The following is a 56587-nucleotide window of genomic DNA, read 5'->3' as shown; positions in this document are numbered from 1 at the left end:
CTTGTCTGCATGACCTCCGCCAGGGCATCGCGGGCAGCATCCGCCGGCAGCAGCGGCAGGAGGGCGGCGGCGCGCGGGTCACCCTCCGGATAGAGCGGGTGGACGAAGCCCGGCACGCCTTCGCCCCGCCTGAGCCGCGCCTCCACGACCGCGGCCGCGTCGCCGGCCCGCTCCACCTCATCGAACAGGATCTCGACCAGGCTCGTCGTGCCGCCGTGCAGGGGACCGCTCAGGGCTGCGAGGCCGGCGTTCAGGCAGGCGCCGAGCGAGGCGCCCGTCGATGCGACGACGCGCACGGCGAAGGCCGAGGCATTGAGCTCGTGATCGGCGGCGAGCACCAGCGCCCGCCGCAGGATGTCGGCGCCCGTCTCGTCAAGGTGCCAGGCCCGGGTGAGATGCCGGTGGACGTCGTCACCGTCCGGCTCCGTCCCGCTGGCCGCGGCGGCGGTCGCACGCAGCAAGGCCGCGGCGCCGGGCCATAGGCTGCGCACGTCCCGCTGCCAGGCAATGGCGCGGCCGGCGGGAACGAGCGGCAGCAGCGCCTGGCACCGTTCCGTCAGCGGCAGGTGGGCGAGGCGGGCGAGAAGCGCGGCATCCCAGGGGGCGCCTGTGGGCGCCCCGGCAAAGGGATCCCGCCCCTCGCAGTTCCAGAGGAGCCGCGCCGTGTCCTCCAGCGTCGCCGTCTCGGCCCAGCGGGTCGCCTCGTGGCCGCGATAGTAGAGGCGGCCGTCCTCGATGAGCGTGATGGCGGATGCGAGGACCGGCAGGCCCCAGTCGAGCGTCGTCTCCGCGACCCGGGCGGGTCGGCGGCCGGTTTCCTTGCGCCGCTTGAGCGCCTCGATGTCGTGCGCGCTGTAGAGGCGCCGGCGCGGATCGCCCGCGGCCTCGCCCGTGCGGATGAGGCCGCGGCTCACATAGGCATAGAGCGTCGCCCGGCTGACGCCGAGGCTCTGCGCAGCCGCCCCCGCGTCCATGAACCGGTCGTGGTCCGCCATCGTCGCTCCTAGATTGATTACATGAATCAATATTGACTATATGTATTCCAGCGCCATCCTCGCGGCAAGCTTTTCGCGAGGATGACCATGACGAGCCGTTCAAACCCATCACCGCCCGCCCTTGCCCCGCTTGCCGCTCACGCCGCGCCGGGGCTCGACGATGTCATCGCCGCCGAAACCGTGCTGAGCCATGTCGATGGCGCGGCCGGGCGCCTGATCGTGCGCGGGCACGATCTGGAGGCCCTTGCGAGCAGAAGCTTCGAGAGCGTGCTCGCCCTGCTGTGGCGGGACCTTGCGCCCGAGCCGATGGAGGAGGCCGAGATCCGCAGTGCGCTCGGCCGTGCGCGCACCCACACCTTCGCGCTCCTGCCGCCGCTGCTGCCGGCAACGGACGGCCTCGCGCCGGTCGAGGCGCTGCGCCTGCTGCTGTCGGCGCTGGCGGACGCGGAGGGTGGGCCGCATCACGTGCTGGCCGTTGCGGCGGTGCCGGTCTTCGCCGCGGCGATCCACCGCCGCCGCGCCGGGAAGGATCCAGTCGCGCCGGATATGGATCTGGGGCAAGCGGCGGATTTCCTCAGAATGCTGCACGGCAGCCCGGCTGCAGAGAGCCACGTGCGGGCGCTCGACACCTATCTCGTCACCGTGGCCGACCACGGCCTCAACGCATCGACCTTCACGGCGCGCGTTATCGCCTCGACCAAGGCGGGGCTGTTCTCATCGGTCATCGGCGCGCTCTGCGCGCTCAAGGGGCCGCTCCACGGCGGGGCGCCGGGGCCGGTGCTCGACATGCTCGACGCCATCGGCGAGGAAAGCCGCATCCGCCCGTGGCTGGCGGAGGCATTGGCGCGCGGCGAACGGCTGATGGGCTTCGGCCACCGCATCTATCGCGTGCGCGACCCGCGGGCCGACGTGCTGAAGGGCGCCGTGGCCGGCCTGCGCGATGCCGGCGGCCGCATCCGCTTTGCCGAGGCGGTGGAGGCGGAGGCCCTTGCCCTGCTCGCCGAGCGCAAGCCGCTGCGGCCGCTCGAGACCAATGTGGAGTTCTATACGGCGCTCGTCCTCGAGGCCGTGGGCTTCGCACGCGACGGCTTCACCAATGTCTTCGCGGCGGGCCGCATGGCGGGCTGGACCGCCCATGTGCTGGAGCAGGAGAAGGCCGGCCGGCTGATCCGGCCGCAGTCGCGCTATGTCGGGCCGATGCCGGCCCCGCGGACGGGCGCCTAGAGCCGGATCCGATCAGGTTGGAACCTGATCGGATCGGACCCGGGGAGCGCGTCCGGCGCTTGAAGGGCAACGTCAGCCGAGCAGGGGCGCGACGCGCTTCACCGCGTCCGCCATGGCGTCCTGCGGCGTCTTCATGCCGAAGACGGCGGCCTGCGTCTCCTCGATGAAGATGTCGTGGGCGCGGGCCTGCTCGTCGAAGGCGGGCAGGTGGATGCGCGAGGCGGCGACGGCCTCGGCCTCCACGGCGGCGTAGGGATAGCTCTTGCCGAAGGCCGGGTCGGCATAGGTCTTGATGCGCACCGGCCCGTTGCCGTTGAGCGCCATCTGCATCGTCGCGGCGGGCGAGGACAGGTGCCGGATGAAATCCCAGGCGGCGCGCTGGTTCTTCGAATTGGCGGGGATGACGAGCGACCAGAACTCCACCGTCGGGGCATAGCTCGCCTTGCCGGCGAGCGCCTCCGCCATCGGCGGCACCAGCGGCTTGAGCTTGCCCGGATAGCGCGACTTCTGCGGGTCGTTGTAGGAGGCGAGGCGGGCGAAGGGTTGGATACTCATGGCGGCGCGGCCCTGCTGCATCCAGGTCGTCAGCTCCTCGTTGTTGAGCGTCGCCGTGTTGCGCGGCAGGACGCCGTCCTTGTAGAGCGAGGCGAGCACCGTCAGGGCCTCGACCATCGGCGCCTCGGCCGCCACGATCTTCCGGTCCTCGGTCATGTAGTCGCCATCGAGGCAGCGGGCGATCGTCAGGAAGTTCGAGGCGAAGACCGGCGTGAAGGCGAGGCCGTAGACCTGGGTGCCGTCGTCGCGCTTGAAGGTGAGCTTGCGCGCCGCCTCGACGAGTTCCTCGAAGGTCTTCGGCAGGGCGACGCCGCGCTCCTCGAACAGGGCCTCATTGTAGATGATGACGTTGGTGGCATGGCGCACGGGCACGCCGTAGAGCGCGCCGTCGAGCTGCAGGGGCTTCACGAGCCCCGGCGCGATGTCGTCGAACTCGGCGATCGGCGCCTCCTTCAGGAAGCTGTCGAGCGGCGTGAAGAGCTTGAGGTTGCGCGGCACGGCCCGGCCGTTGAGCAGATAGGCAACGTCGATCGTCGTCGTGCCGAGCGTCGCCTCGCGCAGGAGGCGCTCGTGGATGGCGTTGACGTCGCCGAGCGTCACCCACGAGGCGGTGTTGCCGCTCTCCTGGCGCCATGCTTCCGTCGCGTCGCCGCCCGGCCCGGTCGTCGCGGCAGCCTGGTGGACGCGATGGCCGAAGACGTTGAGTTCGAGCCCCGCGGCCATGGCCGTGCGCGGCAGGAGGCCGGCGAGCGCGGCCCCGGCCGAGAGCTGCAGCATTTGGCGGCGTGACAGACGCCAGCCGTCATTCCTTGCCCAAGCGATATCCTCCGCCATCGCGGATCTCCTCCGGTTTCGTTGTTTTAATCGCCCGCCGCGCTGCGTCGTCAGGACGGCAGCAGCGGCCTGACCCGTTCGACGACCGATGTCATGGCCGCCTCGGGGCTCTTCATGCCGAGGACCGCCGCCTCGGCCTCTTCCTTGAAGATGTCGCCGGCACGCGCCGCCTCGTCGAAGGCGGGCACCGGCACGCGCGCCACCTTGAGGACGTCGCGCTCGGCATCCGCATAGGGTACCGACGCCCGGAAGCCGGCATCGTCATAGGTCGAGGCGCGGACGGGACCGTTGCCGCTCAGCGCCATCTTGAGCGTCGCGTCCTTCGTCAGCATCGCCTTGATGAAGCTCCAGGCGAGGTCCTTGCGCGTGCTGTTCTTGGGGATGGCGAGGCCCCAGAACTCGACCTTCGCCGGCGCGACCGCATAGCGGTCCTTCAGCGTTTCCGAGATCGGCACGGCCCCCGTCATGATCTTGCCGGCGAACTTGCTCTTCTGCGGGTCGTTGAAGATGCGATTGCGGCCCATGCTCTGCAGGGCCATCGCGGCGCGGCCCTGCTGCATCCAGGTCGCCACCTCCTCCGTCGTCAGGGCGGCGAAGTTGCGCGGGAAGGCGCCGGCCTCGAACAGGCCGCGCAGCAGGCGGATGGCATTGAGCATGCCCTCCTGATCCGCCACCACCTTGAAATCCTTCGTGATGAAATCGCCGTCCCAGGCGCGGGCGATGTCGATGACATTGGGATAGGTGACGCCCGGCATGCACAGGCCGACGCAGTTGGTGCCGTCGGCGCGCTTGTAGGTCGAGGCCTTCGCCACCTCGACGAGCTCTTCCATCGTCGCCGGCGGTTTCTCGAAGCCGCGCTCGGCGAGGATGTCGGCATTCCAGTGCAGGCCGGACGAGGCGTGCCGCACGGGCATGGCGACGAGCCGGCCGCCGACGGTCATGCCCTCGATGAGGCCGGGGAAGATGTCGGCGACATCCTCCGGCGGGTCGCTGCGCATGTAGTCGTCGAGCAGCTCGAAGAGCTCGGCCGTGCGCGGCACCGCCTGGGTGTTGAGGATGAAGCCGACGTCGACGCTCGTCTGCGACAGGGAGGCCTCGCGGAACAGGCGTTCCTGCAACGGTCCCGTGTCGAACGTCGTCCATTCGACGGTGATGCCCGTATCGGCCGTCCAGGGGGCGGTGACGTCGCCGCTCTGGCCGGTTGCCACGGTCTTGTGGACGCGGTGGGAAAAGACCTGCAGCGGCGGGCCCTTGGCCGCCTGGCCGAAGGCGATGTTCGGGGCTGCCAGCGCCGCGCCTGCCGTTGCCAGCAGCGTCCTTCTGTCGATCGGTGCCATTCTCGTTCCCTCCCTTCGGGCCCGTTCTGCTGCGGGCCTCGCTGGTGATATGGGCCTAGCCCGGCCGGCCCGGCGTCGGGTCCGGCCCGAAGATCTCGCGGATGGCGGCATCGGCGGCGGCGAAGTGGCTGCGCATGGCCGCCTCCGCCGCTGCGGGATTGCCCTCCTCGATCGCCTCGGCGATGAGGGCGTGGCGCGCCAGCGTCACGCGCCAGTCGTCCATGGTGCGCGCCTCGCGCGCGTTGAAGCGCACCATCATGATGCGCACGACCGGCTCGAGCCCCTTGAGCTGCAGCATGACGAGCCGGTTGTGCGCCATCGCCGCCACCTGGTTGTGGAAGGCGAGGTCCGCCTCGATCCACGCCGGCACGTCGCCGAGCGTCGCCTCCATCCGCTTCAGGATGTCGTGCATCACGGCGACGTCGGCCTCGGTGCGCCGCTCGGCGGCGAGGGCGGCGATATGCGGCTCCAGCATGCGGCGCAGCTCCACCGCCTCGCGCAGGCCGTGCTTCGTGCTGCCTATGGCGAAGCGGTAGAAGCGCGCCAGCGGCCCGCTGTCGATGGCGCGCACGCGGCTGACCTTGCCCTGCTGCACCTGGATGACGCCCATCGCCGCAAGCTCGCGCAGCGCCTCGCGCGCGATCGGCTTGGAGATGCCGAAGGTGGCGGCGATTTGCCCCTCGGAGGGCAGGGGATCGCCGGGCTTGAGGCGGCCGTCGATGATCGCTTCCGTCAAGCGCTCGATGACCGCGTCGCCGAGACGGCTCGGCGCGATGTCGGCTGCGCCGAGGAGCGTCGCCCAGTCATCGGCGCGGGCATCGGTCGCGATGTCGAGTTGATCCTGCATGGCGCCTTCATCGCATAAACCCAGCAGGGTTGCAACCTAGAAACTTATCAGATAGGTGAGATGCAGAGAGGAAACCAGAGGCGGGATCATGCCCGACACCAAACGGCCGGCAGCCGGCCGCATCGCACGGGTTGAGGCGCATCCACTGCGCGCCACGCTGCCGACAGCGCAGCGGACATCGCAGGGCGACTGGGCGACGATCGAGATCGTCGTCGTCGAGGTGGAGACGGACGAGGGCCTCGTCGGCTTCGGCGAGTGCCTCGGCCGGCGCGGCGCGGCCGCCTACGCGCGCTTCATCGAAGGCGTGCTCGCGCCGAGGATCCTCGGCGAGGATGCGCTCGACCGGCGCCGGTTGTGGAACGCCATGCGCGGCGCGCTCACCGGCCGCGTCGGCGGCATGCTGGTCGAGGCTGTCGCCGGTGTCGACATCGCCCTGTGGGATATTGCCGGCAAGGCCGCCGGCATGCCGGTGGCGAAGCTCCTCGGCGGCGTCGGGCGCGGCACGGTCCCGGCCTATGCCTCCTCGATCAACTGGTTCGACGACGCGTCCGTCGAGGCGGAGGTCGCGGCGGCGCTCGATGCCGGCTTCCATCAGATCAAGGTGAAGACCGGCCGCTCCGTGCCCGCCTCGATCGACCGCATCCGCCTCGTGCGCCGCCTCGCCGGCGATGCCATCGGCCTCAGCGTCGATGCCAACTGGGCCTATGACCTCGACGATGCGGTACGCGTCGGCCGCGCGCTCGAGGAGTGCGGCTACGACTGGTTCGAGGAGCCGCTGCGGCCAGAGGACCGCGCGGGCTATCGTCTGCTGCGCGACAAGCTCGACGTGCGGCTCGCCGCGGGCGAAAGCGACTTCACGGCGCTCGACGCCCTGCCCATGCTGCAGGACCGGTCCATCGGCCTCATCCAGCCGGACGTGGCGCGGGCCGGCGGCATCACCGAGACCTGGCGCATCGCCGAGCTCGCGCAGAGCTTCAACGTCGCCTATGCCCCGCACGTCGGCTGGTCGGGCGCCATCTGCGTCGCCGCCAGCCTGCAGCTCGCCGCCGCTGCGGAAAACTGCCTTGCCTTCGAATGCATGGTCTATCGCAACCCTTTGCGCGAGGCGCTGCTCATGGAGCAGGTCGGCGATCCGGCGACGATGGTCGACGGCGCGCTGCCGGTGCCGGCCGGCCCGGGCCTCGGCATTACCGTCGACCGGGCGGCGCTCGCCGCCCACCGCATCACGGAGTGACCGCATGGCGGCCTTCTCGATCTCCGCCATGCAGGAGCCGCGCCGGGCGCTGCCCTATGTCGCCCCCGCGCTCGCGCTGCTCGCCTTCGTCATCCTCATTCCCGCCGCCTATGTGCTGTGGCTTTCCTTCCAGCAATCGACCTTCGGCCGGGCGGCGACCTTCGTCGGCTTCGCCAACTACGCCAAGATTCTCGCCGATCCCTATTTCTGGCGGGCCCTGGGCAACACCGTCGTCGTCGTGCTCATCGTCGTGCATGTCGAGGTCGTGCTCGGCCTCGCCATGGCGGTGCTCTTCGCCGGCGGCCTACCCTTTCGGAAGCTGCTCATCGCCGCCGTCCTCGCGCCTTATGCGGTGAGCGAGGTCGGCGCCGTCGTCATGTGGCGCACCTTGTTCGATCCCGACACCGGTTTCATGACGCGGGTGCTCACCGGCCTCGGCCTGCCGCCGCTCGAATGGTCGGTGGTGCCGAGCCACGGGCTCGCGCTCGTCGCACTGCTCAGCATCTGGCTGCACCTGCCCTTCACCTTCATCATCCTCTATGCGGCGCGGCTCGCCATCCCGAAGGACCTCTACGAGGCGGCGGAGATCGACGGGGCGAGCGCCTGGCAGAGCTTCCGGCGCGTCACGCTGCCGCTGCTCATGCCGGCCATCCTCGTCGCCATGCTGTTCCGCTACATCTTCGCCTACCGCCTGTTCTCGGAGGTGTGGCTGCTGACGCAGGGCGGGCCGGCGCGCTCGACAGAGGTCGTCGCCGTCTACCTCTATCTCGAGGCCTTCCGCTACAACGACTTCGGCGCGGCGAGCGCGACCGGATGGCTGATGGTGGTGACCTCGCTCCTGCTCGCCGCCTTCTACCTGCGCCGGCTCTACCGGGAGATGTTCGCCCGTGCCGACTGATCCTGCCTTCACGCCCTCCGGGCTCATGCGCCTCCTCGGCAAGGCCGTTGCCGTCGCCCTGGTGCTCGCCTGGTCGCTCGGGCCGATCGCGCTCATCGTGAGCGCCGCCTTCACGCCCGAGCGCGACATCTTCGCCACCGGCGTCGCCTGGCGGCCGACCTTCGAGAACTTCGTCGCCCTGTGGCAGCGCTGGGGCGACTTCTTCACCGGGCTCGCCAACAGCTTCATCGTCACCGTGGGCGCGACGCTGCTCGCGGTGCTCACCTCGACGCTCGCGGGCTTCGGCTATTCGCGCTGGCGCAGCCGTTTCCTCTCCGGCTCCGTCTTCGCCATGATCGCGCTGCGTCTCCTGCCGCCCATCGTGACGACGCTGCCGCTGTTCCCGATCGTCAACGCGCTCGGGCTCAACGACACCCATGCGGTGCTCATCATCCTCTATGCGGCCTTCTTCGTGTCGCTCGGCACCATGGTGATGCGCACCTTCATCGACCAGATCCCGCGCGAGCTCGACGAGGCGGCGATGATGGACGGGGCGAGCCAGGCGCAGATCTTCCGCCGCGTCATCCTGCCCCTGTCGGCGCAGGGCATGGTGGCGGTCGCCATCTTCGTCATCGTCTATGCGTGGAACGAGTTCCTCTTCGCCTTCATCTTCACGACGAAGAACGCCAAGACCGCGCCCCTCGTGCTGTCCGAGATGATCGGCTCGCTCGAGGGCGTCGAATGGGGCGTCCTCTTCGCCGCCACCACTGTGCAGCTCCTGCCCATCCTCGCCTTTGTCGTCCTGTGCCAGCGCCATCTCATCGAAGGCCTGACGGCGGGCGCCACCAAGGGCTGAGAAGGACCATCCCGATGACACTCGACCGCCATGAGATCGCTTCGGCCCTGCGTCTCGCCGATCCCGCCCTGTCGCGCTTCGACCCGCTGCGGCGCATCATCGCCTTCGACGATTTCGACCGCGGCTTCTGCGGCTGGACGCAGCTCGTCGGCAATTACGAGGACACGCTCGATGCCATGCATCCGGGCTATGCCCAGCATTCACAGGCCATGCTGTCGACCTTGCCGACATGGGACTTCGGCAGCCATGGCGGCTTCGACGGCAGCTATGCGCTGAAGATCGCAACCCGGCCGCGGGCGGGCGCGCGCAACGTCTCGATCAAGCGGCTCACCTTCCGCCGGCGCGGCCCCATCCGGCTCGAGTTCTACTTCACCTTCAAGCCCGAGGCGAACGAGCTGCGCCTGTCGGAAACCGACGTGCGCTCCATCGGCTTCCTCTACGACCTGCAGACGGGGGACCAGGACGGCGACGCCTGGCGCATCATGCCGCATCTGCGCTTCCTCAACGCGCTCGACGGCGCGCATGTGCAGAAGTGGCAGTTCAAGCGCCGCAACGAGCCCTTCGCCGCGGTCGGCGCCGGGAACAAGACGGTGACGCACTATCACCTGGCGCCGGAAGGGTGGGAGGACATCGCCGGCGGCGGGCAGAGGCTCTGCTACAACGAGATTCCGACCAAGGTGAACTGGCACTACTGCCGCTTCGACTTCGACCTTGCGACCATGCAGGCGACCGGCCTTGCCTGCAACGACCGGGAATTCGACCTGTCGGGCTTCGACAGCATGCGCATCCCGGCCATGCGCAACCTCTGGTGCATGCTGAACCTCGCCTTCTTCGTCGAGACGGACACGGACAAGCGCGCCAGCCTCTTCATCGATTCCGTCTGCCTGTCGGGAGATTTCTGATGCTGCGCGAAAGCCAGGCCGCCGTCGTCGCCCGCAACGAGGAGTGGCGGGGCGCATCCGCCACCGAACCCTACGAGGCCGGCTGGGCGAGCGAGGCCGTCGTCTTCGTGCGCGCCCTGAAGGACGCGGTCGGCGCGCCGGGCCGTGCCCGCGTCGAGCTGTCGCCCGACGGCATGCACTGGGTGGCGGAGGGCAGCGCGTTCGACCTGCCGGTGCGGGCCGGCGAAGTCACCTTCGCGCGCGTCGCGCATTTCGGGACGTGGCTCAGGATCGCCGCGGACCTGCCCGAGGGGGCCGCGCTCACCGTCCTCGTCACCTGGCATCTGAAGGCCTGAGCCATGGGGAGCCCATTCCGCAACGACGGGCGCGTCGCCCTCGTCACCGGGTCGAGCCGCGGCATCGGGCGGGCGGTCGCGCTCGGCCTCGCGCAGAGCGGCGGCGCCGTCGCGGTGCACGGCGCGGAGAGAAGCGCGGCGCTGGACGATGCGGTGGAGGAGATGCGCACCGCCGGTGTCCGCGCCGAGGCGTTCGCCGCCGATCTCGCCGAGGCGGACGCCTGCCGGCGCCTGCCGGAGGCCGTGGCCGAGGCGCTGGGGCCGATCGACATCCTCGTGCTCAATGCGTCCCTCGAGCTGCGCCGCGACTGGCGCGACGTGACGGAGGAGGAGATTGCGCAACAGGTCGCGGTCAATCTCACCGCGAGCCTCCTCCTCCTGCAGGCCGTGGTGCCGGGCATGGCGGCGCGCGGCTTCGGCCGCGTCATCGCCATGGGCAGCATCCAGGAGGTGCGGCCCAATCCGCGCCTGATGGTCTATGCGGCGCTGAAGAGCGCCCAGATCAATGTGATGGTCAACCTGGCGCGCCAATATGCGGCGCAGAACGTCACCTTCAATACGGTCTCGCCCGGCGCCATCGCGACCGAGCGCAACGCCGCCGTCCTCGCCGATCCCATCTATCGGGCGCGCGTGGAGGGCGAGATCCCGGCAAGGCGCATCGGCATGCCGCAGGACTGCGTCGGCGCCTGCCTGCTGCTCGCCTCCGATGCCGGGGCGTACATCAACGGCGCCCGGCTCTTCGTCGACGGCGGCTGGCATGTCGGTTGAGCGGGGCGAGCGCGACCGCCCGCAGGTTCACTGATTCATGCCCGCAGGCGCCGCTGCGGCGCGGGCGATGGCGTCGGCGACGGCATCGTAGCGGTCGCTCAGGATGCCCGTCGCCACGCGGATATGGCTCGTCGCGCGCACGGAGCATTTGCCGCCCGGCAGGACGGCGATGCCATGGGCGGCCAGGGTCACGAGTGCATATTGCTCCGAGATGACGGGAACCCAGACGCACAGGCCGTCGCCCGCGGGCAGGGCGATGCCGCGCGCGGCGAGCGCCGCGGCGAGGGCCGCGCGGCGGGTGGCGTAGACCTCGCGTGCCGCGGCCACCAGGCCCATGCTCGCTTCATCGTTCAGCAACCAGGCGGTGGCCGCCTGCAGGAGGCGGCTCGTCCAGCCGGAGCTGAAGCTGCGGTAGGACTGGATCTGCCGGACGATGCCGGCCGAGCTCGACAGCACCGCAAGGCGCAGGTCCGGGCCGAGGGCCTTCGAGAACGAGAGGATGTGCACCACCCGGTCGGGGAAGCGGGCTCCTAGGCTGACGGGCGGCAGCGGCGAGACATCGCCGACGCCGTCGTCCTCGATGATGAGCGTGTCGCTGCCGTCGAGCACGCGGCCCAGCTCGCTGAGGCGCCCGGGCGTGATGGCCCGGCCCGTCACCGAATGGGTGCGCGGCTGGTAGATGAAGGCCGTCGGCTTGCGGGCGAGCGCCCCGGCGAGCGAGGCGGGCAGGGGGCCGTCGTCGTCGCAGGCGACCGGGATGATCTCGGCCCCGAGATCCTCGATGATGTCGAGGAGCCGCATGGCGGTCGGATCCTCGATGGCGACCGAGGCACCGGGCATGACGAGCGCGTGCAGCGCGGCATAGACCGCGTTGTAGCCGCCGTTGGTGGCGAGAAAGGTCTCGGGCCGGTAGGGCCAGCGCCGCTCCGCCGCGGCCTTCAGCTCGGCGAGGATGGGCGTGCGCTCGTAACTGTTGACGTTCTCGGCCGTGGCGCCGTGGGCGAGGGCCTCGGCCAGCGGCGGCAGCAAGGCGCGGTCCGGCACGGCGAGCGACAGGTCGAGCACGCCCTCGCCGAAATAGCCGACGCTGCCCATGCGCGCCGGGCGTGGGGCCACCGTGTCGCCGAAGACCCATGTGCCCTTGCGGCCGCGGCCGCTGATCATCTTCTGCCGCCTGAGCTCGCTCCAGGCCTCGGACACGGTCGCGGGGCTGACGCCCAGCCGGAAGGCGAGGTCGCGCACGGTCGGCAGCTGCGAGCCGATGGGCAGGACGCCGGAGCGGATGAGGGCGCTCGTCTCGACCGCGATGCCGCGGGCGGTGCGCTCGCTGAGCCGTTCGGCGAGCCATTCGGCGTCATGGGTGCTCATGATTCTCGCTTATAATGTTCAGTAACATAATAGCTATTGATCGGAGATAGTGAACATTCAATTCTCGCCATGGCGACCCGGGGCCACTAGCCGGCCACGGGAGTGGAGCCATGGGAGAGGATGTGTGAAGGTCAGTATTCGTCTCGCGGTGCGTGATTGGGACTATGTGACGCCGCTGCTCCTTGGCGACGTCGCCTCCGAGCGGATCGACCTGAAGATCGAGCGCCTCGCGACCCTGCCGGAGGATTTCGCCAGCGATCCGCGCTTCGACGCGAGCGAGATCTCCTTCAGCCGCTACACGACGGCCCGCAGCCGGGGCGAGACGGCGGTTCTCGGCGTGCCGAACTTCCTCATGCGCGGCTTCCGCCACCGCTGCATCATCACGGCGCGCGACAGCGGCCTCGTGCGGCTCGAGGACCTCAGGGGCAAGCGCATCGGCGTCACGGGCTGGCAGGATTCCGGCAACACCTGGACGCGGGCGGCGCTGGCGCGCGCCGGGGTGGGCATCGACGATGCCCGCTGGTACGCGGGACGCCTCACCGAGGCCCATCCGGTCACCGACCGGCTCGGCCGCTATGCCCGCCCCGGCCGCATCGAGCCGGTGCCCGGCGAGCGGCCGATGCTGGAGCTCCTCGACGAGGGCTGGCTCGATGCCGTCTTCACACCCTTCATGCCGCCCGGCTTCTTCGAGCGGCAGACGCGCTATCGCCTGCTCCTGCCGGACGTGCGCGCCGCCGAGCGCGCCTATTTCGAGGCCGTCGGCTATGTGCCCGGCATCCATGTCCTCGGCATCAAGGCCGCCTTTGCCGCCCAGCATCCGTGGGCTGTCCAGGAGCTCAGCGATCTGATCGACGCGGCGCGGCGCCTGTGGCTGGAGAAGCGGCGCAAGTACATCGACACGACGCCCTGGCTGATCGAGGATCTCGTGTCGACCGGCCGGGACCTGCCGCCCGACTGGGACGCGAGCGGGCTCGGCGCCAACCGCCACATGATCGCGGACTTTCTCGACGAGGTGCGGCGCCAGGGCCTCGCCGACACCGGTCTGACGCCCGAGAGCCTCTTTCCATCGATCGCCGAACTTGCGGGAGAACCGGCATGACCACCTCTTCGAGCACCCGTTCCGTCGCCCGCGTCGCGCTCGGCCAGTTCGCGGTGAGCCGCGACTGGCAGGAGAACGCGGACACAGTGGTGCGGCTGATGCGGGATGCGGCGGCTGGCGGGGCCGCGCTCCTCGTGCTGCCCGAGGGCATCCTCGCCCGCGACATCGCCGATCCGGACATCGTGCTGACGTCGGCCCAGCCCCTCGACGGCCGCTTCATGCAGCAGGTGCTGGCGGCGAGCCACGGCAGCGACCTCACGGTGATGACCTGCATCCACGTCCCCAACGGCCGCGGGCGCGTGTTCAACGTGCTCGTCACCGTGCGCGACGGCGCCATCATCGGGAGCTACCGCAAGCTGCATCTCTACGACGCCTTCGCGGCGCAGGAATCGGTCAACGTCGAGCCCGGCGACGAGATCCCGCCGCTCGTCGAGGTGGCGGGGCTGAAGGTCGGCACCATGACCTGCTACGACCTGCGCTTTCCCGAGCTCGCCCGGCGGCTCGCCGTCGACGGGGCCGAGGTCATCGTCGTCCCGGCGGCCTGGGTGAGGGGCCTCGGCAAGGAAGCCCACTGGGAGGTGCTGGCGACGGCCCGTGCCCTGGAAAATACCTGCTACCTCGTCGCCGTGGGCGAGTGCGGCGAGCGCAATATCGGCGCGAGCATGGTCATCGATCCGCTCGGCGTCGCCATTGCCCGCGCCGGAGAGGCGCCTGCGCTCGTCTTCGCCGATATCGATCCGGCCCGCATCGCCCATGCGCGCGCCGTCCTGCCGGTGCTCGCCAACCGCCGCTTCGCCCGGCCGGAACTGGCGGCACCTGCCGCCGCAACGACGGCGGCAGCCTGACCAGAACCACAAGCAGAGCCAGAATCGGAAGGGGAACGACAACATGAACATCCGCAAGCTCGCCTGCGCCTCGGCGCTCGCTTTCGCCGTCATCCAGGCGCCCGCGCTCGCCGCGTCCGGCGATGTGCCGGCGCAGCAGGTCAACGAGGCGCTGCGCGCCAAACTGCCCGAGAACATCCGTGCCGCCGGCAAGATGGTGTCGGTCAACAACGGCTCCTTCCCGCCCTACGAGATCGTCACCGACACCAATGCGATGACCGGCGCCAGCGCCGATCTGTCCGAGGCCATCGGCCAGATCCTCGGCATCAAGATCGAGCATGCGTCCGTGAGCGGCCTGTCGGCCCTCCTGTCCGGCATCAAGTCCGGCCGCTACCAGTTCGCCATGGGGCCGGTCGGCGACTTCAAGTCGCGCCAGGAAGCCAATGATTTCGTCGATTATGTGCGCGAATACGTCGTTTTCGCCGTGCAGAAGGGCAATCCGAAGGGCATCAACAGCCTCGACGAGGCCTGCGGCAACCGCATCGCCGTGATGTCCGGCGGCTCGGCCGAGCGCGTCATCAAGGCCCAGGCCGAGAAATGCGCTGCCGAAGGCAAGCCGGCGCTCGAGGTGCAGTCCTTCACCGACCAGCCGACCTCGATCCTCGCCGTGCGGTCCAAGCGCTCCGACGCCTTCTTCTCCTCGCAGGCGCCGCTGACCTATTTCGTGCAGCAGGCGGGCGGCGAACTCGAGCTCGCGGCCGTCGGCAAGGCCAATGGCTTCCAGGACCTCTATCAGGGCGCCGTGGTGTCCAAGGGCTCGCCGCTCGGCGAGGTGCTGCTCGGCGCCATCAAGGAACTGGTGGCGAACGGCACCTATGACGTGATCATGAAGAAGTGGGGACTTCAGAACAACATGATCTCCGACCCCGGCATCAACCTCGCTTCCCAGTGACGGTCATGAGCGCCCCGAGCGTGGATGAGAGCAGGGCCGCGGATGCGGCCCTGCGCGATGTCGCCAACGCCCACCGGCCGATCGCCTGGGGACGCTGGCTCCTGTGGGCCCTCGTCCTCATCATCGCGACGGATTTCGGCTGGATCGTCGCCAACAACGAGAATTTCGGCTGGCCCGTGGTCGCCGAGTGGTTCACGGCGCCCTCCATCCTGCGCGGCCTGTCGGTCACGCTCGGGCTCACCGTCGTCGCCATGGTGATCGGCGTCATCATCGGGCTTCTGCTCGCCATCGCCCGCATGTCGGACGACCGGCTGCTCAGCTCGCTCGCGGGCCTCTACATCTGGTTCTTCCGCGGCACGCCGCTGCTGGTGCAGCTCATCTTCTGGTACAACCTGTCGACCCTGTTCCCGCAGATCTCCATCGCCATCCCCTTCGGCCCAACGCTGGCGAGCTGGGACACCAACGACCTCATCACGCCGATGACGGCGGCCATCGCGGGGCTGTCGCTCAACGAGGCGGCCTACATGGCGGAGATCATCCGCGGCGGCCTCCTGTCCGTGGACAAGGGCCAGGTCGAGGCGACGGACGCCTTCGGCATGACGCGGGCGCGGGCGCTGCGGCGCATCATCATTCCCCAGGCCATGCGCTCCATCATCCCGCCGACGGGCAACCAGCTCATCAGCATGATCAAAGCGACCTCGCTCGTCAGCGTCATCGCCATGGCCGACCTGCTCTATTCCGTACAGGCCGTCTACAACCGCACCTTCGAGGTCATCCCGATGCTGATGGTGGCGGTGATCTGGTATCTCCTCGTCACATCCATCCTCAACGTCGGCCAGGGCTTCATCGAGCGCTACTATGCCCGCGGCGAGCGTGGCGCCGGCGGCGACAAGGCTCCCGCGCGGGCGATGGAGGAGGCGATATGAACGTCGCTGCGAGAGACAGCGCGGCCGCGGCCTCCGCCGCCGTGGCGCCGCTGGTGCGTGCGCGCAACGTGCACAAGTCCTTCGGCGCCAACGAGGTGCTGAAGGGGATCGACCTCGACGTGGCGCCGGGCGAGGTGGTCGTCATCCTCGGGCCGTCGGGCTCGGGGAAATCCACCTTCCTGCGCTGCATCAACCACCTGGAGGCGATCGACCGCGGCTCGATCGAGGTCGACGGGGAGCAGATCGGCTACCAGCTGCGGCACGGGCGCCTCAACAAGCTCTCGAGCCGGGCGATCGCCGTGCAGCGCCGCAAGATCGGCATGGTGTTCCAGCAGTTCAACCTCTATCCGCACATGACGGCGCTGGAGAACATCATCGAGGCGCCCGTCGGCGTGCACGGGCAGGACCGGCGCGAGGCGGTGGCCTATGCCATGGACCTGCTCGCCCGCGTCGGCCTGTCCGAGAAGGCGCCCGCCTATCCGCGCCAGCTCTCGGGCGGCCAGCAGCAGCGCGTCGCCATCGCCCGCGCGCTCGCCATCCGGCCGAAGCTGATGCTCTTCGACGAGCCGACCTCGGCTCTCGACCCCGAGCTCGTCGGCGAGGTGCTGAATGTCATGCGCGACCTCGCCGGACAGGGCCTGACGATGATCGTCGTCACGCACGAGATCGGCTTCGCGCGCGAGGCGGCCGACCGGGTCGTCTTCATGGACGGGGGCATCGTCGTCGAAGAGGGCCGGCCCGAGGACATCCTCGCCAACCCGCAGCACCCGCGCACGCGCCTCTTCCTCAGCCGCTTCATCGACACGGCCTGAGGCGCGGGCCGCGGCTCAGACAGCGACGAGATGGCCGGGGCCGGCCTCGGCGAAGTGCTGCGCTGGCGGCGTGAAGCCGACGGGATTGATGGGGCTCCTGCGCTCGCGCAGGGCGAGCCTGCGCGGGCCGTGCCTGAGCGCCGGATCGGCCACCGGCACTGCGGCGAGGAGGTCACGCGTATAGGGGTGGCGCGGATCCGAGAGGACGGCGTCGGTCGGGCCCGTCTCGACGATACGGCCGCGGTCGAGCACGGCGACGCGGTGGCTCATGCGCTCGACCACGGCGAGATCGTGCGAGATGAAGAGATAGGCGATGCCGAACTCGTCCTGCAGCTCGCGCATCAGGGCGATGACCTGGTCCTGCACCGAGACGTCGAGGGCCGATACCGGCTCGTCTGCGACGATGACGCGCGGTCTGGACGACAGCGCCCGGGCGATGGCGAGGCGCTGGCGCTGGCCACCCGAGAACTGGTGCGGATAGCGGTCGAGGCTGTCCGCCGGCAGGCCGACCCGGCGCATCAGCTCGGCCGCGATCTCGCGCCGCGCGGGCGCCGGCAGCCGGTCGTGAATGGCGAGCGGCTCCGTGACGAGCTCGTGCACCGGCAGGCGCGGGTTGAGGCTGGCGTAGGGGTCCTGGAAGACCATCTGCGCATGGCGGCGCAGGGGGCGGACGGCCTGCTGCGACAGGCCGGTGACGTCGCGGCCGCAGATGAGGATGCGCCCGGTCGTCGGCTCGACGAGCCTGAGGATGGAGCGGCCGATGGTCGACTTGCCCGAGCCGGATTCGCCGACGAGGCCGAGCGTCTCGCCGCGCCGCAGCGTCAGGCTGACATCCTCCACCGCATGCACATTGGCGACATGGCGGCGGAACGGTCCCTTGCGGATCGGAAAGCGGGTGACGAGGCCCTCGACGCGCAGCACCTCGCCGGTATCGCCGGCGTCTTCCGCCCTGCCGGCGCGCGGGACGGCATAGATCGGCGCGCCGGCGCCGAGGCGCGGCACGGCCGCCAGGAGGGCGCGGGTATAGGTAGCCTGCGGTGCCGCGAAGAGATCGGCCGTACGTGCCGTCTCCACATGTTCGCCCTGGCGCATGACGACGACGCGGTCGGCCATCTCGGCGACGACGCCCATGTCGTGGGTGATGAAGATGACGGACGTGCCCGTCTGCTGCTGCAGGGCACGGATGAGATCGAGGATGCCCGCCTGGATGGTGACGTCGAGCGCTGTCGTCGGCTCGTCGGCGATGAGCAGCCGTGGCCGGCAGGCGAGCGCGATGGCGATCATGACGCGCTGGCGCATGCCGCCCGAGAGCTCGTGCGGATACTGGCGCATGCGCCGTTCCGGATCGGTCAGCTGCACTTCGTCGAGCACGGCGAGCGCCGCCCGCTCCGCCTCGCGTGCGCCGATGCCGCGATGCGCCAGCAGCACTTCCGCCACCTGCTCGCCGATGGTCAGCACCGGGTTGAGCGAGGTCATCGGCTCCTGGAAGATCATCGACATGGCGTTGCCGCGGATGGCGCGCATCGCCGGCTCGTCGAGCCGCGCGAGGTCGACCGCGGGCCCGTCATGCGGGCGGAAGAGCATCTCGCCGCCGGTGACGGCGCCGCCCTCGCGCTCGATAAGGCGCATCAGCGACAGCGCCGTGACCGACTTGCCCGAGCCCGATTCCCCGACGATCGCCACCGTCTCGCCGGCCCCGACCGAGAAGGAGAGGTTGCGCACCACGGGCGTTGCGCCGCGGCGCGACCGGAAGGCGACGCAGAGGTCGCGCACGTCGAGAAGGGGTGCAGTCATGGCGCCGGTCCCAAGCGTCTATTCCGCCGCCTGCGCGACTTGGCTGGCAACTTGCCGAGCGGCCTGGGCTGCGTGGCGCAGGCGGATCTCGGGATGCTCGTTGAAGGGCGGCAGCGGCGTCACCCAGCGCCGTGCGGTCTCGGCGGCGTCGAGCGAGACGGCAAAACTGTCCTTGCCGAAGACACGCCAGTCGATGCGGTCCGACAGTTCGACGAGGGCGAAGCTGCCGGCGGGCTCGGGATGGGTGGTGAAGCTCTCGGTCAGCGACTGCAGGGTGAAATGCGGCTGGCCGTTCACCATGGTCAGCGTGTTCCAGTGCACGTGGCCGGCGAAGCAGGCGACCGGCACGCGCGCCGCCGCCAGAACGGCCCGCGCCCGCTCGGCCCCGCCGGGATAGGTCGAGGCGTCGGGGTTGCGCTCGAAGTAATAGTTGCCGTCCTGCGCATGGCCGGACACCGGCACGTGGCTGAAGAGGGCGATCGGCTTCGTCGCCGTGCGCACCACGCCGGCGAGCCACAAGAGGTCCGCTTCGGGCAGCACGAAGCCGCCCGGGCGATGGATCTTCGTGTCCGCCCGCCAGATGACGAGCTGCCAGGCGCCGAGATCGACGACCTGATTGCCGAGCGCCTGGCCGAGGATCTCGGCATTGTCGGCGACGGTGAGATGGTCGCGGTCGTGGTTGCCGCAGATGTGGAAGACCGGTGCGGCTACGGCGCGAAAGCCGTCGGCGACCTCGCGTTCCAGGCGCCTGTCGGTTTCCGTGTCGACGTCGGAGATGCGGTCGCCGAGGTCGATCACGGCGTCCGGCCGCGTCTTGTTGGCGAAGCGGGCGAATTCGGCGAGCAGCGGCAGCGCGGCCGTGCCCTTCTTGGTGAAGCTGTCGGCACCGTGGTGGATGTCGGCGACGAGGCAGAGGCGGAGCGCGGTCATGAAAGTCTCGCGGCGGGCGGATGGAGGATCGGGATGAGGGGAGCAGGGCGTGTCCGGCTCCCGCAGGAGGTCAGCCGTCGACCCGGATGGAGCCGGCGCGGAAGTCGAGCACGTAGGGGATGTGGCCCGGCGCCGGCGCCCAGTCGACGGTCTTGCGCATGCCCCAGCTCTCGTAGGGCTGGTAGAGCACGAGGAAGGGCGGGTCGTTCTTGATGCGCTCCATCAATTCGCCATAGGCCTGCCGGCGCGCCGCGACGTCGGTGGAAAAGCGGAAGCGGTCCCACTTCTCGGCATAGTCGGCGTCCGTCTTGAAGCGGCCCTCGCCTTCGGAGGGGCCGCCCGGCGCCCACATCACGCCGAAGGAGCCGAAGGGGTCGGGGAAGTACATCGGGTTCGACCAGTTGCGGGCGTTCATCGTCGGGTCGTTGCCCGTCCACTTGTCGTCGACATTGATGCGCGTCTTGACGCCGATGGCGCCCCACATCTCGGCGACGGCCTGCATGGCGAGGAGGCCGTTGGTGTAATAGGTGGCCGAGGTGTCGATGCGGATCTCCTCGCCCTTGTAGCCGCTCTCGGCGAGCAGCTCCTTGGCCTTCTCGATGTCGTATTCGAAGGTCTTGAGCTCCGGCATGTAGAGGGCGCCGAAGGGCTCCATGGTATGGCTCGCCGGCACGACGGCCTTGCCCTGCCACAGGGCCTCGCTCAGGGTCTGCCGGTCGATGGCGTGGTTGAGCGCCTGGCGCAGCTTCGGGCTCGCCATCTTCTCGTTGAGCGTGTTGTAGATGAGCACGTGGAAGAGCGGCGTCACCATGCCGGCCGTCTTGAGGTTCGGGTCGGCCTCGACGGTGGCGAGCTGGTCCGGCGGCAGGTTGGTGATGATGTCGACCTCGCCGTTCTTCAGCGCCGTGATGCGGGTCGCCATCTCGGGGATGGAGCGCACGGTGACGCGCTCGAACGGGGCCTTGTCGCCCCAGAACGCGTCATGGCGCTGCCAGACGATGCGCTCGCCGGGAATGAACTCGGCGATGCGGTAGGGGCCGGAGCCGACCGGGGCGAGCGCGAAGGCCTCGAAGTCGGAATTCTCGGCGACCTTGGGGTCGCCGGTCAGCCCCTTCACATAGTCCTCGGGCACGATCATCAGCTGCTGCATGTTGATGAGCGTTTCCCAGAGCGGCTCCGGCTTCTTCGTGCGCACCCGCACCGTGAGGTCGTCGACCTTCTCGGCCACGTCGAAGTTGTTCAGCCGGTCCTTCGAGCGCACCGCATAGGGCGGGAAGCTCGCCTGGAACATGCGGTTGAAGGAGAAGACGACATCGTCGGCGGTGAGCGGCTCGCCGTTGTGGAAGACGACGCCCGGCCGCAGCTTGAACTCCATCGTCAGGTCGTCGATGCGGTTCCATTGCGTGGCGAGGCCGGGCAGGAACTTCGCCTCGGCGGTCGAGTGGTCCTTCTCGATCAGGGTGTCGAAGCTGTTGTAGTAGAACTGCGAGCCGACGTTGGAATGGTCGCGGCCCGGATCGAGATAGGGCGGCATGTTGGAGGCGCCGACCTTCAGTTCGGCCGCCAGCGCGGGGGTGAGCGGGGCGAGGCTTGCGAGCGACGTCGCCGCGAGGGCGAGGACGAGCGAGCGGGTCATCATGGCGTGAAGGCCTCCGTTGTGGCGGTCGCGCCGTGCGGCCCGCCGTTGCTTGCTGGGAGGCGGCGGCTGTCCGCCTCCGGTCTCTCGATTGGCGCTCAGCGCTCGCGCAGGCGCACGTCGGTGCGGTCGCGCAGGAAGTCGCCGAGCATCTGGATGACGAAGGTCACGAGGAGGATGAGGAGCGCCGGCGCGGCGACGATCCAGGGCGCCGAGGGCAGGTAGTCGCGCCCCATCCCCACCATGGCGCCGAGCGTCGCCGTCGGCGGGCGCAGGCCGAGCCCGAGGAAGGACAGCGTCGATTCCAGCAGCACGATGTTGGAGATGTTGACCGTGAAGACGACGACCAGCGGCGAGACGAGATTGGGCAGGATGTGCTTGACCGCGATGCGCCAGCCCGAGGCCCCGGCGGCGCGTGCCGCCTCGATGAAGGGCATCTCGCGCAGGCGCAGCACCTCGCCGCGGGTGATGCGGGCGTATTGCTCCCAATAGGCGATGCCGAGCACGGCGATGAGCACGGTGAGGTCGCCGCCGAGGAGCGCCACCGTCAGCAGCGCGACGAGGGTGAAGGGCACGGCGATCTGGATGTCGACGAGGCTCATGATGAGGTCGTCCACCCGGCCGCCGGCGATGCCGGCGAAAAGCCCGAGGCTGCCGCCGAGGAGAAGCCCGATGACCGCGCCGAGAAGCGCGACCCCGAGCGTCAGGCGCAGGCCGTGGAGGCAGCGCGAGAGGATGTCGCGGCCGAGCTCGTCCGTGCCCAGGAGATAACCGTCCTTTGCCCCGGCAAGGCCCATCGGCGGCTTCAGCCGCGACAGCAGGCTCTGGGCATTGGGATCGAAGGGCGCGATGAGCGGGGCGGCGAGCGCCAGCACGACGAGGACGAGGCCGAGCACCGCTGTGAACCGCACGATCCAGTTCATGTCCGCCCAGACGTCGGCGAGCCCGGCGCCGAGGCGCGTGGCGCGGTGGAGGAGCGACGGCGCGGCGGGCGGCGCGGAAAGCGTGGTGTGGACCATCGGCCTTGCCTCCCTCACGACCTTGCCAGGCGCACGCGCGGATCGGCGGCGCCGTAGGCGAGATCGACGAGCGTGTTGATGAGGATGACGGCGAGCGCCACGGCGATGACGCCGAACTGCAGCACCGGGTAGTCGCGCCGGAGCGCGGCGGAGACCAGCATCTCGCCGATGCCGCGCCAGGCGAAGATCGTCTCGATGACGACGTTGCCGGCCGCGGCGAGGCCGGCGATCTGCAGGCCGAGCACGGACAGAATGGTGATGAGCGCATTGCGCAGCGCGTGCTTGAAGATGACCCGCGGTTCGGCGAGACCCTTGGCGCGGGCGGTGCGCAGGTAGTCCTGGCTCAGGACGTCGAGCATGGCGTTGCGGGTGAAGCGCGTCAGGCTCGCGATGTAGAAGGCCGACAGCGCGACGACCGGCATCACGAAATGGGCGAGCGAGCCGTTGCCGGAGCTCGGCAGCCAGCCGAGCCAGAAGGAGAGGGTGAGGATGAGCAGGACGGCGAGGACGAAATTGGGGATGGCGTAGCCGAGGAAGGCCGCGCCCATGATCATGCTGCCCGCCCAGGACTTGCGGTAGACCGCGGCGAGCGTGCCCGCCGGCACGGCAACCGCGAGCGTCAGCAGCACGGCACCGACGAGGAGCTGCAGGGAGGGGCCGACCCGCTCCAGGGCGATGGTCGAGACCGGCCGGCGCTCGACGAGCGAAATGCCGAAATTGCCCTCCGCGAGGGCACGCAGGTAGCGCCAGTACTGCTCGAGCCAGGAGGCGTCGAGGCCGTAATAGGCGACGAGGGTCGCCCGGTCCGCCGCGCTGAGGCCTTCGCCGCCGATGAAGTCGACCGCATTGCCCGAGAGCCGGGTGGCGAAGAACACGCCGGTGACGATGACGAGCATCGTCACGACCATGCGCAGCAATCTCGCCAGGGCATATTCGAGCACGGGCCGGTCTCCGCCGTTCGGGTTCGGCAGCACACCTAGCGCCGTCGTGTGACAGTCGAATGAATGTTGCTCAATCAAAAATCATATTGACATTGAGAATATATCAATGAAGCCTCCGCAAGGAATTCGACGACGGCAAATCAGGTGTCCATGTCCCGCCCCCGCGGCTATCTCCTCGACCTCGACGGCACCCTCATCAGCGGCCGCAGGCTCCTGCCGGGCGTGGCCGCGCTCGTCGCCGAAACCGGCGGGCGCTTCGCCATCGTCTCCAACGACGCCGAGCACACGCCGCACGAGCTGGCGCGCCTGCTCGGGCGGCTCGGCCTTGTCGTCGCCGCCGAACGCATCGTCCTCGCCGGCACGACGGCAATCGACCTTGTGGCGCAGCGCCATCCGGGCGCCCGGGTGATGCTGCTCGCGGGGCCGGCGCTGGAGCGCTATGCGCGCCGGCGCGGGCTGCGGCTGTCGACCGGCGCCTGCGACATCATCATCGTCGGACGCGACCGGCGCTTCAGCTACCGGCGCCTCGCGGCGGCGGCGCATGCCGTCTCTCTCGGGGCGAAGCTCGTTCTCGCCTGTCCGGACACGCACCACCGCGGGCCGCTCGGCGAGCCCGTTCCGGAAGTCGGCGCGCTGGCGGCTTCCATCCTCTCCTGCGCCGGGGCGGGCGAGTGCGAGGTGGTGGGCAAGCCCGAGCCGCTGCTCTTCCGCCTCGGCTGCGAGCGGCTCGGCCTTCCGCCGCAGGAGGTGGTCATGATCGGCGACAATCCGGCCACCGACGGCAAGGGTGCCATGCGGGCGGGCATGCGCTTCCTGCACGTCCGGCCCGGCGATTTCGTGGAAGGCCTCGGCGCGATGGAAAGGAAGGTGGCCTGATGGCGGGTCCGGCAAACGGTCAGCAGAAGGATCGGCAGGCGGCGCTGCGCGCGGGCGAGTTCAACGGCGTGCTCGACCGCGTCGCGGTGCTGCGCCCGGACCTGCCGCCGACGGCGGCGCGCATCGCCGACTTCATCAGGGACAACGCCGGCGACGTCATCCACATGTCGGTGACGGAGGTGGCCGAGCGCGCCGGCGCCAGCGAGGGCAGCGTCATCGGCTTCTGCCAGATGCTCGGTGCACGCGGCTTCCAGCAGGTCAAGATCGCGCTCGCCCGCGAATTCGTGCAGCCGGTGCAGTTCATCCACGAGGATCTCGCCGAGACCGATACGGTCGAGGCCGTCATCGACAAGGTCTTCAAGTCGGACCTTCAGGCTTTGCGGGACACGCAGAAGGCGCTCGACGTCGCCGCCATGCGCGCCGCGATCGGCGCGATCCGCAAGGCAAGCCGCGTCGAGGTGTTCGGCATCGGCAGCGCCGCGCCCATCGCCGAGGACGCGCATTACCGGCTGATGCGCATCGGCATCCCGTCGCGCGTCAGCGTCGACAGCCATGTGCAGGCCATCACGGCCTCGCTCGCGGGGCCGGACGTGGCGACGCTCACCATCTCCCATTCGGGCAGCACGGTGGAGACCCTGACGGCGACGCGCCTCGCCAAGGAAGCGGGGGCGACGACAATCTGCGTCACCAATTTCGGCAAGTCGCCTCTCCACGCCCATGCCGACATCGTCCTGCACACGCTGGCGCGCGAGACCCAGTTCCGTACCGAGGCGATGACGAGCCGCATCGCCCAGCTCGCCGTCATCGACGCGCTCATCGCCGGCCTTGCGCTCGCCGACCACGACCGGTCCGTGGCGACCATCGCGAAGACCTTCGAGGTGCTGACCGACAAGCGGGTCTAGCGACGCGATCCGTCCGCGGAGCCCGTGTTGTGGCGGGCGGCCCCATGACGCGCCCGGGTTCCGGCGGTAGGATGGCCGTCGCGCCGCTCTGCGCAACAGCGCCACGGGCGGACAGGAGTGGGCCATGCCTTTTCTCAACCGCGTCGAGGCGGGACGGCGGCTCGCCAGGGCCCTGACGGAATGGAGGGGCGAAGATCCCGTCATCCTCGCCTTGCCGCGCGGCGGCGTGCCGGTCGCCGCCGAGATCGCCGCCGCCTTCGCCGCGCCGCTCGATCTCGTGCTCGTGCGCAAGCTCGGCGTGCCGCGACAGCCGGAGCTCGCGATGGGTGCCGTCGTCGACGGGGCCGAGCCCATCACCGTGCGCAACGAGGATGTCATCGCGGGCGCGCAGATTGCGCCTGCGGACTTCGAGGCGGTGCGGGCGCGCGAACTCGTCGAGATCGAGCGCCGGCGGCGCTTCTACCTCGGATCGCGCCCGCCGGTGCGGGTGGAAGGCCGCTGCGCCATCGTGGTCGACGACGGCATCGCGACGGGCGCGACCGTCAGGGCGGCCCTGCGGGCCATCCGCCGCCGCGCGCCGGCGCGGCTCGTGCTGGCGACGCCGGTCGCGCCGCGCGACGTCGTCGCCGATCTCAGCGACGAGGCCGATGCCGTCGTCTGCCTCGAGACGCCGGAGCCGTTCTGGGCCGTCGGCGCCGCCTATCTCGATTTCGACCAGGTGGAGGACGAGGCGGTGATCGCGACGCTGGCGCGCTTCCCGCCGGACGAGGGCAGCGCCCGGTCGTCCGCGCCGCAGCCGTGAGGCCCGTCAGTTCTGTGCCAGGACAAGGCGGGCCCGCGCGAGAACCTCGTCCGGCGTGCCGTCCGTGTCGACGGTCCTCCAGTCCGGCTCGGCGGCGACGTCGCCCGTTTCACGCGTGGCCTGGATCGCGACGACTGCGGCATCCGCATCCGATGCATCGCCGTGGCGGGCCTCGACCCGCGCGAGAAGCCTGTCGAGCGGCGCCGAGAGCCACAGCCCGGTGAAGGGGATGCCGAGGTCGGCGGCGAGCGCTGCGACGGCGGCGCGCTCGCCCGGGCGCTGGTGCACGGCATCGACGATGACCGGCCGGCCGGCTTCGAGCGCCGCCCGGGCATCGCGGCACAGCCTGTCGTAGACCACGGCGGCCGCCGCTGCATCATAGGCGCTGTCCGGCAGGCGCTCCGTTTCCGCCACGCCGCTGAGCTCTTTGCGGATGACGTCGCTGCGCAGGTGAACGGCGCCGGGCGCGCGGCCGACCAGCGGGGCGAGGGCGGCGGCAAGGGTGCTCTTGCCGGTGCCCGAGAGGCCGCCGATGGCGACGAGCCGCGGCGGTCCGGGGTCGAGGACAGCTTCGGCGAGGCTAAAATAGCGCCGGCACTCGGCGCTCGCCCGCTCGCGCGCCTCCTCGTCGAGATGGGCAAGCCCGGCCGCTGTGACCTTGGCCCGGATCGCGGCGCGGACGCTGATGAAGAGCGGCAGCGCGGCGAGCCCGGCAAGGTGCGCCGGCTCTCGGCTCTCGACGAGGTAGCGGTTGAGGAGGAGGTTGGCCTCGCCCTGCAGGTCCCGCTCGATCAGGTCCATCAGCAGGAAGGCAAGGTCGTAGAGCACGTCCGTCGTCGCCAGCGCCTCGTCGAATTCGAGGGCGTCGAACAGGCGCGGCGCCCCGTCGATGAGCACGAGGTTGCACAGGTGAAGATCGCCGTGGCAGCGGCGGACGTGGCCGTCCCGGGCGCGCTGTGCCAGGCGCGCGGCCACGCGCTCGCGTGCGGCGAGCGACTGGCGCGTCAACCGCTCCCTCCGCTGCGGGGGAAAGAGGGCGGGCTGCTCGGCGAGGCTCGTGCCGTTCTCGACGATGATGGCTGCGAGCGCGCCGGCGAAATCCACGTCGTGGCGGACGGGCGCACGCGCGTGAGCCTCGGCGACGGCCCGCGCCATGGCGGCGACGATGGCGGGCGTCAGCGCCCCCTCGGCCGCGAGGCGGTCGAGCGTGCAGGTCTCGTCGAAGCGGCGCATGTGCACCGCCCATTCCACGATCGTGCCCGGGCCGCCGAGATTGAGCGTACCGTCCCGGCGCACGATCGGGACGAGGCCGAGATAGATATCCGGCGCGCCGGGTCGGTTGATCGCAATCTCGCGCTCGCAGGCGGCGCGCCGCTTCTCCAGGCTGGAGAAATCCATGTAGGGGAAGCGCACGGCGCGCTTCACCTTGTAGGCGTCCGCGCCGGTGAGGAAGACGATCGCCCCGTGCGTGTCGATGCGCTTGACGGGGCCGTCCGCGCCACGGCTGTCCGACGAGGCGAGGAAGCGCAGGATCTCGTCCTGGTCTTCGGTGACGTGGGAGATCGGCGTCATCCTGCCTCGAAGGACCGGCGTGGAGCCGCGCGCTCAGTGCTCCGTATGGATGACCTTGTCCTCGGCCTTGCGCACGAGCGTCGCGAATTCCTGCGTATAGTCCGTGACCGCCTGTTGCGCAAAGGCCGTCTGCCGCTCCACCGCCTCCGGAACGTCCCGGCAGCGGCCGAGATCCTGCCAGAAGGAGGCCTGGGCCTCGAGGCGGCGGGCCATGAAGTGCAGCATCTCCGTGCCGAGGGCGACCGGCAGGTCGAATGTCGAGGCCTTGAACCAGAGCGGAAATGCCTCGAGCGGCAATTGCATGTCGCCGGCGTTCGGACGGCGCGGATGCGTGGCTTGCTTGTCCGGGGTCATCGTCTCTCCCTCCCTGTCGGAGAATCCATGCTTGCGCGCGCGGTGGACCGCGTCCTTGATGAAGCGCAATCGTGCCCGGAAAAGACGGCCACTTTCCGGCCGGGGGCTGCGGCGGAGCCTCTTTTGTCAGGTGGCAGGCACGTGGCCTCGCGCGGTGAGGAGATCGACGATGCGCCCGGCTTCCTGCTGCGGCGTCTCGGCCGTGCCGTCGAGGCGAAGGTCGGGCGCCTGCGGCCGCTCGTAGGGGGCGCCGACGCCGGTGAAGTCGCTGACGAGGCCCTGTCGGGCCCGCCTGTAGAGCCCCTTGGGGTCGCGCGAGGCGCAGACATCGAGCGGCGTGTCGACGAAGATCTCGTAGAACGGCACGTCCTTCGCGATGGCGCGGGCGTTCGCCCGGTCCTGGGCATAGGGGGCGATGGCCGCCACGATGGCGATGAGGCCGGCATCGGCGAGGATATGCGCCACCTCGGCGAGGCGCCGCACGTTCTCGGCGCGCTCGGGCGGCGAGAAGCCGAGATCGCGGTTGAGGCCGTGGCGCACGTTGTCGCCATCGAGCACATAGGCGTGGCATCCGGCCGCGGTGAGCTGGCGCTCCAGCGCGTTCGCCACGGTCGACTTGCCGGCGCCGGAGGGGCCGGTGAGCCAGAGGATGGCGGGGGTCTGCCGCCCCGCCGTCGGCCGGTCCGCCGTGTCTGTGTCGAAGCGCTGCCAGTAGAGGTTGGCGGCGGCGTTCACGGCCTCGACCACCATGCCCGCGGCGAGCGTCTGGTTGGTCAGCCGGTCGATGAGCAGGAAGGAGCCGAGCGCGCGGTTGTCGCCATAGCGCTCCACGACCACGGGACGGGCCGTCTCGATGGTGACGGTGCCGATGTCGTTCGCGCCGAGCGTGGTTGCCGGGTCCTCCGCCATGCGCACGATGTCCAGCCGGTTGCGCAGGGCGGTGATGCGGCACGGCACGAGGTCCGTGCCGTGCCGCATGAGCAGCTCCCGGCCCGTGGCGAGTGGCGTCTCGGACAGCCAGACGAGGCGCGCGACCACGTGGTCGACGCAGGCCGGCGCGTTGTCCGGAGAGGCGAAGACGGTGCCGCGGCCGGCCTCGATCTCGCGGTCGAGCACCAGCGTCACGGCTTCGCCTGGCCCCGCTTCCTCCACCTCGCCGTCGAAGGTGACGATCTGCGTGACGCGGCTCGGCTGCCCGCCGGGCAGAGCGACCACGGGATCGTCGCGCCGAACGCGGCCGCCGGCGACCGTGCCCTGGTAGCCGCGAAAGTCCGCATCCGGCCGGCTGACGCGCTGGACGGGGAAGCGCAGGCTGCCGATGCGCGGCGGCGCGAGCGTGAGCGTTTCGAGGAGGCCGAGGAGGGGCGGGCCCGCGTGCCAGGGCATCGCAGCGGCGGGATGGACGATGTTCTCGCCGAGGGCCGCCGAGACCGGCACGGGACGGACATCGAGGCCGAGGCTGTCGGCATGGGTGCGGAATGCCGCCACGATGGCCCCGAACACGCTCTCCTCATGGCTGACGAGGTCCATCTTGTTGACGGCGAGTATGACGTCGCGGATGCCCATGAGGCTGGCGATGGCCGCATGCCGCCGCGTCTGCGGCAGCAGCCCCTTGCGCGCATCGACCAAGAGCACCGCGACGTCGCAGACCGAGGCGCCGGTCGCCATGTTGCGGGTGAACTGCTCGTGTCCGGGGGCGTCGACGACGATGAAGCTGCGCCGCGCGGTCGCGAAATAGCGGTAGGCGACGTCGATGGTGATGCCCTGCTCGCGCTCGGCGGCGAGGCCGTCGAGCAGCAGGGCGTAGTCGAAGCCATCCTCGCCGCTGGCGCAGGCGACGGCCGCCATCTGGTCCTCCGGCACGAGGCCGGCATCGGCCATCAGCCGCCCGAGCAGGGTCGACTTGCCGTCATCGACCGCGCCGCAGGCGAGGACCCTCAGCAGGCCGGGTTCCTCAATCGGTGCGGCGCTCGTCGCGGAGGGATCGATGATGCGCACTCAGAAATATCCTTCCGCCTTCTTGGCCTCGATGGAATCCGCCCGCTCGCCGTCGATGAGGCGGCCGGCGCGCTCCGACCGGCGCGAGCCGCGCAATTCGTCGATGACGGCATCGAGGGTCGCAGCTTCGGATACGACCGCCGCCGTCAGCGGGTAGCAGCCGAGCGTGCGAAAGCGCACCCGCATCGGCTGCGGCGTCTCGCCCGGTGCGAGCGGCAGGCGGGCGTCGTCCACCATGATCAGGCTGTCGCCGCGGCGCACGACGGGCCGTTCGCGCGCGAAATAGAGCGGCACGACCGGGATCGCCTCGGCGCGGACATAGGCCCACACATCGTGCTCGGTCCAGTTCGAGAGGGGGAAGACGCGCATGGTCTCGCCCTCGAGGAGCCGGGTGTTGGCGATCCCCCACGGCTCGGGGCGCTGCATCTTCGGATCCCAGCGGTGGCCGGGTGCTCGCACCGAGAAGATGCGCTCCTTGGCGCGGCTCTTCTCCTCGTCGCGCCGCGCCCCGCCGATGGCAGCATCGGCGCCGAGGCGGTCGAGGATCTGCCGCAGCGCCACCGTCTTCATCGCATGGGTGTAGGGGCCGGCGCCGTGGCTGACGGGCGATATGCCGGCCGCGAGCCCCTCATGGTTGGTGTGGACGACGAGGTCAAGGCCGAGCGCCCGCGCCTGCGCGTCCCGGAAGGCGATCATCTCCCGGAATTTCCAGGTGGTGTCGACATGCACGACCTTGAAGGGAATGGGGCCCGGGTGAAAGGCCTTGCGCGCCAGGTGCAGCAGGATGGAGGAATCTTTTCCGATCGAATAGAGCAGAACCGGCCGGCGGAACACGGCCTCGGTCTCGCGCAGGATGTGGATGGCCTCCGCCTCCAGCATGCGCTGATGGGCGCTCAGCATGGGGCGGGCGGTCGAACGGCTTGAAGACGGGGCGGCGCTGGTCGCGTCCTGCATGGCTCGGCAATCGGATCAAAAAAGAAGGAATTGCAAATAACGCAAACAAACAAGCGGAACATGTAGCCGTCGGCGTGGCGGCTGGCAAGCCCGCGACACGCGCGCCAAGGCGATGGCGGTTGACATAATGTCCCATGATAGGTTTAATATCCTATATCGGATCATTCATGGGGACTGCCGTGGCCATCGCTCCCGAAACCACCGCCAATCTGAAACTGCCCTATATCGCCGCCGGACAGGCGCAGAAGCACGTGACCCACAACGAGGCGCTGCGCATGCTCGATGCGCTGGTGCAGCTCGCCGTCGCGGACAGGGACCGGTCCGTGCCGCCGGCCGACCCCGCCGAGGGCGCGCGCCACATCGTCGCCGCAGGCGCGACGGGTGCCTGGGCGGGCAGGGACCACCATGTCGCCGCCTTCATGGACGGAGGCTGGTTCACCTTCCCGCCGGCGCCGGGCTGGACGGCCTATGTGGCGGGCGAAGGGCGCCTCTGCGTCTGGACCGGAACGCAATGGGAGGGCGTCGAGGGCGGAGCGGCGACCGAGCTGCACGATCTCGTCGGGCTCGGCATCGGTACCCAGGCGGACGAGGTCAATGCCTTCGCCGCCAGGCTCGAGAATGCCGTGTGGTCGGCGAAATACGCGGGCGAAGGCGGCAGCGGCGCCCTGCGCATGGCGCTCAACAAGGAAGGCCCCGCCGACACCGTCTCGCTCATCTTCAAGACCGACTGGTCGAGCCGTGCCGAGGTCGGCCTCGCCGGCAGCGACAATTTCGAGATCAAGGTCTCGGCCGACGGTTCGCTCTGGATGCAGGCCCTGCGGATCGATCCCGCGAGCGGCGCGGTCACGCTTCCGCAGACGCGGCAGGAATGCGGCCTGCGCAATCTCCTCATCAACGCCCGCGGCCTCGTGAACCAGCGCGGCTATGTCTCGGGCACGGCGACGGCGGCTGCCGGTCGATACACGCTCGACCGCTGGCGGGTGGTGGCCGCGGGGCAGGCGCTGTCCTGGACCGAGGCCAACGGCTATCGCACCTTCACCGCGCCGGCCGGCGGCGTCGAGCAGGTGATCGAGGGCCTCGACGTCGTGGCCGGCACCTACGTGCTGTCGTGGACCGGCACGGCGAGCGCCAGCATCAACGGCGTGGCCGTGGCGAAGGGCGGTACCATGTCGCTTGCCGGCGGCGCGAATGTCACCGTGCGCTTTTCGGGCGGCACCTTCGCCTTGCCGCAGCTGGAGCGCGGCGCGGTGCCGTCGGCCTTCGAGGTGCGGCCGTTCAGCCAGGAGCTGATCATGTGCCAGCGCTACTACGAGAAATCCTACAACCTCGAGGTGGCGCCGGGCACGGCGAGCCAGATGGGCCGGCGCAACCAGAACACCTTCCAGATCGCCGCCAACCACCGGGCCGACATTCCCTTCCGCGTCATCAAGCGCGCGGCGCCCACGGTGACCATCTACAACCCGAGCACCGGCGCCGCGGGGCAGGTCCGCGCCCAGCCGGATGCCGACATCACCATCGGCGGCATCTACGTGCCCGGCGGGGCCGGCTGCATGATCGACTTCGTCACGACCGCCACGACCCAGGCCGTCTACTGGCACTGGGCGGCCGAGGCCGAGCTCTGATGCGGCGGACGGTCCGCCCGGCCGGGTCGCTCTCGGCTGCGACATGCGCCTGCTTCAGAGTTCCGTCTCGAAGCGTGAGCCTTCGATGACATGCCCGCCGATCGTGGCCGCCGTGCCGCTCCGCTCCGCCCAGGCGGCGAATTCGCGCTCGAAAGCGGCATGGCGGCCTTCGGACACGGCGAGCACGTTGCGCTCACCCGCGATCGGGATCACCGCATAGCCGACGGAGGTGAAGAAGGCGGTGAGCCTCTCCTGCGCCGCAGCGTCGAGCGTCTCGCAGATGAAGGCGGGCCGGTAGGCGGCAATGAGGTGCCTCGCGCCTTCCAGCACCTCGGGTTCCACGCCCTCCACGTCGATCTTGACGGCGGCGACGGGGCGCTCGGCGATCGCCGCGAGCTGCGGCGCATTGAGATAGTCGGGCCGTGCCGGCTGCAGGATGCTGTCCAGCGGCACGGCCTTGACCGTCTCCGTGTGGTCAACCGCCTGGGTCTGCGTGATCTTCTCGCCCGAGCAGAGGCTGAAGAAGCCGTATCTGTGCGGCAGGGTCAGGATTTCCTCCTGCTTCCAGGCTGCGAGATGGCAGGGCACGATGCGCGGATTGAAGCCGTTGAGCTGGATGTTGTAGACGAGCCGCCCGAAGGTCACCGACGACGGCTCGAAGGCGATGGACAGGACGTCCCGCCGGGCCCGCGCCGTCAGCAGCGAGAACAGGCCCGTATAGGCTCCGACGTCGAGGACCATCGCGTTCTGCGGTGCGCTCTCCACCAGGAAGAGCCAGTAGGCGAGGGACCTCGGCTCGTCGAAGGAGCCCTGCCGCATGGCGCCGAGCAGGTTGTCGTCCTCTCCCCACGGTGCGGTGATGCTGTGCATCGTCACGCCGTGCCCGTTGATGGTGAGGGCGGAGTTCTGGAAGACGAATTTCTTCACGGGAGATCCCTTGATGGCGGCAGGGGCGGGCGGGGCCGGCGGGGCGCCGTCTTCGGTGAGCATCCAGGCATGGGGCGTGCCGGCGAGCGCCCTTTCCACCTCATCGTAGTTCCGGATGGATTCAGCGAGGCTGCGCGGCGCCTGCTTGACGAAGGAGGGCTTGCGCTGCGTGATCGGATCCGCCGCGAAGGCGCGCGCGATCTCGTCAGCCTTTTCGCGTGCCAGCAGCCCTTCCGCGTCGAACATCTCCTGATAGTCGAGCGTCACGAGGGGCCGGTGCCCGTCGAGCCACTGCTCGATCACCTCCCGCTCGCGTTGCATGCCGTCGATGAAGCGCAGCAGCTTGGCGATGTCGACGACGGCCGAGCGGATCCTCACGTCTGCCGCATCGGCCGTGTGCCAGATTTTGTTGGCGGCGGCGAGCAGGCCGGAGACGAAGACCTCCAGCAGGTTCTTGCGCGTGAGGTGGATGATCGGCGCACCCTCGGCCCGCGCGAGTTCCAGGAGCCACGGCCGGGCGAGCGGCGCATGCCAGGGCCCGTTGAGGCTGTGCAGGCTGTCGTACTTGACGTCCGGCAGGAGCGTGCGGCCTTCTCCGGCGAAGGTCGCGAGAAATCTCCGGAAATTCTGCGGCGCGTTCTGCGCCATTGCATTCAGCGGATCCTCCCGGACGTAGTCCACGAGGTGCGTGAAATAGTTGTGGCGATCGCCCAGGCCTTCGGGGTGGAAGATCTCGCCGAGATAATAGAACTGCGGATGGTTTTGCCGGTCGAGGAGGCTGCCCAGCGCGCCGGTTCCCGATCTCTGGCGGGCGACGAGAAGGCCGAAGGGAGGGACCATGATTGTTCCTTCTATGAGGCGGCGGGGCTCGGCGGGAGGCTGAAGGCGGGCGCGCCGACGCCGCAGGATGAGCGGCATTCTTCGCGCCGTCAGAGGGTGTTCTCGTTGAACCAGAGCTCCACGCGCTCGAAGGCGAGGTGGCAGTCGCTCTCCTCACCGCGTGGCGGCAGCCGCGTGATGAGGAGCAGCCGGTCGTTGCCCCGGCTCGTGCCATAGGCGGAGAGCTCGATCAGCGCCTGCCGGCCGGGTCCGACAGTCTGCCAGGCGCTGAGGGCGATGTCGTCCGCGGCGCCACCCCCGTTGAGATGGGCCAGGATGCGTTGCGTCTCCGCGTTGCCGCGCGCCAGGGCGACGGCAGCCTCGACCCCGCCGTTGTTCTCGTTGAGGTTGCGCACATGGGCGACGATGCGGCCGACCCGGCGGTGCGGGCCGCGCAATTCGCCGATCGTCACCTCCCCCGCGAGCGGGTGGACGACGATGCCCTGGGCGCCGCCATGCCATTGCACCGGCTCCCACTCCCGCACGCGCCCCGGCGGATGGACGCGCGAGACCGGCCGCAATTGCTCGCCATGCAACGCCAGCGGCCGGTCGGGCCCGTCGCCGGGCGGCTGGACGGGGTCGAGGCTCAAGAGGCGGGCAGGCAGCCCGGCCGCGATGCCTGCCGCATCGGTGAGCCCGCCGGAGATCTTCTTGGTCGTCTCGCGTCGCCCCGCCAGAAAGGCGTCCATGGTGGCCGCGATCACGGGCATGACGAGGATGCCCTCGCCCTTCAGCGCACATTCCCGGGCGAAGACCTCGAACCAGAGGTCGCCGGCCCGCGGATCGAACGGCACCCGGGCCGGCAGGTCGCGTCGCAGCAGACAGAACGGCGACGCGATGCGGCTCGAGACGAGCGCCATCGACGGCGCCTCGCCGGCATAGGCGCGCAGATAGTCGCTTCTCGCCGTATGCGGATCGACGAGCTCCACATGGCCGCAGACGAGGGCGAGTTCCGCATCCCGGGCCATCGCGTTGAGCGCGTGGGCAAGAAAGCCCGGCGCGGCCTCGAAGCCGAAGGGATAGAGCAGCACCGCCTCCCGCTCCAGCGCGGCGAGCCGGCGCGCCAGCATCTCGGGGCATTCGCTCTTGCCGGAGGTGAACATGGCCTGCCAGCCGCGGGCCTCGACACGGCGCGCCTCCGGCCCGTCCGGAGCGAAGTGCCCCCGCGGCAGCAGGACATGCACCGCATCCCGGCCGCCCGCGACGTCAAGCTCGGCATCGAGGTGGAGCACGGTGTCGAAATGCCGTTCGAACTCGGCGGGCGAGCGAACGCCGTGGCAGACGACCGTCACGCCCGGGCGCTCCTTCGCTGCCGCGGCGGATCGCGGAACAGGCCAGGACGCCGGCCGCAGCCAGTAGGGGGTGTCGGGCGTCACGCTGGCCGGGGCCGACGGTGCCCAGCCCAGGGCCTTTTCCATCGCGGCCGCGAGGCCCGCGACGGAACCATCGAACAGGAGGCAGTTCTCCCCGTCCCGCCAGCGCGAGGTCTCGCCGAAGGCGGGGCAGCGCCCGTTGAGGATGACCTTGCAATCCATCCGGCTCGCCTCGAAGGCGAACAGGCACAGGCTCTCGTAGTCGGACGGCACGACCACGATCGAGCGGGCGAGATGGCTCTCGCGCTCGGCGGCGCTGGCGCCGAAGACGAACAGGATCTTCTCCCTGAGCGCCTCCGGCACCAGCGCCCGCAGGCCGGCGATATAGGCCTCGTCCCATCCGTAGGACACGAGCCGGAAGCAGCCCTCGTGGTCCGGATGGTTCTCCAGGAAGAGGACCGCGGCGCGGATGAAGAGGTCCGGGCGCTTGAAGGGCTGCAGGCGCGAGGAGAAGATGAAGTCCGCCGGCTTGCGCTCCGCCTGCACCGGGCGGTCGCCATCGTCGAGGAGGATGGGCGGGAATTCCAGCAGAGAGCGCCCCCGCCAGCGTTCCGCGAGGCCGTAATGGTCCTCGTTGAAGGCCAGCACCGCGCGCTCGTGCCCCACGACGAGATCGGCATGGGCGAGCAAATGGCGCTCGGCATCGAAGAAGATGCCGAGGGAATGGCCGGGGTGGTGGGTGAAGCGCTCCGCCCGGTAGATCACCCCCTGCGTGGAATGGATGCGGGCGGCGATGAGCGTCTGCGTGAAGGCGAGGCCGGCGCGCTTAGCTTCGATGCTCGCCACGGCCCAGCCGCCGAAGTCGGGGAATTCGATGATGTCGAACGGCGCGCCGCGCCTGCGCTCGGCGGCGAGGAGGCCCTGATAGTACCGATAGGACTGGGCTTGGTGCCATTCCAGCGTCCAGGGATGGGCGCCGGCGCGGGCGAGCAGCTGGGCCGTCAGGTCCGGCCGGCTCGCGAGGTCCGGGCAGACGTGTACCTGCGCCAGCCCGTCGAACGTGCCGGCGAGCAGCATCGACGCATCGGGCCGGCTCGCCAGGAGTTCGGGCGGCACGAGGAAGTGGATCTCAGCCGGACAGCCCATCGCCTCGTTGTGGCGGGCGAAATTGTGCAGCATGCGCCCGATGCCGCCGGGGCCCAGCGGATAGAGCTCGTTGGTCACGAAGCAGATCGCGGGCTTTGGCATGTCACAGCGCCAGGAAGTCGGCATAGCGCTGCGCCGCCAGGGCATGGCGCCGGGCGAGATGACTGGTGATCATCTCCTGCATGGCCGGAGGGTCGTCGTGCCGGGCCGCGACCAGCCGTTCGATGTCGCGCGCCAGCAGGGCCGGGTTGTCGAGATGCGGCGTGGTGCAGAGCCGTATCAGCGGATCGTCGTCGAACTCGCGGATCGCCAGCGGCCCCGTCATGGCGGGCGTGCCGACGGCCAGGCTCTCGAGCTGGGTCATGGGCTGGCATTCGGCGAGGGTCGCCAGAAGCACGAGCGAGCTGCGCGCCATCTCCTCGAAGAGGTCGCGCCCGCGCAGATAGCCGACGAGCCGCAGCCGGTCGAGATTGACGAGACTTTCGAGGCCGTTGGGGAAATTGGCGGTCTTGACCTGCTCGACATTGCCGGCCGTGAGCGCGCCGAGCACGTTGGTATACATGTTCTTGCGCCAGCCCGCGTCGAGCGGCGCATAGACCGAGCGCAGGTCGGGCGGCTGCCGAGAGCCCTGCGACGGCAGGTCGGGCGCGAAATTGACGATGAGGCCCGGCCAGTAATTCTCGAAGACGGCGCCGAAATCGGGCTTGACCGAGGCGAGGCCCTGGAGGGAGCCCATGCGGAGACGGATCAGCAGGCGCGCCTGCATGACCATCTCGAAATGATGCTCGAACTGCGCCGTGGTGACGTGGGTGATCGCATGGCAGCGCAGCCCCGCGCCGAAGCGTGACTTCAGGGACAGGAGCAGCTGGTCGGCATTTTCGGAATAGCCTTGGAAGATGACATGCGTGATGCCGAGGGCCTGGATCTCCTCTGCGATCTGGGCCTTGTCGGCTTCTTCCAGCGTCCCGTCGGCGGGGATGAGCAGCTTGTGCCCGGGGCAATAGGCCGTGGCCTGGCGGATGCCGTGCCATTCGTGGTGCGCGACGTGCAGGACCCGTTCGAAACCGGCAATGCGATGCGCCGCGCGCAGCATGGCGGGCGTGTCGAAGACCGGCTTCAGAACGTGTTGCGCGCTCGGGGCCGGGCGGGCGTTGTCGCGCGCCTCCGCGACGTTGCCGGCGTGACGGCCCGGGCGGCGCCGGCCCTCGAAGCGGCCGAACAGCAGGAAATGCAGGTAGCCCGAGTGGAGCTCTCCCTTCTGCACGGCGTCCGCCACGTCCGGGTTGTCGGCAAGATAGGCGGCCTCGTCGAAATGATCGGGGACGGGGACGGCGGCCTTCAGCTTCTGCAGGGCCGACAGCGCCTGGTTCCATCCGGCATCGGGCTCGAGCGGCCGGATGCGCAGCGATCTCACGAAGGTCTTGAGGGACCTTCTGGCCAGGCTCCGGTTGACGCTGCCGATGATCCATTCGAGATCCGCCCGGTCTTCGTCGCCGGCCGTGTCCGGGGCGCTCGCCGGCCGCTGCGCGGTGTCTGCCGCGGCCGCCACCTCGCCGGGGCGCATGTCGTCGATGTGGCCGAGGACGAGGCTGAGTGCTACCGCGGCCTTGTCCATGTGGCGGCGCAGGAACGCGTTGCGCACGACCGCCGCAAGTTCGCCGTGCCGGTGCCCTGCCGCAATGACCGAATTGGCATAGACGTTCGCGACCGGGGCCTGGTCCCTGTGGTGGTAGAAGGCCAGCGGCTCCGGCAGGACGCCGATGTCGGCCTTCAGCAGGAACTCCAGGTTGAAGAACCAGTCGCCCAGAACCGGCAGGTCCTCGTTGAAGCCGCCGATCTCGTCCCACACGGGGCGGCGAAACAGGAAGGAGATCGGCGGAAAGAAATTGCCGCGGAGCATCTGCGCCAGTTGCACGTCGCGCACCGCGGTCTGGAAGGGACGGCGCTGACGTTCGATCACCTGATCGTCGCGGATGTCCTCGGAGACGTGGATCGAATGGGTGATGACGCCGCCGTAGCGCCGGCCCCGCGGGCCCGAGAGGAAGGCGACGGTCTTCTCCAGGAAATCAGGCGCCCAGCTGTCGTCGTCGTCATGGATCACCACGAATTCCGATCGGCTCGCCGCGATGCCCGCATTGGATGCGGCCTCCATGCCGCGGCTCTGCGCCAGGGAGAGAAAGAGGACACGGTCCCGGTCGAGCCCGGCCCCTTCGACGATGGACCGCGCCGCCTCCTCGTCGCCGCCGTCGTTGACGACCACCCAGACAAAGTCCCGGAAGGTCTGGCGGCCGATGCTCCGGGCCGCGCGGCGCAGCAGGAGCGGCCGGCTCCGCGTGCGCGTGACGACGGCGACCGTGCGCCAGGGGGCAGGCTGCGGCGCACACATCGCCGGGGCAGCATCGCCGGCAGGAAGAGAGGGCGTTGCGATGTCCATATGAAGCTGTCGCATAGTATCGGTTCGGTTTTGGTCCTGCGCCGGGACTCGCTCCCGTATCCCGCGCCTCACGGCCGGCTATCCGAGCCGCGGGAACGGGGCCGCTCTCTGCCGCTCGCTCCGCCGGGACATGAGCCTGCCGTCGCTGCTGCTCGGGCACGCCGCCGGATCGCCCGCACCAGCCTTTCGTCCGCGAGGCCGCGCTCTTCACCGCCGGCGGATGCCGGCCGCTCGAAGGCGCCTGCGCGGCAAGGCTGACCGAGGATCGGTCCCTTGCAGGACGTGAATGCCCCGGGCTCCGGGTGGCGGATCCGGGCAGGCGCTAGGCGCTGTGCTCGGCGCGCTCGTCGCCCGCAGCCCGGCTGGCGCACGTCTTCCTTCCGGAGCACATGCGACAACCCGACCTCGACCTTCGAAGGATCCGGCTATCCCGCCGGATCGCAGCCGTCGGCCGGAGCTGGCATGAGCGTTTCCGCCGGAGGGCAGGTCCCTCGCAGCAAGCGATTACATGGCGGTGCTTCAGGGGAGGTGGTGCTGATAAGAATATGTCATGGGCAATCTTCCAATGAAACGGGATCAGGGGCCGTAATCAAACTAAACCGGCACTATACAAAATAGCTTATTGTCACGTTTGTTTGCAGTCAAGTGGCGCCGGCCGGCCTGCTCCTCGCGTTGCCGTGGCCGCTGCACGGACGACGTGGTCGCCGCCCGGTTGATGTGTGCGAAAGGCCCGCGCGCTCCGTTGCATGGTCGGACGGCAAGTGATCCGGATCACGGGCCGGTACGGAGCGCGTCCGCCCGGCGCGCCTGTCGCTGGGTTTCTCGGGAGTTGGCTGCGACGGCAGCGGTGGCGCGCGTGCTGCGGCGGACTGCCGCATGAGCAGGGCGGCCGCGCCTTCACCTTGCCGGGCGGGCCCGTCTTGACAGGGGTTCGGGGATGCCTGAGGATGCAAAACGCATAAAAATCTAGTTGAATTTTAAAAATCTGAATGCCACGTTTCGCGTATATTTTCTACTTGTCTTATTGGCGCGGGTATTGTGTTAACCTTATCATTGCGCATCTATTCAGGGGTCGTCACGTATCGACCTGAGCAGGCATTGCTGCTGGATCTGGTGTCGGTATTGGCCCAGACAACTGAATGCGTATTGATATTCGCGAATTCCCCGTTGTCGCAGGTTCATCGGGAAGAGTTACTGGCCGTCGGCGGCAGTGCTCGCATCGAGATCATCCAATCGCGCGAGAACGTCGGGCTCGGCAGTGCCTATAATGAGATTCTGCGGCGCGCCGGCCAGTATGGTGGCGATGCGGTGCTGCTCGTCGACCAGGATTCGACATTGCGGCCGCAGGTGGTCCGGCACCTCGCCGATCTGATGGTGGAGCTTGCCGCGGCGGGGCAGCAGGTGGCCGCGGTGGGGGTCCAGCCCGTCGGCCCCCGGCAGGCGACGCCGGCTTTCAAGGACGTGCGCATCTTCCTGCGGCCAGGCCGCGACGGGGCCGCTCGCTTCCGGGCCGTGGATTTCGTGATCTCGTCGGGTTCGCTCGTCTCGATCGCCGCCTATCAGGCGGTCGGGCCTTTCCGCGATGATTTCTTCATCGATGCCGTCGACATCGAATGGTGCTTCCGCGCCTGGCACCGGGGCTTCTCCTGCTGGGTCGCGCGCGACGCCCGGATGGAGCACCGGCTGGGGCGAGGGTCCATTGCGGTGCCGCTGCTGCGGCTCACGCTGCCCGTGCAGCCCCCGACGAGGCTCTACACCTACGTCCGCAACCAGGTGCGCATGCTCGCCATGCGCCATGTGCCGTTGCGCTGGAAAGCCAAGATGCTCCCCTACATCGGCCTCCAGGCCATCGTCTACGCCTTGAAGGGGCGGCGCCGCTCCTATGCGCTGACGGCGATCGCCCGCGGCGTGTGGGACGGGTTGCGGACCATGTCCGCGCCCGCCCAACAGCCGGCGCTGCCGCGGTTCGTTGACGAGATATCCCCGCCGGAGCCTCCCGGCAGCACGGCCGAGCAATGACGCCGATCCGGAAAGATGCGGCGCTCGTCCCGCTCCTTGAGGGCGCTGTGCGCCATCGCGCGGGCTGCAGGCACGAGCACCGAAGCGGATGAGGGCGGCCGCGTCCGGCGCACAATGCCGCAGCGGTCCGTCCCATGCGGTGCCACGCAAACAGCAAGAAACCAGCAGATGTCCCTTTTCCCGACGAGAGCAGACTGGCGGCGCGCCGCCGAGGACCTCACCCAGGGCCTCGCAGCCTGGCATATCTGGTCGCTGCTCGCCTTCAACGACATCAGGCAGCGCTACAAGCGCTCCCGCTTCGGCCAGTTCTGGATCACGCTGAGCACCGGCATCTTCATCGCCGGCATCGGCATCGTCTATTCCTATCTGTTCGATCGCCCGATCGAGACCTACGTGCCCTACCTGTCCGTCAACATCGTCATCTGGACGCTGCTCGCCGGCATCGTCACCGACAGCACGGGCGTCTTCACGCAGGCCGGCCATATCCTCGGGCAGCAGGCGATGCCGAAGACGATCTTCGTCATGCGGGTCATCGTTCGCCAGCTCATCATCCTGGCGCACAACCTGGTCATCATCGCGCTCGTGTTCATGCTCTTCGGCATCGTCCCGACCCCGGCCGTCGTCATGGTCGTTCCGGGACTGCTGCTCGCCCTCGTCGCCTCGCTGCTCACGGCGATGGCGATCGGCCTCCTGTGCACGCGCTTCCGCGACCTGCCCCAGATCATCCAGAGCCTGCTGCAGGTCGCCTTCTTCCTGACGCCGGTGATGTGGCACACCGATCAGCTCGGCGGCCAGGCATCCTACATCGTCGATTTCAATCCCTTCGCCGTCTTCCTCCTCATCGTCGCCGACCCCCTGCACGGGCAATGGCCGGGCGTGGAGCGCTACCTGCAGGCGCTCGCCGTCATCGTTCTGATGGGGCTCGTGGCGGCGCCGCTCTTCGCGCGGTTCCGGGCGCGCATCGTCTACTGGCTGTAAGGAGCCGGCATGCCCTCCATCGCCCTGCACCGCGCCTCGGTCGACTTCCCCATCTACAACTCGCGCAACCGGTCGCTCCGCAACGCCCTGCTGGCGCGGGTGGGCGGCCGGCTGGAGGAGGCGGGCGACCTCGTCACCGTGCGCGCGCTCGAGGATATCTCGCTCACGCTCAATCCCGGCGACCGGCTGGCGCTGGTCGGCCGCAACGGGGCGGGCAAGTCCACCCTGCTGCGCGTGCTCGCCGGCGCCTATGAGCCGACCTCTGGCTCGGCCGTCATCGACGGGCGGGTGTCCTCGCTCTTCGACCTGACGATGGGCATGGACGCCGAACTGACGGGGGCGGACAACGTGGTGCTGCGCGGCGTCTTCCTCGGCATGAGCATCGCGGAGGCCCGCAGCTACATTCCCGAAGTGGCGGAGTTCTCCGAGCTCGGCGGCTTCATGCACCTGCCCATGCGCACCTATTCGAGCGGCATGCGCCTGCGGCTCGCCTTCGCCATCTCCACGGTGCGCACGCCGGACATCCTGCTGCTCGACGAATTCATCAGCGTCGGCGACGAGAGCTTCGTCCGCAAGACGCGCGAGCGCCTGGAGCGGATGATCGACAAGGCGCATATCCTCGTGCTCGCCTCGCACTCCCCGCAGACGCTCAGGGCCTATTGCAACCGCGCGCTGCTGCTGCACGAGGGGCGGATCGTGGGTGAAGGGCCGATCGAGGCGATCCTGGCGCGGTACAAGGAGCAGGCCGCCTGAGCCGGCCCGGAGCTGTGCGACCGGCATTTCCATGATTGTCGCTTTGCGCTAGGAAGCGGCATCGAGCGCGACTCGCACGACGACACTCGACGGGGGAAGGGCGCGTGGCGCCGGCGCCTCTCGTCGGCTGACGGGAGGGCCCACATGGCGAAGCATCCGCGGATTGTCCCGGTCGTTCTGTCCGGGGGCACTGGCACGCGCCTGTGGCCGCTGTCGCGCGAATCCTTTCCCAAGCAGCTCCTGGCGCTCGCCGGCGAGGAGAGCCTGCTGCAGCAGACGCTGGCGCGTGTCGCCGGCGAGCCGGGCTTTGCCGCGCCCGTCGTCATCGCCAATGCGGAGCATCGCTTCGTCATCGCCGAACAGGCACGCCAGGCGGGCATCGCGGGCGTCACCATCGTGCTGGAGCCGGTCGGCCGCAATACCGCGCCGGCGGCGGCGGTCGCGGCGCTGATGGCGGCTGAGAGCGACCCCGATGCGCTGATCCTCATCATGCCGGCCGACCACGTGGTGCAGGACGCCGCCGCCTTCCGCGCCGCGGTGGCCACCGGCGCGGCCGCGGCCTCGGCCGGCCGCCTCGTGCTCTTCGGCATGCGCCCGGACAAGCCAGCCACCGGCTACGGCTACATCCGCCGCGGCGATCCGCTGCCGGGGACCCCTGGCATCAACGCCGTCGCCGCCTTCGTCGAGAAGCCCGACCGGCCGACGGCCGAGGGCTATGTCGCCGGGGGCGACTATTTCTGGAACAGCGGCATCTTCCTCCTGCCCGCTGCCGTCTTCGTCGCCGAACTCGAGCGCCATGCGCCCGCAGTGCTCGCCGCGGCGGGGGAGGCACTGAAGGGCGCCGCGCGCGACCTCGACTTCCTGCGCCTCGCGGAGGCCCCCTTCGCCGCCGGACCGTCGATCTCGATCGACTATGCCGTGATGGAGAAGACCGACAAGGCCGCCGTAGTGCCGTCCGAATTCGGCTGGAGCGACATCGGCAGCTGGTCGGCCCTGTGGGAGATCGGCAGCCGGGACACGGACGACAACCTGTGCGTCGGCGACGTGGTGGCGCTCGAGACGCGCGGCTCCTATCTGCGCGGCGAAGGCCGCCTCGTCGCGGCCCTCGGGGTCGAGGACCTCGTCGTCGTGGCGACGCCCGACGTCGTGCTCGTGACGCGGCGCGACAGCGACCAGAAGGTCTCGCAGCTCGTCGCGACGCTGAAGAAGGACGGCCACGCCGCGGCCACGCAGACGCAGCGCGTCTATCGCCCGTGGGGCTTCTACCAGTCCGTGCACGACGGCGAGCGCTTTCAGGTCAAGCGCATCACCGTCAATCCCGGCGCCAAGCTGTCGCTGCAGAAGCATTTCCACCGCGCCGAGCACTGGGTCGTCGTCAACGGCACGGCCCTCGTCACCCGGGACGAGGAGCAGATCCTGCTGCGCGAGAACGAATCGATCTTCCTGCCGCTCGGCTGCGTGCACCGGCTCGAGAACCCGGGCAAGCTGCCGCTCAACCTCATCGAGGTGCAGTCCGGCCCCTATCTCGGCGAGGACGACATCGTCCGCATCGAGGACATCTACAAGCGGGTCTGACAGAGGTCCGCGCTTCGTTCACGGCGTGAACGTCACGCCTTGACGTTCACGCCGTGAACGACTATTCGAACCGCCGGATCGCACGAGACGCAGGGCAGATGGCGGACAAGCTCCCGACCGAGGTCGACCTCGAGTTGCTCGCTTCGCTGGAAAGCGGGGAAGTGGTGACGCAGATGTCGCTGTCGCAGCGCATCGGCGTCTCCATCGGCCTCGTCAATGCGCTGCTCAAGCGCGCCATCCGCAAGGGCTATGTGAAGGCCAGGGCCGCTCCCTACAAGCGCTACGCCTATTACCTGACGCCGAGCGGCTTTTCCGAGAAGAGCCGGCTCGTGGCCGATTATCTCGACATTTCCCTGCGCTTTTTCCGCGATGCGCGCGAGCAATATGCGGACGGCTTCCGCCGCCTCGATGTCGTCGGCCTGCGCCGCGTCGTCCTGGCGGGGGCCGGCGAGCTTGCCGAGATCGCCATTCTCGCGGCCCGCGATAACGCGATCGAGGTCGTTGCGGTGCTCGATGCCGAGACCAACCGCGGCCGCGTCGCGGGCGTGCCGGTGGTGCGGGCGTTGAGAGAGGCGCCCGCCTTTGACGCCGTGGTGGTGACGGATGCGCGCACGCCGCAGGCGACCTATGACCGCCTCGGCGGGCAGGTCGACAGCAACCGCATCGTGACCCCGCCGCTGCTGCATGTCTCCGTGGCCGCCGCCTCCGCCGGAGCCGGCACTGAGGCGATGGCTGACGAGACCCTTGCCCGCGGCGAGGATCGACCGGATACCGGCGCGCAGCGCGCGCCAGCAATGGAAGGATGAGCAACTTGTCTAAACGTGCACTCATCACCGGCGTGACCGGCCAGGACGGCGCCTATCTGGCGGAGCTGCTCCTTGCCAAGGGCTACCGCGTCTGGGGCGTGAAGCGCCGTTCCTCGTCCTTCAACACGGCGCGCGTCGACCATCTCTATCAGGACGTGCACGAGGGCGATCCGCGCTTCCGCATGATCTACGGCGACATGACGGATGCGACCAATCTCATCCGCATCGTGCAGGAGATCCAGCCGGACGAGATCTACAACCTCGCCGCCCAGAGCCATGTGCAGGTGAGCTTCGAGACGCCGGAATACACGGCCAATGCCGACGCCATCGGCACCTTGCGCCTGCTCGAGGCGATCCGCCTGCTGAAGCTCGAGGGCAAGACGCGCTTCTATCAGGCCTCCACCTCCGAGCTTTACGGCAAGGTGCAGGAGACGCCGCAGCGCGAGACGACGCCCTTCTACCCGCGTAGCCCCTATGCCGCGGCCAAGCTCTATGCCTACTGGATCACGGTGAACTACCGCGAGGCCTACGGCATGCACGCCTCGAACGGCATTCTCTTCAACCACGAGAGCCCGATCCGCGGCGAGACCTTCGTCACCCGCAAGATCACCCGCGCCGTCGCGGCCATCGAATGCGGCCTGCAGGAGGCGCTCTACCTCGGCAATCTCGACGCCAAGCGCGACTGGGGCCATGCGCGCGACTATGTCGAGGGCATGTGGCGCATCGTGCAGCAGGACACGCCCGAGGACTATGTGCTCGCCACCGGCGAGACCCACTCGGTGCGCGAATTCGTTGAGCTCGCCTTCGCCGAGCTGGGCCGCACCATCGCCTGGCGGGGTGAGGGCGTCGACGAGGTCGGCATCGACGAGGCGAGCGGCAAGACCCTCGTGCGCATCGACCCGCGCTATTTCCGCCCCACCGAAGTCGACCTCCTCCTCGGCGACCCCTCCAAGGCCCGCGAAAAGCTCGGCTGGCAGCACCGCATCAGCTTCCGGGAGCTCGTGAAGGAGATGGTGGAGAGCGATCTCGCCGAGGCCCGTCGCGAGGAACAGATGCGCGCGCTCAGCAACACCGCCGTGCGCAATGGAGCCGCCGGCGAATGACGACCATTCTCCTGACGGGCGGAGGCGGCATGGTCGGCCGCAACATCATCGACCTGTGCCGCGAGCGCGGGATCGAGGTTGTTGCGCCCCGGCGCACCGAGCTCGACCTGACGGATCATGCGTCGACGCTCCGCGTCCTGCGTGAGGTGCGTCCCGACATCGTCGTGCACGCGGCAGGGCGCGTCGGCGGCATCCAGGCGAACATCCGCGAGCCTGTCCGCTTCCTGACGGAGAACTGGGACATCGGCCGCAACATCGTGCTCGCCGCGCGCGAGGCGGGTGTCACGCGGCTCCTCAACCTCGGCAGCTCCTGCATGTTTCCACGCAACAGTCCGGATCCGCTGAAGGAGGAGGATGTCCTCAGCGGCACGCTGGAGCCGACCAATGAAGGCTATGCGCTGGCCAAATGCGCCATCGCCCGGCTGTGCAGCTATGTGCATCGGGAAGATCCCTCGCTGCTCTACAAGACGATGATCCCGTGCAACCTCTACGGGCGGCACGACAAGTTCGATCCGGCCGTGTCGCACCTGGTGCCGGCGGTGATCCACAAGCTCCACGTGGCCAAGCGCGACGGTCTTCCGGAGGTGGAGATCTGGGGGGACGGCACGGCGCGTCGCGAGTTCATGTATTCCGGTGATCTCGCCGACGCCATCCTGTTCGCCGTGGACCGCTTTGCTGAAATGCCGGATGTGCTGAACGTCGGCCTCGGCGAGGACTACAGCGTCAACGAATATTACGCGGTTGCCGCCGAGGTCGTCGGCTACACGGGCAGCTTCGTGCATGACACGACGAAGCCCGTCGGCATGATGCGCAAGCTGCTCGACGTCTCACGGCAGAAGGCTTTCGGCTGGCAGGCGCAGACGTCCCTGCGCGAAGGCCTGCGTGCCACCTACGATTTCTATCTCTCCTCGGGAGCTGCTGATGCGTTATCCGCTCGCTAATTCAAGCTGGGACCACGAGGAGATCGCGGCCATCCAGACCGTCGTCGATTCCGGCATGTTCACGATGGGCGCGCGCGTCGCCGAATTCGAACGCGCCTTTGCCGATTACACCGGCAGCCGCCATTGCGTGATGGTCAATTCCGGATCCTCGGCCAACCTGCTCATGGTGGCGGCTCTGCGCTATCGCAAGCAGGGTGCGCTGGAGCCCGGCGCCGAGGTGATCGTGCCTGCCGTCTCCTGGAGCACGACCTACTATCCGCTTTACCAGTATGGCCTGAAGCTGCGCTTCGTCGATGTCGACCGCGACACGCTGAACTATGACCTCGGCAAGCTCGCCCGCGCCGTGGGGCCGCAGACCCGGGCGATCATGATCGTCAATCTGCTCGGCAATCCGAATGATTTTGCCGAGATCGCAAGGATCGTCGGCGACCGCGACATCGCCCTCATCGAGGACAACTGCGAATCCATGGGCGCGACATTCGAAGGGCGCCAGACGGGCACCTTCGGCGTGATGGGCAGCTTCAGCGCCTTCTTCAGTCACCATATCTCGACGATGGAAGGCGGAATGGTGGTGACGGACGACGAGGAGCTCTACCACATCCTCCTCGCCCTCAGGGCGCATGGTTGGACGCGCAACCTGCCCAAGTTCAATCATGTCTCGACGCCCAAGAGCGACGACCCCTTCACCGAATCGTTCCGCTTCATCCTGCCGGGCTACAACCTGCGCCCCCTTGAGATGAGCGGCGCCATAGGCCTCGCGCAATTGCGCAAATTGCCCAATCTCGTCGCCGAGCGCCGCAGGAATGCGGAACGCTTCCTCGAACTCGTGCGGGACTATCCCTTCCTGCGGCCTCAGCGGGAGATCGGCGAAAGCAGCTGGTTCGGGTTCAGCATGATCGTGGAGTCGGATGCACCGGTTTCACGGGCCGATCTTATCGCCGCATTCACGCGCGCCGGGATCGATGTAAGGCCGATCGTCGCCGGCAACTTCGCCAAGAACGAGGTGCTGCGCTGGTTCGACTACACGATCAGCGACAATTTGCCGAACGCCGAACGCATCGACGAGGCGGGCTTCTTCATCGGTAACCACCACTATCCGCTCGAGGAGGAGTTCACGGTCCTGCGTGCCGCCATCGAGGATGCGGTTTCGTCTCGCGCGCCCGTCTCCGCGTAAGACGGCGCGGATGGAAAGGTTGGAATGACAGTTGCTCCCATGGATACGCCCGCGTCGCCGCAGCAGACGGAAGTGGTGATCCGCGCACGCGCCGATCACCACCTGATACACGACATCGCGGACGTGTGGACGAACCGTGATATCGCCTGGACGCTGGCGCTGCGCGAGATCCAGATCCGCTACAAGCAGTCGCTGATCGGCATCGCCTGGGCCCTGCTGCAGCCCGTGCTGACGACGGCGATCTTCACCTTCGTGTTCAGCTATCTGGCCCGCATTCCGACGGACGGGATTCCCTATCCGATCTTCGTCTTCTCCGGCCTCCTGATGTGGCAGTACTTCAGCCGCGTCGTCGTCGAGGCGTCGGGCTCGCTGGTGAAGAACGAGGCCATCATCACCAAGGTCTTCTTCCCGCGCCTGCTCCTGCCGCTCGTGCCGACTCTGTCGGCGGCCGTCGAGTTCCTCATCGCGCTCGTCGTGCTCGTCGCGATGATGCTCGCCTATGGCATGGTGCCGTCGCCGCTGATCGTCCTTTTGCCGCTCATCCTTCTTGCCGCAGGGCTCCTCGGCTATGGCATCGGGCTCGTGCTCTCGCCGCTCAACGCGATCTATCGCGATGTCGGCATTGCCCTGCCGTTCTTCGTTCAGATCGCCATGTATCTGACGCCGGTGATCTATCCGGTCACCTTCGTGCCGCCGCAGTATCAGTGGCTCTATGCGCTCAACCCGGTGGCGACGCTCATCGACACGATGCGCGCCATCATCATTGCCGCGCCGTGGCCCGGTCTCCTCAGCTATGCGGTCCTTGCCGCATGGGTCATCGGCCTTACGGCGCTCGGGCTCGGCACGTTCCGCAAGCTCGAGCCGGCCATCGTCGACAGGATCTGAGCGATGTCCGCCATCATCACCGTCGACAACCTCGGCAAGCAATATGCATTGAGCGGCACCGGCGCGCCGGCCTATGCCACCTTGCGTGAGAGCCTGGCCGATGCCGCCCGCCGGCTGTTCTCACGTGCGCCGGCAACAGAGCAGAAGGAGGCCGCACGGTCCTTCTGGGCGCTGCGCAATGTCAGTTTCGACGTCGCCGAAGGCGAGGTCGTGGGCATCGTCGGCCGCAACGGGGCGGGAAAAAGCACCTTGCTGAAGGTGCTGTCGCGGATCACGGCGCCGAGCGAAGGCACGGCCCGCATCCGCGGGCGGGTGGGCTCGCTCCTCGAGGTCGGCACGGGCTTCCATCCCGAGTTGTCGGGGCGGGAGAACATCTATTTCAACGGCGCCATTCTCGGCCTGCGCAAGCACGAGATTCGCGCCCGCTTCGACGAGATCGTGGAATTCTCGGGCGTCGGCGATTTCCTCGACATCCCGATCAAGCGCTATTCGAGCGGGATGAAGATGCGCCTCGCCTTCTCCGTGGCGGCGCATCTCGAACCCGAGATCATGGTCGTCGACGAGGTGCTGGCGGTCGGCGATGCCGATTTCCAGAAGAAGTGCCTCGGCAAGATGAAGGACGTGGCGAATTCCGGCCGCACCGTGCTGTTCGTATCGCACAACATGAATGCGGTGATGCAGCTGTGCTCGCGCGTCCTGTGGCTGGAGCGTGGCAGCATTCGCGAAGACACGCGCGCGGTGCACGAGGTTTGCGGGCGCTATCTGCTCGGCAGCGGCGGTGCCCTGAAAGGCGCCTATATCACAGCGGAGGACAGCCCTCTCGATAGCGAATATTTCAGCCTGCGCTCGTTCCGCGTAGTCGATGCGGAGGGCAGCACCCTTGATCAGCCGACGCCAAACGATCGACCCGCCACGGTCGAGATCGAGGTGGATATCCACCGCTTGAGCCCGTTGCTGAACTTCGGCTTCGCTGTCATCGACGAACAGGGCCAGCAGGTTTTCTGGTCGGTGACGACGGACCGGGCGGAACATGAATGGCCCAGCTTGAGCTTGGGACGAAACAAGCTCTACGCGCAAATTCCACCCCATCTGCTCAATGAAGGAAAGTATCGGGTCGACTTCTTCGCATCCCTGCACGGCCAGGGATGGTTCTCGGAGCCTGGAAGTACTTCCGCCCACGTTCAGCTTCAGATTGCGGGAGGATTGAGCCCTTCGCCCTACTGGCGTTCTCGCCGGCCCGGCAGCGCTGCGCCTGTCCTCACCTGGCATGCAGGATCCACACGGGAATCGGATTAACGTTCTTTATCATGTTCCTAAAGTGTGCATCCATTTGCCGGGGGTTCCGGATGGCCCCTTCGCCGATCGGCGTATCTGCGGCGGGGAGGAAAGTATGAGTCGCGCAGCGCGAGATCCGATCAGGACACGCATCGACGCAAACGTCTTCAACTATTACCGCGTGCCGGCCGAGGCGCGCATCGAACGTTGCGATCCTCTCGCGCTGGTTTCTCCGGATAGGCTGGATCTCATGGCCCGGTACGTTTTCGTGCGCCAGCGCGAACAGGGCTGGGCCGTCGGCTGGGGCACGAGTGTCTATCGCCATCTGCTGGAGAGCTGGAACGCCGAGTTCCGGGACGGTGATGGCCGGAAGAGCAGTTTTACCGACTATCTCCGGCATTTCACGGCACTCATCGACGATGTGTCGCTGAACGGCTACGACCAGGCGCGGGGTCTCGTACCCTATACGGGCAATACGGTTGTCGACGGCGCCCACCGGCTGGCGACGGCGCTCTATTTCAAGCAACCTGTCGACGCGGTCCGACTCGAGGGTCCGCTGCAGAAACAGGATGCGGCAGCCCTGTTGCGCATCGGCATGAGCGCGGCGGTCGTCGAGCAACTCGTCAACGAATACCTGGCGCTCGACGAGGATTGCTATGCGGCGGTTTTCTTTCCCGCCCCTTGGGCCGAGGTCGATGCGGCCCTGAGCCGGCTCGCGGAGAAGACGCAGATTATCCATGCCAAGGACATTTCCCTGACCGAGCAGGGGCGCCGTAACCTCATCGAGCTGCTGTACGGGCACGAGCCCTGGTGGAACATGGACCTGCTCGATCGATTCGTGCGGTTGCGCTTTCCCAACGGGGGCGATGCCAAGGTCGTCTTTGTCAAGACGCCGCCGGGCGAAGGCTCGCGCCCCACGAAGGAACATGTGCGGCAGGCTTTTCCCGAACTGCACTACGTGCACATGAACGACACGCATCGGGAGACGCGCTGGATCGGGGACCTCGTCCTCAATCCCAATGGCGTGAAGTTCCTGAACCTGCGGCCGACGTTCCAGCCGAAGCGATTCCGCAAGCTCCTGGCGGAATACGAGGCCGGCCTGGGCGCCGTGGCCAATCCGGCGGCCTATTGCATCGACTCCGGGGCGGTTCTGGCGGCTTTCGGGCTGCGGGACTGTAATGATGTCGACTATATCGTCCCTCAGCAAAGCTTTCCGCTTCTTGGGGGCGGCGAGCTTGCCTGCCACAACGATGAGTATCGGGAGTTCCAGATCCCGGTCGATGAGCTCGTCTTCAATCCTGCGTACCATTTCAGCTACAAGGGCGTCAAATATCTCTCCCTCGAGACCGTTCTCCTGTTCAAGAGCTTCCGCGGCGCCAAGAAAGACCTGCGGGATTGCCGTTTGATCATGGAGGCGCGCCCGCGGGAGCCCGTGGGGGACCGCGTGCGCAGGTCGGTACGGGCGTCTTACGGTGAACTGCGCGCCTGGCTGCCGCAACTGCCGGGGAAGACGGCGGAAACGTTGCGCCAGACACTGCCTCCGCCGTTGTTCCGCGGCGTGCGATACGTTTTCCGGACCGGGCGTTCCGCCATCCGGGCTGTCAGGGGGCGTATGTGATCAAGGCTGGTTTTGTTTCCTCGGCTCCTGAATGGGCGTGGTGGCGCCAGTTCCCGGAGGAGGATCTCGTTTGGGACGGCGTGCAGTTCGTCTTCGGCGGCGATCTTGCCGGCTGCGATTGCTGTTTCGTCTTCGACGCACTGCCGCAGGCGGTCGAGGTGCCGCTCGACCGCTGCCGTCTCGTCTTCGTGGCCTCCGAGCCGCAGAACGTGAAGCGATACAACGCCGCTTTCCTCGACCAGTTCGGAACGGTGCTGACGACTGATCGCGACACCGCCCACGGCGGCCGCCGCTTCACCCAGGTCGGTCTGCCCTGGCATGTCGGGGCTTGGAGCGCCGATGGATCATTGCTCGCCGAGCCGCTGACCGTCCGGGATTTCGAGACGTTCCGCCCAGAGAAGACGAAGCTCGTTTCCGTCGTCTCATCGAACAAGGCCTTCACCGAGGAGCATCGCGCCCGCCTGCGTTTCGTTGCCGAATTGAAGGAACATTTCGGCGATCAGATGGACGTATTCGGACGGGGCATCAACGACTTTGGTGACAAGCTGCAGGTGCTTGCGCCGTACTGGTATCATATCGCGCTGGAGAATTGCGCCATCGACGATTACTGGACGGAGAAGCTTGCCGACCCGTTCCTGACGCTGACCTATCCGATCTATCATGGCTGCCGGAACATCGGGGAATACTTCCCGGAAGGGAGCTTCACGGCGATCGACATCTACGATCCGGCCAAGGCTATCGAAACGATCAAGCGTGTCATCCAATCCGACGAAGCCGAGCGGGCGCAGCCGTTGCTCGAGGAGGCGCGCCGGCGCGTGCTCTACGAGCACAATCTGTTCGCTTTGCTGGCGCGGGTGGCGAGGGACGTGGCTCAGGAGCCGTTGACAGCGGGTGTGCCGATTTCCGTTCTTCCGGAAGAACATTTCCAGTCCGCGAAGATGCGGGCGCGCCGCCGGCTGGTCCAGCTTCTGAAGCGGGCCCCCGCGCTCCATAGAGCAGCCAAAGGCGCTCGCGATGGCTGGAAATCGAGCTGGGTGCGTTCGAAAGATTTCGCGCGCAAGATGCGCGACATTCATTATCGATCGCATCAGGCTTGGCTGAGGGACGAACCCGAAGAACGGATCCGCTATGCGTATAAGCTGAACGCCACCAGCCATGTTCTCGACGTTGGTGGGTTCAGAGGTGACTTCGCAGCCCGGCTGATCGGAGACTTCGGGGCCAACGTTACTGTTTTCGAGCCCATCCCGCAGTTTGCGGACATCATCCGGTCGCGCTTTTCAGGCGACCCCCGGGTGAACGTGATAGAAGCTGCGCTGGCCGAGCGCGACGGCGAAGCAAAGTTCAGTATCGATGACGACGCGTCCGGCGCATTCGTATGCGAGCCGGGAGCCCTGGTCGACGTAAGGTTGATTGATGCTGCACGTTATCTCGACGAGAGCCCGACAAGAGAGTTCGATTTGGCGAAGCTGAATATCGAGGGAGGCGAGTATGCCCTGCTGGAGCGACTTGTAGCGACGGGGCATATCAAGCGTATCAAAGACCTGCAGATCCAGTTTCATCTGAATGTACCCAATGCCCGTCGCCGCTACCGTTCTCTTGCAAGAGAGCTGCGCAGGACGCATCGGCTTGCGTGGCGATATCCTTTTGTGTGGGAAGGTTGGACGAGGAGGAGTGATTGAGCGGCAGACCGCAGGCCGGCCCGGAGATAGATGTCATCATTCCGGTGTTCAATGGCGCATCCTATCTTGAACAGGCCGTCCGTTCTGCTGCCGCTCAGACGTTGAGGCCGGCCAGAATTATCATTGCCGATGATGGATCGCAGGATGAGACGCCGTCCATCGCCAGAAAGCTCGCATCGGAATTGGCGTTCGTCACGTATCTGAGGCTGCCGCATGGGGGCGTGTCGGCGGCAAGGAACGCTGGCATAGGGGAATCGTCCTCCCCGTTCATTGCTTTCCTGGATGCGGACGACCTCTGGGCAGCAGAGAAGCTGGCCAGGCAGGCAGCGGTATTCGCATCATCAAATGTCGATCTGGCACTTGTCTATTGTGCCTATGAATGCATTGACGCTGCGGGGTCACGTATATCCGGAATAGCGATTACACCACCGAGCTTACGGGGCGGAATATTCCGCGAATTGCTGGCCGGAGACAACGCGGTGTCAGGATCAGCCTCGGCGGTTCTGATCCGGCGGAGCAGTCTGGACCTCGTGGGTCGGTTCGACGAGCGTCTTTATTATGGGGAAGATTGGGACCTCTGGCTGCGGCTTGCCGCTGTCGGCACCTTTGATTATGTGGCGGAGGAACTGGTGCATGTGCGGGTCCACGGCAGGAGTGCACAGAACAGGCTGTTTCGACGTCGGCAGCTGGGGTTTCTTGCGCAGCATCTGATGATCTATTCGAAATGGCCGGCGGAGGTCGCGCTTCTACCGCAACTCCCTCGAACGTTGCGCCGTCGCGCGGCACTTCTGGCTGTCCAAGCCTGGCAGTACCCTCGAGAAATTGCTGCCTTCATGCGTGTGGTCCGGGAATCGAGAATCGGTGCCCAGGGACCGCTCTTCAGTGGGTGGGCGGATTTCGCCAAGGAATTTTGTATGGCTCTGGCCAGGCATGCCGCGTGGCAGACTGGGGTGTCGAAGCTGTTGCGTCCGGGCGGGACGGGAAAAGAACCCGGTATCTCTTAGGTCTGATCGCCCTCGGGCGGGCTTTACGGAAGGTTGGATATAACGGTCATGGCTGGTGCCGCCGGAAGTCGCGACGTCGATGTGGTCATCCCGGTTTACAATGGGGCGAAGTATCTCGAGGCGGCCGTTCGCTCGGCGGCCGGACAATCACTGCCGGCGGCGCGGATCATCATAGCGGATGACGGTTCGACCGACGCCACTCCGGCCATCGCCGAACGGCTCGCCCGGGAGTTCGACACTGTCGAGCATCTGCGGCTGCCGCATGGGGGCGAGTCGTCGGCCCGCAACGGCGGCATCGACGCGTCGAATGCCCCCTACATCGCTTTCCTGGACGCTGACGACATCTGGCTGCCGCGCAAACTCGAGGCGCAGATGCGAGTCTTTGCGGAGGCTGACGATCGTGTCGGCGTCGTACACAGCGCCTATGTGCACATTGACGAGAACGGCGATCTTCTCAAAGACGCTCTGGTCGTGCCACCGAAGAGGCGTGGCAACATCTTTCACCAGGTGCTGCTGGAGAATTATGTCGTCTCGGGATCGGCTTCGTCGGTTGTCGTGAGACGCGACGTGCTCGATCGGGTGGGGCGCTTTGATGAGCGCCTGTTCCACGGCGCCGACTGGGATATGTGGATCCGTCTGGCGTCTGTCGCAGATTTCGACTTTACTGAAGAGCCTGTGGTCCAGATACGGATTCACGGGAACAGTATCCAGCGACAGAATGCCAAGCGCAGAGCGCTCGATTTTTTCCTCCAGCATCTGATCATTTTCGGCAAATGGGACGATGTCGTCGCTTCGAGCCCCGCCTTCCGCTCGAATTTGCGCAGGCGGGCCTTGTTGCTGCTGTTGCCAAGCATCCTGGAACCGCAGCGGATCGATGCGTTCTATCGGGCGCTTGAGAGCCATGATAGTCCTCTCGCCCGCTCCTTGTTCAAGAGCCGTGGCGATCTGTGGCTTGCGCTCGGGGGAATGCTGGGGCGGTACGGGGTCTGGCGCCTGCGCAGGCACCTGCTGAACGACCGGAGACGTTTTTTTGAGTAGCCCGACCATCACGATCCGCCTTGTCGGCGGTCTCGGCAACCAGATGTTTCAATATGCGGCTGCGCTGGGCCTCGCGGTGCGGCGGGAGGCGCGGGTTACGCTCGACCTCTCCGCTTTCTCTGCCTACGCGACCTGGCCCTATCAGCTCGACAGGTTGCAGGTGCCGCAGGATATCTCTGCGGAGCAGCCGTTGCGCCGACCGGCCGGCCGGTCCCTGCCGGCAAGGGTCGTCCGGCGCCTGACGGGTGGGGGCGTGAAGGCGAATGGCCTCTATGTCGAACCCCATTTCCATTTCGACGAGGCGTTCTTCACGCTCACGGGTGACGAGATCAGGCTCGAGGGCTATTTCCAGAGCCCCCTCTATTTTGCCGGTTGTCAGGATGTGCTGCGCAGGCACTTCCAGCCGATCGAGCCCTTCGGCCCCGCCGCACAGGAGTGGTCGCAGCGCATCGCGGCGTCGCGCTGCAGCGTGTCTCTGCACGTGCGGCGCGGAGACTATGTGACGAACCCTGATGCCGCGGCCGTGCACGCCGCGCTTGGCGAGGGCTATTACGGTCGCGCCATTGCCGTCATTCGCCGCATCTTCGGCGAGGACGTCGATTTCTTCCTGTTTTCCGACGAGCCAGATTTCGTGCAGCAGGCCTTCGCCGATCTGCCGCGCGCCCATGTCGTGCGTACCGACCCGGAGCGGAGCTGGGAGGACATGTTCCTGATGGCGGGCTGCCATCATCACATCATTGCCAACAGCTCCTATTCCTGGTGGGGAGCGTGGCTGAACCCTTCGCCGGACAAGGTGACGATCGCGCCCGGACAGTGGTTCACGCGCTCGCGGCTGGCGACGACCAATGTGATGGATCTCTTCCCCGAAGGCTGGATCATCCTCAAATGAGCAGCC

At 68.1% G+C, this 56587-nt stretch carries 49 protein-coding genes (2 of these 49 cut by a window edge); 32 read left to right on the top strand and 17 right to left on the bottom strand.

The genetic code is table 11. From position 1 onward, the window contains the following. Nucleotides 1-995, bottom strand: the 5' portion of a protein-coding gene (locus GGR16_RS17985) for a citrate synthase family protein (RefSeq protein ID WP_183317491.1). The gene continues 199 nt to the left of window position 1, outside the view; only the first 995 of its 1194 coding nucleotides appear in the window; the start codon lies at nt 993-995; its stop codon lies off the left edge, out of view. A gap of 87 nt (nt 996-1082) precedes the next feature. Between GGR16_RS17985 and GGR16_RS17980 the strand changes: the two genes are divergently transcribed. After that, nucleotides 1083-2219, top strand: a complete 1137-nt coding sequence (locus tag GGR16_RS17980) for a citrate synthase (RefSeq protein WP_183317490.1) — start codon at nt 1083-1085, stop codon at nt 2217-2219. A gap of 72 nt (nt 2220-2291) precedes the next feature. Here GGR16_RS17980 and GGR16_RS17975 read toward each other — a convergent pair whose 3' ends face one another. Genes GGR16_RS17975 through GGR16_RS17965 form a run of 3 tightly spaced genes read right to left on the bottom strand, consistent with a single transcriptional unit; the run spans nt 2292 to nt 5792 of the window. Beyond that, nucleotides 2292-3608 (bottom strand): ABC transporter substrate-binding protein, encoded by a 1317-nt coding sequence (locus GGR16_RS17975; RefSeq protein WP_183317489.1) that lies wholly within the window; start codon nt 3606-3608, stop codon nt 2292-2294. A gap of 50 nt (nt 3609-3658) precedes the next feature. Then, nucleotides 3659-4945 (bottom strand): ABC transporter substrate-binding protein, encoded by a 1287-nt coding sequence (locus GGR16_RS17970; RefSeq protein WP_183317488.1) that lies wholly within the window; start codon nt 4943-4945, stop codon nt 3659-3661. A gap of 55 nt (nt 4946-5000) precedes the next feature. Next, a complete protein-coding gene (locus GGR16_RS17965) occupies nt 5001-5792 on the bottom strand; it encodes a FadR/GntR family transcriptional regulator (RefSeq protein WP_183317487.1) in 792 nt (263 codons plus the stop codon). Between the two features lie 88 nt (nt 5793-5880). Here GGR16_RS17965 and GGR16_RS17960 point away from each other — a divergent pair, with 88 nt between their 5' ends. The 6 genes from GGR16_RS17960 to GGR16_RS17935 are packed head-to-tail and all read left to right on the top strand — an operon-like array spanning nt 5881 to nt 10764. Further along, nucleotides 5881-7026 (top strand): mandelate racemase/muconate lactonizing enzyme family protein, encoded by a 1146-nt coding sequence (locus GGR16_RS17960; RefSeq protein ID WP_019404307.1) that lies wholly within the window; start codon nt 5881-5883, stop codon nt 7024-7026. Between the two features lie 4 nt (nt 7027-7030). Further along, nucleotides 7031-7924: a carbohydrate ABC transporter permease gene (locus GGR16_RS17955; RefSeq protein ID WP_019404308.1), complete on the top strand. Its 894-nt coding sequence runs from the start codon at nt 7031-7033 to the stop codon at nt 7922-7924. Continuing rightward, entirely contained in the window at nt 7914-8759 is an 846-nt protein-coding gene (locus GGR16_RS17950; protein ID WP_245258958.1) for a carbohydrate ABC transporter permease, read from the top strand. Before GGR16_RS17955 ends, GGR16_RS17950 begins: the two co-directional genes overlap by 11 nt. 14 nt (nt 8760-8773) lie before the next feature. After that, complete coding sequence (locus tag GGR16_RS17945) at nt 8774-9661, top strand: DUF6772 family protein (RefSeq protein WP_019404310.1); 888 nt, start codon at nt 8774-8776, stop codon at nt 9659-9661. Continuing rightward, nucleotides 9661-9996 carry a hypothetical protein gene (locus GGR16_RS17940; RefSeq protein ID WP_019404311.1) on the top strand — a complete coding sequence of 112 codons (336 nt, stop codon included), beginning with the start codon at nt 9661-9663 and terminating at the stop codon, nt 9994-9996. The genes GGR16_RS17945 and GGR16_RS17940 overlap by 1 nt, the downstream gene beginning before the upstream one ends. A gap of 3 nt (nt 9997-9999) precedes the next feature. Beyond that, nucleotides 10000-10764, top strand: coding sequence for an SDR family NAD(P)-dependent oxidoreductase (locus GGR16_RS17935; RefSeq protein ID WP_019404312.1), 765 nt, complete (start codon nt 10000-10002; stop codon nt 10762-10764). Nucleotides 10765-10791: 27 nt separating this feature from the next. Here the strand turns inward: GGR16_RS17935 and GGR16_RS17930 are convergent, their stop codons facing one another. Next, nucleotides 10792-12132, bottom strand: a complete 1341-nt coding sequence (locus tag GGR16_RS17930) for an aminotransferase class I/II-fold pyridoxal phosphate-dependent enzyme (RefSeq protein ID WP_183317486.1) — start codon at nt 12130-12132, stop codon at nt 10792-10794. 124 nt (nt 12133-12256) lie between these two features. Here GGR16_RS17930 and GGR16_RS17925 point away from each other — a divergent pair, with 124 nt between their 5' ends. The 5 genes from GGR16_RS17925 to GGR16_RS17905 are packed head-to-tail and all read left to right on the top strand — an operon-like array spanning nt 12257 to nt 16745. Continuing rightward, nucleotides 12257-13231, top strand: a complete 975-nt coding sequence (locus tag GGR16_RS17925) for a substrate-binding domain-containing protein (RefSeq protein ID WP_183317485.1) — start codon at nt 12257-12259, stop codon at nt 13229-13231. Beyond that, entirely contained in the window at nt 13228-14076 is an 849-nt protein-coding gene (locus tag GGR16_RS17920) for a deaminated glutathione amidase (RefSeq protein WP_053194236.1), read from the top strand. The genes GGR16_RS17925 and GGR16_RS17920 overlap by 4 nt, the downstream gene beginning before the upstream one ends. A 43-nt stretch (nt 14077-14119) precedes the next feature. Further along, nucleotides 14120-15007, top strand: coding sequence for an ABC transporter substrate-binding protein (locus GGR16_RS17915; RefSeq protein ID WP_183317484.1), 888 nt, complete (start codon nt 14120-14122; stop codon nt 15005-15007). 5 nt (nt 15008-15012) lie between these two features. Beyond that, the gene (locus tag GGR16_RS17910) at nt 15013-15933 is read left to right on the top strand and encodes an amino acid ABC transporter permease (protein WP_183317483.1); all 921 of its coding nucleotides are present in this window, start codon (nt 15013-15015) and stop codon (nt 15931-15933) included. After that, nucleotides 15930-16745 carry an amino acid ABC transporter ATP-binding protein gene (locus GGR16_RS17905; protein ID WP_019402024.1) on the top strand — a complete coding sequence of 272 codons (816 nt, stop codon included), beginning with the start codon at nt 15930-15932 and terminating at the stop codon, nt 16743-16745. Before GGR16_RS17910 ends, GGR16_RS17905 begins: the two co-directional genes overlap by 4 nt. A gap of 15 nt (nt 16746-16760) precedes the next feature. Here the strand turns inward: GGR16_RS17905 and GGR16_RS17900 are convergent, their stop codons facing one another. The 5 genes from GGR16_RS17900 to GGR16_RS17880 all read right to left on the bottom strand — a co-directional run bounded on the left by GGR16_RS17900 (nt 16761) and on the right by GGR16_RS17880 (nt 23065). Continuing rightward, complete coding sequence (locus GGR16_RS17900) at nt 16761-18539, bottom strand: ABC transporter ATP-binding protein (RefSeq protein ID WP_183317482.1); 1779 nt, start codon at nt 18537-18539, stop codon at nt 16761-16763. An 18-nt stretch (nt 18540-18557) separates the two neighbouring features. Then, nucleotides 18558-19469 carry a metallophosphoesterase family protein gene (locus tag GGR16_RS17895; RefSeq protein WP_183317481.1) on the bottom strand — a complete coding sequence of 304 codons (912 nt, stop codon included), beginning with the start codon at nt 19467-19469 and terminating at the stop codon, nt 18558-18560. 70 nt (nt 19470-19539) lie between these two features. Next, nucleotides 19540-21108 (bottom strand): ABC transporter substrate-binding protein, encoded by a 1569-nt coding sequence (locus GGR16_RS17890; RefSeq protein WP_246373156.1) that lies wholly within the window; start codon nt 21106-21108, stop codon nt 19540-19542. A gap of 95 nt (nt 21109-21203) precedes the next feature. Then, nucleotides 21204-22124, bottom strand: a complete 921-nt coding sequence (locus tag GGR16_RS17885; RefSeq protein WP_183317480.1) for an ABC transporter permease — start codon at nt 22122-22124, stop codon at nt 21204-21206. Nucleotides 22125-22138: 14 nt separating this feature from the next. Beyond that, nucleotides 22139-23065, bottom strand: a complete 927-nt coding sequence (locus GGR16_RS17880; RefSeq protein ID WP_026014825.1) for an ABC transporter permease — start codon at nt 23063-23065, stop codon at nt 22139-22141. Nucleotides 23066-23215: 150 nt separating this feature from the next. On the opposite strand from GGR16_RS17880, the gene GGR16_RS17875 reads away from it, so the two are divergent. The 3 genes from GGR16_RS17875 (at nt 23216) to GGR16_RS17865 (ending at nt 25645) form a co-directional block, all read left to right on the top strand. Continuing rightward, nucleotides 23216-23941: an HAD-IIA family hydrolase gene (locus GGR16_RS17875; RefSeq protein WP_183317479.1), complete on the top strand. Its 726-nt coding sequence runs from the start codon at nt 23216-23218 to the stop codon at nt 23939-23941. After that, entirely contained in the window at nt 23941-24843 is a 903-nt protein-coding gene (locus GGR16_RS17870) for a MurR/RpiR family transcriptional regulator (protein ID WP_210289606.1), read from the top strand. Before GGR16_RS17875 ends, GGR16_RS17870 begins: the two co-directional genes overlap by 1 nt. A 124-nt stretch (nt 24844-24967) precedes the next feature. Beyond that, nucleotides 24968-25645, top strand: coding sequence for a phosphoribosyltransferase (locus GGR16_RS17865; RefSeq protein ID WP_183317478.1), 678 nt, complete (start codon nt 24968-24970; stop codon nt 25643-25645). A 6-nt stretch (nt 25646-25651) separates the two neighbouring features. Here the strand turns inward: GGR16_RS17865 and GGR16_RS17860 are convergent, their stop codons facing one another. The 4 genes from GGR16_RS17860 to cysD form a co-directional block, all read right to left on the bottom strand. Beyond that, nucleotides 25652-27217: a bifunctional aminoglycoside phosphotransferase/ATP-binding protein gene (locus tag GGR16_RS17860; RefSeq protein ID WP_183317477.1), complete on the bottom strand. Its 1566-nt coding sequence runs from the start codon at nt 27215-27217 to the stop codon at nt 25652-25654. A 33-nt stretch (nt 27218-27250) separates the two neighbouring features. Continuing rightward, nucleotides 27251-27571: a phasin family protein gene (locus tag GGR16_RS17855; protein ID WP_156332940.1), complete on the bottom strand. Its 321-nt coding sequence runs from the start codon at nt 27569-27571 to the stop codon at nt 27251-27253. A gap of 126 nt (nt 27572-27697) precedes the next feature. Beyond that, nucleotides 27698-29569, bottom strand: coding sequence for an adenylyl-sulfate kinase (gene cysC / locus GGR16_RS17850; protein ID WP_019400453.1), 1872 nt, complete (start codon nt 29567-29569; stop codon nt 27698-27700). Beyond that, nucleotides 29570-30523 carry a sulfate adenylyltransferase subunit CysD gene (gene cysD, locus GGR16_RS17845; RefSeq protein ID WP_183317476.1) on the bottom strand — a complete coding sequence of 318 codons (954 nt, stop codon included), beginning with the start codon at nt 30521-30523 and terminating at the stop codon, nt 29570-29572. It lies immediately after the preceding gene. Between the two features lie 167 nt (nt 30524-30690). On the opposite strand from cysD, the gene GGR16_RS17840 reads away from it, so the two are divergent. Continuing rightward, entirely contained in the window at nt 30691-32145 is a 1455-nt protein-coding gene (locus tag GGR16_RS17840; protein ID WP_183317475.1) for a DUF2793 domain-containing protein, read from the top strand. A gap of 54 nt (nt 32146-32199) precedes the next feature. On the opposite strand, the gene GGR16_RS17835 is transcribed toward GGR16_RS17840, so the two are convergent. From GGR16_RS17835 to GGR16_RS17825, 3 genes are all read right to left on the bottom strand, one after another. Next, nucleotides 32200-33912, bottom strand: a complete 1713-nt coding sequence (locus GGR16_RS17835) for an FkbM family methyltransferase (RefSeq protein WP_183317474.1) — start codon at nt 33910-33912, stop codon at nt 32200-32202. A gap of 89 nt (nt 33913-34001) precedes the next feature. After that, complete coding sequence (locus GGR16_RS17830; RefSeq protein ID WP_183317473.1) at nt 34002-36512, bottom strand: glycosyltransferase; 2511 nt, start codon at nt 36510-36512, stop codon at nt 34002-34004. A 1-nt stretch (nt 36513) separates the two neighbouring features. Further along, entirely contained in the window at nt 36514-38844 is a 2331-nt protein-coding gene (locus GGR16_RS17825; RefSeq protein WP_183317472.1) for a glycosyltransferase, read from the bottom strand. A gap of 1038 nt (nt 38845-39882) precedes the next feature. Here GGR16_RS17825 and GGR16_RS17820 point away from each other — a divergent pair. The 16 genes from GGR16_RS17820 to GGR16_RS17745 all read left to right on the top strand — a co-directional run. After that, on the top strand, nt 39883-40863 hold the full coding sequence (locus GGR16_RS17820) for a glycosyltransferase (protein WP_256381331.1): 981 nt from the start codon (nt 39883-39885) through the stop codon (nt 40861-40863). A gap of 168 nt (nt 40864-41031) precedes the next feature. Further along, nucleotides 41032-41841, top strand: a complete 810-nt coding sequence (locus GGR16_RS17815) for an ABC transporter permease (protein WP_019401847.1) — start codon at nt 41032-41034, stop codon at nt 41839-41841. Between the two features lie 9 nt (nt 41842-41850). Beyond that, nucleotides 41851-42594 (top strand): ABC transporter ATP-binding protein, encoded by a 744-nt coding sequence (locus GGR16_RS17810; RefSeq protein ID WP_183317471.1) that lies wholly within the window; start codon nt 41851-41853, stop codon nt 42592-42594. Nucleotides 42595-42738: 144 nt separating this feature from the next. Next, nucleotides 42739-44169 carry a mannose-1-phosphate guanylyltransferase/mannose-6-phosphate isomerase gene (locus GGR16_RS17805; protein WP_183317470.1) on the top strand — a complete coding sequence of 477 codons (1431 nt, stop codon included), beginning with the start codon at nt 42739-42741 and terminating at the stop codon, nt 44167-44169. 98 nt (nt 44170-44267) lie between these two features. Next, nucleotides 44268-44975, top strand: a complete 708-nt coding sequence (locus GGR16_RS17800) for a winged helix-turn-helix transcriptional regulator (protein ID WP_183317469.1) — start codon at nt 44268-44270, stop codon at nt 44973-44975. A 5-nt stretch (nt 44976-44980) separates the two neighbouring features. Then, nucleotides 44981-46078 (top strand): GDP-mannose 4,6-dehydratase, encoded by a 1098-nt coding sequence (gene gmd, locus GGR16_RS17795; RefSeq protein WP_198301024.1) that lies wholly within the window; start codon nt 44981-44983, stop codon nt 46076-46078. Then, nucleotides 46075-47019 (top strand): GDP-L-fucose synthase family protein, encoded by a 945-nt coding sequence (locus GGR16_RS17790; protein WP_019401842.1) that lies wholly within the window; start codon nt 46075-46077, stop codon nt 47017-47019. Before gmd ends, GGR16_RS17790 begins: the two co-directional genes overlap by 4 nt. Then, entirely contained in the window at nt 47000-48193 is a 1194-nt protein-coding gene (locus tag GGR16_RS17785) for a DegT/DnrJ/EryC1/StrS family aminotransferase (protein WP_019401841.1), read from the top strand. Before GGR16_RS17790 ends, GGR16_RS17785 begins: the two co-directional genes overlap by 20 nt. A gap of 24 nt (nt 48194-48217) precedes the next feature. Further along, nucleotides 48218-49078 (top strand): ABC transporter permease, encoded by an 861-nt coding sequence (locus GGR16_RS17780; RefSeq protein ID WP_082312715.1) that lies wholly within the window; start codon nt 48218-48220, stop codon nt 49076-49078. Between the two features lie 3 nt (nt 49079-49081). Further along, nucleotides 49082-50374, top strand: coding sequence for an ABC transporter ATP-binding protein (locus GGR16_RS17775; RefSeq protein WP_183317468.1), 1293 nt, complete (start codon nt 49082-49084; stop codon nt 50372-50374). A gap of 94 nt (nt 50375-50468) precedes the next feature. Next, the gene (locus GGR16_RS17770) at nt 50469-51971 is read left to right on the top strand and encodes a hypothetical protein (protein WP_183317467.1); all 1503 of its coding nucleotides are present in this window, start codon (nt 50469-50471) and stop codon (nt 51969-51971) included. Beyond that, a complete protein-coding gene (locus tag GGR16_RS17765; RefSeq protein WP_183317466.1) occupies nt 51968-53650 on the top strand; it encodes an FkbM family methyltransferase in 1683 nt (560 codons plus the stop codon). The genes GGR16_RS17770 and GGR16_RS17765 overlap by 4 nt, the downstream gene beginning before the upstream one ends. Beyond that, the gene (locus GGR16_RS17760; RefSeq protein ID WP_183317465.1) at nt 53647-54654 is read left to right on the top strand and encodes a glycosyltransferase family 2 protein; all 1008 of its coding nucleotides are present in this window, start codon (nt 53647-53649) and stop codon (nt 54652-54654) included. The genes GGR16_RS17765 and GGR16_RS17760 overlap by 4 nt, the downstream gene beginning before the upstream one ends. Nucleotides 54655-54702: 48 nt before the next feature. Next, on the top strand, nt 54703-55692 hold the full coding sequence (locus tag GGR16_RS17755) for a glycosyltransferase (protein ID WP_183317464.1): 990 nt from the start codon (nt 54703-54705) through the stop codon (nt 55690-55692). Next, entirely contained in the window at nt 55685-56581 is an 897-nt protein-coding gene (locus GGR16_RS17750; protein WP_183317463.1) for an alpha-1,2-fucosyltransferase, read from the top strand. The genes GGR16_RS17755 and GGR16_RS17750 overlap by 8 nt, the downstream gene beginning before the upstream one ends. Beyond that, nucleotides 56578-56587, top strand: the 5' end (the start) of a protein-coding gene (locus GGR16_RS17745; RefSeq protein ID WP_183317462.1) for a glycosyltransferase family 2 protein. 1073 nt of this gene lie beyond the right edge of the window; only the first 10 of its 1083 coding nucleotides appear in the window; it begins with the start codon at nt 56578-56580; its stop codon lies beyond the right edge, outside the window. The genes GGR16_RS17750 and GGR16_RS17745 overlap by 4 nt, the downstream gene beginning before the upstream one ends.

It is taken from the genome of Chelatococcus caeni (assembly GCF_014196925.1).
Classification (GTDB): domain Bacteria; phylum Pseudomonadota; class Alphaproteobacteria; order Rhizobiales; family Beijerinckiaceae; genus Chelatococcus_A; species Chelatococcus_A caeni.
This window is presented reverse-complemented; position numbering and strand designations above follow the sequence as displayed.

What these genes read in the sequence shown, in the direction of transcription:
- GGR16_RS17980 (WP_183317490.1), top strand. Translation starts at nt 1,083, where the DNA reads ATGACGAGCCGTTCAAACCCATCACCGCCCGCCCTTGCCCCGCTTGCC.
- GGR16_RS17975 (WP_183317489.1), bottom strand. Translation starts at nt 3,608, where the DNA reads ATGGCGGAGGATATCGCTTGGGCAAGGAATGACGGCTGGCGTCTGTCA.
- GGR16_RS17970 (WP_183317488.1), bottom strand. Translation starts at nt 4,945, where the DNA reads ATGGCACCGATCGACAGAAGGACGCTGCTGGCAACGGCAGGCGCGGCG.
- GGR16_RS17965 (WP_183317487.1), bottom strand. Translation starts at nt 5,792, where the DNA reads ATGCAGGATCAACTCGACATCGCGACCGATGCCCGCGCCGATGACTGG.
- GGR16_RS17960 (WP_019404307.1), top strand. Translation starts at nt 5,881, where the DNA reads ATGCCCGACACCAAACGGCCGGCAGCCGGCCGCATCGCACGGGTTGAG.
- GGR16_RS17955 (WP_019404308.1), top strand. Translation starts at nt 7,031, where the DNA reads ATGGCGGCCTTCTCGATCTCCGCCATGCAGGAGCCGCGCCGGGCGCTG.
- GGR16_RS17945 (WP_019404310.1), top strand. Translation starts at nt 8,774, where the DNA reads ATGACACTCGACCGCCATGAGATCGCTTCGGCCCTGCGTCTCGCCGAT.
- GGR16_RS17940 (WP_019404311.1), top strand. Translation starts at nt 9,661, where the DNA reads ATGCTGCGCGAAAGCCAGGCCGCCGTCGTCGCCCGCAACGAGGAGTGG.
- GGR16_RS17935 (WP_019404312.1), top strand. Translation starts at nt 10,000, where the DNA reads ATGGGGAGCCCATTCCGCAACGACGGGCGCGTCGCCCTCGTCACCGGG.
- GGR16_RS17930 (WP_183317486.1), bottom strand. Translation starts at nt 12,132, where the DNA reads ATGAGCACCCATGACGCCGAATGGCTCGCCGAACGGCTCAGCGAGCGC.
- GGR16_RS17920 (WP_053194236.1), top strand. Translation starts at nt 13,228, where the DNA reads ATGACCACCTCTTCGAGCACCCGTTCCGTCGCCCGCGTCGCGCTCGGC.
- GGR16_RS17915 (WP_183317484.1), top strand. Translation starts at nt 14,120, where the DNA reads ATGAACATCCGCAAGCTCGCCTGCGCCTCGGCGCTCGCTTTCGCCGTC.
- GGR16_RS17910 (WP_183317483.1), top strand. Translation starts at nt 15,013, where the DNA reads ATGAGCGCCCCGAGCGTGGATGAGAGCAGGGCCGCGGATGCGGCCCTG.
- GGR16_RS17905 (WP_019402024.1), top strand. Translation starts at nt 15,930, where the DNA reads ATGAACGTCGCTGCGAGAGACAGCGCGGCCGCGGCCTCCGCCGCCGTG.
- GGR16_RS17900 (WP_183317482.1), bottom strand. Translation starts at nt 18,539, where the DNA reads ATGACTGCACCCCTTCTCGACGTGCGCGACCTCTGCGTCGCCTTCCGG.
- GGR16_RS17895 (WP_183317481.1), bottom strand. Translation starts at nt 19,469, where the DNA reads ATGACCGCGCTCCGCCTCTGCCTCGTCGCCGACATCCACCACGGTGCC.
- GGR16_RS17890 (WP_246373156.1), bottom strand. Translation starts at nt 21,108, where the DNA reads ATGATGACCCGCTCGCTCGTCCTCGCCCTCGCGGCGACGTCGCTCGCA.
- GGR16_RS17885 (WP_183317480.1), bottom strand. Translation starts at nt 22,124, where the DNA reads ATGGTCCACACCACGCTTTCCGCGCCGCCCGCCGCGCCGTCGCTCCTC.
- GGR16_RS17875 (WP_183317479.1), top strand. Translation starts at nt 23,216, where the DNA reads ATGTCCCGCCCCCGCGGCTATCTCCTCGACCTCGACGGCACCCTCATC.
- GGR16_RS17870 (WP_210289606.1), top strand. Translation starts at nt 23,941, where the DNA reads ATGGCGGGTCCGGCAAACGGTCAGCAGAAGGATCGGCAGGCGGCGCTG.
- GGR16_RS17865 (WP_183317478.1), top strand. Translation starts at nt 24,968, where the DNA reads ATGCCTTTTCTCAACCGCGTCGAGGCGGGACGGCGGCTCGCCAGGGCC.
- GGR16_RS17860 (WP_183317477.1), bottom strand. Translation starts at nt 27,217, where the DNA reads ATGACGCCGATCTCCCACGTCACCGAAGACCAGGACGAGATCCTGCGC.
- GGR16_RS17855 (WP_156332940.1), bottom strand. Translation starts at nt 27,571, where the DNA reads ATGACCCCGGACAAGCAAGCCACGCATCCGCGCCGTCCGAACGCCGGC.
- cysD (WP_183317476.1), bottom strand. Translation starts at nt 30,523, where the DNA reads ATGCAGGACGCGACCAGCGCCGCCCCGTCTTCAAGCCGTTCGACCGCC.
- GGR16_RS17840 (WP_183317475.1), top strand. Translation starts at nt 30,691, where the DNA reads ATGGGGACTGCCGTGGCCATCGCTCCCGAAACCACCGCCAATCTGAAA.
- GGR16_RS17835 (WP_183317474.1), bottom strand. Translation starts at nt 33,912, where the DNA reads ATGGTCCCTCCCTTCGGCCTTCTCGTCGCCCGCCAGAGATCGGGAACC.
- GGR16_RS17830 (WP_183317473.1), bottom strand. Translation starts at nt 36,512, where the DNA reads ATGCCAAAGCCCGCGATCTGCTTCGTGACCAACGAGCTCTATCCGCTG.
- GGR16_RS17825 (WP_183317472.1), bottom strand. Translation starts at nt 38,844, where the DNA reads ATGGACATCGCAACGCCCTCTCTTCCTGCCGGCGATGCTGCCCCGGCG.
- GGR16_RS17815 (WP_019401847.1), top strand. Translation starts at nt 41,032, where the DNA reads ATGTCCCTTTTCCCGACGAGAGCAGACTGGCGGCGCGCCGCCGAGGAC.
- GGR16_RS17810 (WP_183317471.1), top strand. Translation starts at nt 41,851, where the DNA reads ATGCCCTCCATCGCCCTGCACCGCGCCTCGGTCGACTTCCCCATCTAC.
- GGR16_RS17805 (WP_183317470.1), top strand. Translation starts at nt 42,739, where the DNA reads ATGGCGAAGCATCCGCGGATTGTCCCGGTCGTTCTGTCCGGGGGCACT.
- GGR16_RS17800 (WP_183317469.1), top strand. Translation starts at nt 44,268, where the DNA reads ATGGCGGACAAGCTCCCGACCGAGGTCGACCTCGAGTTGCTCGCTTCG.
- GGR16_RS17790 (WP_019401842.1), top strand. Translation starts at nt 46,075, where the DNA reads ATGACGACCATTCTCCTGACGGGCGGAGGCGGCATGGTCGGCCGCAAC.
- GGR16_RS17785 (WP_019401841.1), top strand. Translation starts at nt 47,000, where the DNA reads ATGCGTTATCCGCTCGCTAATTCAAGCTGGGACCACGAGGAGATCGCG.
- GGR16_RS17780 (WP_082312715.1), top strand. Translation starts at nt 48,218, where the DNA reads ATGACAGTTGCTCCCATGGATACGCCCGCGTCGCCGCAGCAGACGGAA.
- GGR16_RS17775 (WP_183317468.1), top strand. Translation starts at nt 49,082, where the DNA reads ATGTCCGCCATCATCACCGTCGACAACCTCGGCAAGCAATATGCATTG.
- GGR16_RS17770 (WP_183317467.1), top strand. Translation starts at nt 50,469, where the DNA reads ATGAGTCGCGCAGCGCGAGATCCGATCAGGACACGCATCGACGCAAAC.
- GGR16_RS17755 (WP_183317464.1), top strand. Translation starts at nt 54,703, where the DNA reads ATGGCTGGTGCCGCCGGAAGTCGCGACGTCGATGTGGTCATCCCGGTT.